At 52.6% G+C, this 53110-nt stretch carries 41 protein-coding genes; 19 read left to right on the top strand and 22 right to left on the bottom strand.

Annotation, left to right across the window (positions count from 1 at the left end):
* Positions 1 to 418: 418 nt before the first annotated feature.
* The 3 genes from WKJ04_RS15980 to WKJ04_RS15990 form a co-directional block, all read right to left on the bottom strand.
* Positions 419 to 967 carry a hypothetical protein gene (locus WKJ04_RS15980; RefSeq protein WP_337881329.1) on the bottom strand — a complete coding sequence of 183 codons (549 nt, stop codon included), beginning with the start codon at positions 965 to 967 and terminating at the stop codon, positions 419 to 421.
* 122 nt (positions 968 to 1089) lie between these two features.
* A complete protein-coding gene (locus WKJ04_RS15985; protein WP_337881330.1) occupies positions 1090 to 2775 on the bottom strand; it encodes an NAD-dependent malic enzyme in 1686 nt (561 codons plus the stop codon).
* Positions 2776 to 2931: 156 nt separating this feature from the next.
* Positions 2932 to 3360 carry an Lrp/AsnC family transcriptional regulator gene (locus tag WKJ04_RS15990; RefSeq protein ID WP_337881331.1) on the bottom strand — a complete coding sequence of 143 codons (429 nt, stop codon included), beginning with the start codon at positions 3358 to 3360 and terminating at the stop codon, positions 2932 to 2934.
* Positions 3361 to 3502: 142 nt separating this feature from the next.
* On the opposite strand from WKJ04_RS15990, the gene WKJ04_RS15995 reads away from it, so the two are divergent.
* The 4 genes from WKJ04_RS15995 (at position 3503) to WKJ04_RS16010 (ending at position 8148) form a co-directional block, all read left to right on the top strand.
* The gene (locus WKJ04_RS15995; RefSeq protein ID WP_337881332.1) at positions 3503 to 4711 is read left to right on the top strand and encodes an aspartate aminotransferase family protein; all 1209 of its coding nucleotides are present in this window, start codon (positions 3503 to 3505) and stop codon (positions 4709 to 4711) included.
* A 57-nt stretch (positions 4712 to 4768) separates the two neighbouring features.
* On the top strand, positions 4769 to 5800 hold the full coding sequence (gene astA, locus WKJ04_RS16000; protein WP_337881333.1) for an arginine N-succinyltransferase: 1032 nt from the start codon (positions 4769 to 4771) through the stop codon (positions 5798 to 5800).
* Positions 5800 to 7260: a succinylglutamate-semialdehyde dehydrogenase gene (astD, locus tag WKJ04_RS16005; protein ID WP_337881334.1), complete on the top strand. Its 1461-nt coding sequence runs from the start codon at positions 5800 to 5802 to the stop codon at positions 7258 to 7260. The genes astA and astD overlap by 1 nt, the downstream gene beginning before the upstream one ends.
* 84 nt (positions 7261 to 7344) lie before the next feature.
* Positions 7345 to 8148, top strand: a complete 804-nt coding sequence (locus tag WKJ04_RS16010; RefSeq protein ID WP_337881335.1) for a DUF1338 domain-containing protein — start codon at positions 7345 to 7347, stop codon at positions 8146 to 8148.
* A gap of 45 nt (positions 8149 to 8193) precedes the next feature.
* On the opposite strand, the gene WKJ04_RS16015 is transcribed toward WKJ04_RS16010, so the two are convergent.
* Positions 8194 to 8754: a dienelactone hydrolase family protein gene (locus WKJ04_RS16015; protein WP_337881336.1), complete on the bottom strand. Its 561-nt coding sequence runs from the start codon at positions 8752 to 8754 to the stop codon at positions 8194 to 8196.
* Positions 8751 to 9605, bottom strand: coding sequence for an MBL fold metallo-hydrolase (locus WKJ04_RS16020; RefSeq protein ID WP_337881337.1), 855 nt, complete (start codon positions 9603 to 9605; stop codon positions 8751 to 8753). Before WKJ04_RS16020 ends, WKJ04_RS16015 begins: the two co-directional genes overlap by 4 nt.
* Positions 9606 to 9781: 176 nt before the next feature.
* Between WKJ04_RS16020 and WKJ04_RS16025 the strand changes: the two genes are divergently transcribed.
* Positions 9782 to 12088 carry a methyl-accepting chemotaxis protein gene (locus WKJ04_RS16025; RefSeq protein ID WP_337881338.1) on the top strand — a complete coding sequence of 769 codons (2307 nt, stop codon included), beginning with the start codon at positions 9782 to 9784 and terminating at the stop codon, positions 12086 to 12088.
* A gap of 34 nt (positions 12089 to 12122) precedes the next feature.
* Here WKJ04_RS16025 and WKJ04_RS16030 read toward each other — a convergent pair whose 3' ends face one another.
* Both WKJ04_RS16030 and WKJ04_RS16035 read right to left on the bottom strand, forming a co-directional pair.
* The gene (locus WKJ04_RS16030; RefSeq protein WP_337881339.1) at positions 12123 to 13583 is read right to left on the bottom strand and encodes a M20 family peptidase; all 1461 of its coding nucleotides are present in this window, start codon (positions 13581 to 13583) and stop codon (positions 12123 to 12125) included.
* 36 nt (positions 13584 to 13619) lie between these two features.
* Complete coding sequence (locus WKJ04_RS16035; protein WP_337881340.1) at positions 13620 to 14867, bottom strand: AraC family transcriptional regulator; 1248 nt, start codon at positions 14865 to 14867, stop codon at positions 13620 to 13622.
* A gap of 239 nt (positions 14868 to 15106) precedes the next feature.
* On the opposite strand from WKJ04_RS16035, the gene WKJ04_RS16040 reads away from it, so the two are divergent.
* The gene (locus WKJ04_RS16040) at positions 15107 to 17398 is read left to right on the top strand and encodes a TonB-dependent receptor (protein ID WP_337881341.1); all 2292 of its coding nucleotides are present in this window, start codon (positions 15107 to 15109) and stop codon (positions 17396 to 17398) included.
* Positions 17399 to 17457: 59 nt separating this feature from the next.
* Here the strand turns inward: WKJ04_RS16040 and WKJ04_RS16045 are convergent, their stop codons facing one another.
* From WKJ04_RS16045 to WKJ04_RS16055, 3 genes are all read right to left on the bottom strand, one after another.
* Positions 17458 to 17925: a Dps family protein gene (locus WKJ04_RS16045; protein ID WP_337843193.1), complete on the bottom strand. Its 468-nt coding sequence runs from the start codon at positions 17923 to 17925 to the stop codon at positions 17458 to 17460.
* A gap of 128 nt (positions 17926 to 18053) precedes the next feature.
* On the bottom strand, positions 18054 to 19658 hold the full coding sequence (locus tag WKJ04_RS16050; RefSeq protein WP_337881342.1) for an ABC-F family ATPase: 1605 nt from the start codon (positions 19656 to 19658) through the stop codon (positions 18054 to 18056).
* A 110-nt stretch (positions 19659 to 19768) separates the two neighbouring features.
* Positions 19769 to 20659, bottom strand: coding sequence for a DMT family transporter (locus WKJ04_RS16055; protein WP_337881343.1), 891 nt, complete (start codon positions 20657 to 20659; stop codon positions 19769 to 19771).
* Between the two features lie 123 nt (positions 20660 to 20782).
* Here WKJ04_RS16055 and WKJ04_RS16060 point away from each other — a divergent pair, with 123 nt between their 5' ends.
* The 6 genes from WKJ04_RS16060 (at position 20783) to WKJ04_RS16085 (ending at position 28293) form a co-directional block, all read left to right on the top strand.
* Positions 20783 to 22234: a PLP-dependent aminotransferase family protein gene (locus tag WKJ04_RS16060; protein ID WP_337881344.1), complete on the top strand. Its 1452-nt coding sequence runs from the start codon at positions 20783 to 20785 to the stop codon at positions 22232 to 22234.
* 51 nt (positions 22235 to 22285) lie between these two features.
* A complete protein-coding gene (locus WKJ04_RS16065) occupies positions 22286 to 24136 on the top strand; it encodes a GNAT family N-acetyltransferase (RefSeq protein WP_337881345.1) in 1851 nt (616 codons plus the stop codon).
* Positions 24133 to 25050: a histone deacetylase family protein gene (locus tag WKJ04_RS16070; RefSeq protein WP_337881346.1), complete on the top strand. Its 918-nt coding sequence runs from the start codon at positions 24133 to 24135 to the stop codon at positions 25048 to 25050. The genes WKJ04_RS16065 and WKJ04_RS16070 overlap by 4 nt, the downstream gene beginning before the upstream one ends.
* Before the next feature lie 95 nt (positions 25051 to 25145).
* Complete coding sequence (locus WKJ04_RS16075; RefSeq protein WP_337881347.1) at positions 25146 to 26633, top strand: TrkH family potassium uptake protein; 1488 nt, start codon at positions 25146 to 25148, stop codon at positions 26631 to 26633.
* Positions 26633 to 27622, top strand: coding sequence for a DUF4118 domain-containing protein (locus WKJ04_RS16080; protein WP_337881348.1), 990 nt, complete (start codon positions 26633 to 26635; stop codon positions 27620 to 27622). The genes WKJ04_RS16075 and WKJ04_RS16080 overlap by 1 nt, the downstream gene beginning before the upstream one ends.
* The gene (locus tag WKJ04_RS16085) at positions 27619 to 28293 is read left to right on the top strand and encodes a response regulator transcription factor (protein ID WP_337881349.1); all 675 of its coding nucleotides are present in this window, start codon (positions 27619 to 27621) and stop codon (positions 28291 to 28293) included. Before WKJ04_RS16080 ends, WKJ04_RS16085 begins: the two co-directional genes overlap by 4 nt.
* A 76-nt stretch (positions 28294 to 28369) precedes the next feature.
* On the opposite strand, the gene gyrA is transcribed toward WKJ04_RS16085, so the two are convergent.
* A complete protein-coding gene (gene gyrA, locus WKJ04_RS16090; RefSeq protein ID WP_337881350.1) occupies positions 28370 to 31024 on the bottom strand; it encodes a DNA topoisomerase (ATP-hydrolyzing) subunit A in 2655 nt (884 codons plus the stop codon).
* A gap of 189 nt (positions 31025 to 31213) precedes the next feature.
* Here gyrA and ubiG point away from each other — a divergent pair, with 189 nt between their 5' ends.
* From ubiG to WKJ04_RS16125, 7 genes are all read left to right on the top strand, one after another.
* Entirely contained in the window at positions 31214 to 31924 is a 711-nt protein-coding gene (ubiG, locus tag WKJ04_RS16095; protein WP_337881351.1) for a bifunctional 2-polyprenyl-6-hydroxyphenol methylase/3-demethylubiquinol 3-O-methyltransferase UbiG, read from the top strand.
* Positions 31918 to 32583 (top strand): HAD-IA family hydrolase, encoded by a 666-nt coding sequence (locus WKJ04_RS16100; protein WP_337881352.1) that lies wholly within the window; start codon positions 31918 to 31920, stop codon positions 32581 to 32583. The genes ubiG and WKJ04_RS16100 overlap by 7 nt, the downstream gene beginning before the upstream one ends.
* Positions 32584 to 32936: 353 nt before the next feature.
* Entirely contained in the window at positions 32937 to 35225 is a 2289-nt protein-coding gene (gene nrdA / locus WKJ04_RS16105; protein ID WP_337843205.1) for a class 1a ribonucleoside-diphosphate reductase subunit alpha, read from the top strand.
* A 71-nt stretch (positions 35226 to 35296) separates the two neighbouring features.
* Positions 35297 to 36427: a class Ia ribonucleoside-diphosphate reductase subunit beta gene (gene nrdB, locus WKJ04_RS16110; RefSeq protein ID WP_337881353.1), complete on the top strand. Its 1131-nt coding sequence runs from the start codon at positions 35297 to 35299 to the stop codon at positions 36425 to 36427.
* Between the two features lies 1 nt (position 36428).
* The gene (gene yfaE, locus WKJ04_RS16115; RefSeq protein WP_337843207.1) at positions 36429 to 36683 is read left to right on the top strand and encodes a class I ribonucleotide reductase maintenance protein YfaE; all 255 of its coding nucleotides are present in this window, start codon (positions 36429 to 36431) and stop codon (positions 36681 to 36683) included.
* A gap of 163 nt (positions 36684 to 36846) precedes the next feature.
* Positions 36847 to 39498, top strand: a complete 2652-nt coding sequence (locus WKJ04_RS16120) for a family 16 glycosylhydrolase (protein ID WP_337881354.1) — start codon at positions 36847 to 36849, stop codon at positions 39496 to 39498.
* 70 nt (positions 39499 to 39568) lie between these two features.
* On the top strand, positions 39569 to 42520 hold the full coding sequence (locus WKJ04_RS16125; RefSeq protein WP_337881355.1) for a TonB-dependent receptor: 2952 nt from the start codon (positions 39569 to 39571) through the stop codon (positions 42518 to 42520).
* 56 nt (positions 42521 to 42576) lie between these two features.
* Here the strand turns inward: WKJ04_RS16125 and WKJ04_RS16130 are convergent, their stop codons facing one another.
* From WKJ04_RS16130 to WKJ04_RS16180, 11 genes are all read right to left on the bottom strand, one after another.
* The gene (locus tag WKJ04_RS16130) at positions 42577 to 43149 is read right to left on the bottom strand and encodes a YceI family protein (RefSeq protein WP_337881356.1); all 573 of its coding nucleotides are present in this window, start codon (positions 43147 to 43149) and stop codon (positions 42577 to 42579) included.
* Positions 43146 to 43697 carry a cytochrome b gene (locus WKJ04_RS16135; RefSeq protein ID WP_337881357.1) on the bottom strand — a complete coding sequence of 184 codons (552 nt, stop codon included), beginning with the start codon at positions 43695 to 43697 and terminating at the stop codon, positions 43146 to 43148. Before WKJ04_RS16135 ends, WKJ04_RS16130 begins: the two co-directional genes overlap by 4 nt.
* Before the next feature lie 172 nt (positions 43698 to 43869).
* Positions 43870 to 44787: a rhodanese-related sulfurtransferase gene (locus WKJ04_RS16140; protein WP_337881358.1), complete on the bottom strand. Its 918-nt coding sequence runs from the start codon at positions 44785 to 44787 to the stop codon at positions 43870 to 43872.
* Positions 44788 to 44890: 103 nt separating this feature from the next.
* Positions 44891 to 45421: a YaeQ family protein gene (locus tag WKJ04_RS16145; RefSeq protein WP_337881359.1), complete on the bottom strand. Its 531-nt coding sequence runs from the start codon at positions 45419 to 45421 to the stop codon at positions 44891 to 44893.
* A 146-nt stretch (positions 45422 to 45567) separates the two neighbouring features.
* The gene (gene rmf / locus WKJ04_RS16150) at positions 45568 to 45750 is read right to left on the bottom strand and encodes a ribosome modulation factor (RefSeq protein ID WP_337881360.1); all 183 of its coding nucleotides are present in this window, start codon (positions 45748 to 45750) and stop codon (positions 45568 to 45570) included.
* A gap of 216 nt (positions 45751 to 45966) precedes the next feature.
* A complete protein-coding gene (locus WKJ04_RS16155; protein WP_337881361.1) occupies positions 45967 to 47610 on the bottom strand; it encodes a DUF3466 family protein in 1644 nt (547 codons plus the stop codon).
* A 13-nt stretch (positions 47611 to 47623) separates the two neighbouring features.
* Entirely contained in the window at positions 47624 to 49531 is a 1908-nt protein-coding gene (locus tag WKJ04_RS16160) for an ATP-binding cassette domain-containing protein (protein WP_337881362.1), read from the bottom strand.
* A 6-nt stretch (positions 49532 to 49537) separates the two neighbouring features.
* A complete protein-coding gene (locus tag WKJ04_RS16165) occupies positions 49538 to 49762 on the bottom strand; it encodes a glutaredoxin family protein (RefSeq protein ID WP_337843217.1) in 225 nt (74 codons plus the stop codon).
* Positions 49762 to 51885: a bifunctional 23S rRNA (guanine(2069)-N(7))-methyltransferase RlmK/23S rRNA (guanine(2445)-N(2))-methyltransferase RlmL gene (gene rlmKL / locus WKJ04_RS16170; RefSeq protein WP_337881363.1), complete on the bottom strand. Its 2124-nt coding sequence runs from the start codon at positions 51883 to 51885 to the stop codon at positions 49762 to 49764. Before rlmKL ends, WKJ04_RS16165 begins: the two co-directional genes overlap by 1 nt.
* A gap of 58 nt (positions 51886 to 51943) precedes the next feature.
* The gene (locus tag WKJ04_RS16175) at positions 51944 to 52384 is read right to left on the bottom strand and encodes a YeeE/YedE family protein (RefSeq protein WP_337881364.1); all 441 of its coding nucleotides are present in this window, start codon (positions 52382 to 52384) and stop codon (positions 51944 to 51946) included.
* On the bottom strand, positions 52381 to 52815 hold the full coding sequence (locus WKJ04_RS16180; protein ID WP_337881365.1) for a YeeE/YedE thiosulfate transporter family protein: 435 nt from the start codon (positions 52813 to 52815) through the stop codon (positions 52381 to 52383). Before WKJ04_RS16180 ends, WKJ04_RS16175 begins: the two co-directional genes overlap by 4 nt.
* Positions 52816 to 53110: the final 295 nt, after the last annotated feature.

Consider the following 53110-nt stretch of genomic DNA (forward strand, 5'->3'; position numbering starts at 1 on the left):
GTCCTTTCAAATACATAGGTAGAATGCCACTTACACAGATTTTTTTACACTCTCGTCAAAAACATCGTCTACTTATTAGTAATTTCGTTTTTTCAAACAAGATTGTTTTAATTGAATATCCAGGACTTAGACATGGGCCTGTCCAATTTTATACTGACGTCTACGTTAAATACGTCGATTACCTTTTTGCTTATGCACTATTGCTAAAAAACGCAGTTGAGCACTCTTCAATGCTACTTAGTAAACCTTCTTAGTTTCTGGTTAGATAACTTTGTTTTTTGCTCCGACCAGCCCCGCAGGGTGTGCGCATAGAATAGCGCACCCTTGTTTCATTTTGAAACAAAGCCCCGTATCGCTGCAGGGCTTTTGTTTTTTACAGCAAACTCTGAAACCAAATATCTCTATTGGTTATTGCTGCTTAAAGTGTATAAACGCCGCAATGAATTTGACTGTTTTTGTCGTCCAGTACCTGAATATTGTCGTAATCCAGGCCAGGTTCGGCGGCGCGAATCAGCCCGGTGAAGCGGTCAGCGGCCTGGCCAATTTTCTGGCCTTGTTCGCTTAACTGATCGATGTCTGGCTGGTACTGTGCCACCAGTTTTTCTATGTCGCTGGCAATCAGTTGCTGCTGGGCGATTTTGCTTTGGTCGATCACTATTTTGCCGTCTTTGTGTTCCACCACGGGTTCACCCAATTGTTTCATCGCAAGTTCGTGCTTTTTCATGGCGGCCTCAAAATCTTTCATCGGCAGTTCGAAGTCTTTCATATCGTCGCTCATCGCTTCTAACTGCTGATGCGCGGCCAGCTCTTCCTGGGTCATGGCGCGTTGCTTCACAACGTTGCAATCTTTGATAAAGGCCAGCTGGTTGCTCTGGGCTACTGTATTGTCGGCGTTGGCACTGCTGCAAGCCGCCAGTACTGTGGCTGTGGTCAGTACAAAAGTGAAGATAAGGGGGTACGTGTTCATGGGGTCGCTCCGGTTTAGCTGCAAAGATAACTTTAAGTCGCTGCCAGCGGCCAAATAGTTGGGAACTGCAATAAAAAAAGCCGGAAAAATCCGGCTTCTTATTGATTTATATTGAAAATTAATTAACGGCTGATCCGCTTGTAGCTGCGGTACTCTGGTTTCCAGAAGTTCTTTTCAATACGTTGTTGCAGCTCTTCATCGCTGATTTCCAGCGCCAGCCCCTGCGCCATGGCCACTTTGGCCACTTCAAAGGCAATTTGTTTGGACAAGGCTGAAAGCTCAGACAGTGGCGGCAGTAAGCCACCCTGCCCTGTATTGGCCAATGGCGACGCCGCCGCCAGAGTTTCGCTGGCCGCGCGCAGCATTTCATCGCTGATCAAACGGGCTTTTACGGCAATTACACCCAGGCCAATGCCAGGGAAGATATAGCTGTTGTTGCACTGGGCAATTGGGTAGGTTTTGCCTTTGTAGGTTACTGGCTTAAACGGGCTGCCGGTGGCAATAATCACTTTGCCTTCCGTCCATTTAATCACCTGCTCTGGCGTGGCTTCCACCTGACGTGACGGGTTGCTTAACGGGAAAATAATCGGCAACTCGCAGTGCTTTTTCATCGCGCTGATCACCGCTTCGGTAAATAAACCCGGCACACCGGACACACCAATCAGAATATCCGGTTTGGCGCAGTTCATCACATCACGCAGTGACGCGTAGTCGCCGCTGTAGCTCCAGTCGGCCACGGCCGATTTTTTCTGCACCAGGGCTTGCTGGAAGTCACGCAGGTCGGGCATGCCTTCTGTCAACAGGCCAAAACGGTCCACCATATAGATCTGGCTGCGGGCTGTGGCTTCATCCAGGCCTTCCACCACCATCTGCTGGATCACCTGCTCCGCAATACCACAACCGGCCGAGCCTGCGCCAACAAACACTACTTTTTGGCTGGACAGCGCCACGCCTTTGCTGCGACAGGCGGCCAGCAAAGAACCTACAGTCACAGAGGCTGTGCCCTGAATATCGTCGTTAAAGCAGCAATAAGTGTCACGGTAACGCTTCAGAATAGGCATGGCGTTTGGCTGGGCAAAGTCTTCAAACTGCACCATGGCTTCCGGCCAGCGGCGTTTGACGGCTTTCATAAAGGCGTCAATGAATTGTTCGTATTCTTCGCCGGTAATACGTTTATGCTTCGACCCCATATACACCGGGTCATTCAGCAGTTTTTCGTTGTTGGTGCCCACATCCAGCGTTACTGGCAAGGTATAAGCCGGGCTGATGCCACCACAGGCGGTGTACAGCGACAGCTTACCAATGGAAATACCCATACCCCCCACGCCCTGATCGCCCAGGCCCAGCACGCGCTCACCGTCGGTCACTACTATCACTTTCACTTTAGATTTGGTAACGCTACGCAGAATATCGTCCATGTATTCACGTTCGTTGTACGACACGAAAATGCCACGGGCACTGCGGTAAATGGCAGAGAAACGCTCACAGGCATCCCCCACTGTCGGGGTGTAGATAATAGGCAGCATTTCTTCCAGATTTTGCTGCACCAGGCGGTAAAACAGCGTTTCGTTTTTGTCCTGAATGTTGCGCAGGTAAATGTGCTTGTTGATTGGCTCCGCAAAACTGGAGTACTGCATATAGGCACGTTCCATTTGCTGCTCAATGGTTTCATAACGCGGAGGTAACAACCCAATCAGGTTAAAAGCAATACGCTCTTCTTTGGTGAAGGCACTGCCTTTGTTCAGTAACGGCGTTTCTAATAAAGCCGGGCCAGCATAATAAGTATACAAAGAAGGCTTGTTGCTCATGTTCACTACTCGTTATGGCGCAGTAGAGACTGCGGACGGAAATTGGCGGCGATCATAACAGCTCAGTCAGCCTGAGCAAGCTGATGGCGGCTAAACTGTGGTTATTTGACGACTTTTTACCTCTGGTCAGAGCTGTTTAGTCTGTCCAGACCCAGCTTAACGCTTAAATTTAGTTTCCAGGATCACCGCGGAGTCCGTGCGCTCCACACCTTCCAGATTACCAATATCATCCAGCAACTGGCTGAGCTGAGCCGTGTTTTGTGCCTGCAATACGGCAATCAGGTCATATTCGCCGCTAATGGCGTAAAGTTCCGAAATTTGCGGTATTTGTTTCAGCTCTACGTTGGTTTTGGTGGTCAGCTTCTGCTTCACTTTAATCGACACATGGGCCGACACCAACGAGCTTAAATAGGCGCTGCCATACTGCAATACATAGCCCTGGATCACGCCGCTTTGTTCCAGCCGCTGCATGCGGTTTTGCACTGTGCTGCGGGACAGATTCAGCACCCGCGCCAGGTCCGAGATGCTGGCGCGGGCGTTGCTGCGCAGAATAGAAAGTAAACGTTCGTCTTCTTCAGTTATCATTTTGACAATTTTCTCCGTCAATTTGACAAATTTACGTGATAATTATGCCAAGAATGATACTGCACTTTGGTAAGTTCGGCCAATATAATGAAAGGAACTGGTCAAAATGCGGCCCCTGCCGCCTGTACTTAAGGAATACAAAATGCAAGTCAGCAGAAGTTTGTTTGATGAAGTGATGGTGCCCAACTACGCGCCAGCGCCAATGATCCCGGTCAAAGGCCAGGGGTCACGCTTGTGGGACCAGAACGGTCGCGAATACATCGATTTTGCCGGTGGTATAGCGGTGAACTGCCTGGGCCATTGTCATCCGGCGCTGGTGTCTGCCTTAAAAGAACAGGCTGACAAGCTGTGGCATTTGTCCAACACCATGACCAACGAACCGGCGTTATTGCTGGCCAAAGCGCTGGTAGACGCTACGTTTGCTGAAAAAGTCTATTTCGCCAACTCAGGTGCCGAAGCCAACGAAGCGGCGCTGAAACTGGCCCGTCGCTTTGCCAAAAACGAATTTGGCGAGCATAAAAGCCAAATCATCGCTTTTAAACAAGGTTTTCATGGCCGTACTTTCTTCACGGTCACAGTGGGTGGGCAACCGGCCTACTCCGACGGCTTTGGTCCTAAGCCAGCCGACATAGTGCATGCCGAATACAACAACCTGGACAGCGTCAAAGCGCTGATTAACGACAACACCTGTGCAGTGATGCTGGAGCCGCTGCAAGGTGAAGGCGGTATTATTACGCCAACAGCGGACTTTATTCAGGGCGTACGTGAGCTGTGCGACCAGCACAAGGCCCTGCTGATTTTTGATGAAGTGCAGTCGGGTGTCGGTCGTACTGGTGAGCTTTATGCCTATATGGGCCTGGGCGTCACGCCGGACATTCTGACCACAGCCAAAGCGCTGGGGGGTGGTTTCCCTATTGGTGCCATGCTGACCACCACGGCCATTGCCAAACACCTGGTCGTCGGCACCCATGGGTCGACTTACGGCGGCAACCCGCTGGCCTGTGCCGTCGGTCTGGCGGCTTTCAATACAGTCAACAGCCCTGCGGTACTGCAAGGCGTGAAAGAGCGCGAGGCGGTGTTCCGTGAACACCTGCAGGCGCTGAATGCCAAATACACTATCTTCACCGAAATCCGCGGTCAGGGCTTACTGCTTGGTTTTGCGCTGAATGAAAAGTACCAGGGCAAAGCCCGTGACTTTATGCTGGCAGCAGCCGACGAAGGCCTGCTGATGCTGGTGGCTGGGCCTAACGTGGTGCGGATGGCGCCATCGTTGGTGATCCCGGAAGAAGATATTCATCAGGGCATGGCACTGCTGGACAAAGCCATTGCCAAACTGGTCGCCAAGGCCTGAGCTGACTATTGATCACAAGGCGGGTTCTCCCCGCCTTTGCAGGAATTAAACGCGCTTATGTTAGTGATCCGCCCTATCCGACAATCGGATTATCCTGTGCTGATGCAGATTGCTGAAGAATCTGGCGCAGGTTTTACCTCATTGCCGGTCAATGAGCAGAAACTGAAAGCAAAAATTACGCGGTCAGAACAAAGTTTTGCGGCCGCCATCGACAGCCCAGGCGACCAGGGTTACCTCTTTGTACTGGAAGACACCAGTACAGGTGAAATTGTCGGCACCTCCGGCATCGAAGCCTCGGTCGGTCTGCAAACGCCGCTGTACCATTTTCATAAAAGCACAGTGGTGCACCACTCGAACGAGCTGAACGTGTTCAAACAGGTGGAAATTCTGACCATGTGTAATGATTACACCGGCGTCAGCGAAATTTGCACCTTGTACCTGCGCGACCCTTACCGCCAGGGCCTGAATGGCCGTTTCCTGTCCAAGGTGCGGTTTTTATTTATGGCCGAGCATATGCAGCGGTTCTCCAAACTGGTGATCGCTGAGATGCGTGGCGTGGCCGATGAAACCGGCTTACCGCCATTCTGGAAATGGCTGCAATCTTATTTTTTCAGCATCGATTTTCCAACCGCCGATTACCTGATTGGCGTTGGCAACAAAGGCTTTATTGCTGATTTAATGCCACGTCACCCTATTTACGTCAGCTTGTTGCCGGAAACGGCGCAACAGGTGATAGGTGAAGTGCATCAGCAGACTAAACCTGCACTGAAACTGCTGGAAAACGAAGGCTTTTTCCACCGCGGTTATGTTGATTTATTTGACGCTGGCCCGACTGTGGAATGCCAGCTGCGCCAGGTGCAGTCGGTGCAACAAAGCCAAAAAGCGAAAGTTCGGGTGCAAGCTGTCACAGGCGGACCTACCCTGGCTATTTGCAACAGCGCCACCGAAAACTTCCGTGCTGTATTCAGCAAAGAGGCAGCACTTAATGACGCGCAGGAACTGCTGATCAGCCCGGAACTGGCAGAAGCCCTGCAGGTTCAAACCGGCGATGACGTGCGTTTCCTGCCGCTGGATAAGGTAACAGAATGATGACAGCCCCTATTCAATACATAGCTGGCCAGTGGCTGACTGGCGAAGGTCAGGCCTTCAGCTCCAACAATCCGGCGACCAATACAGTCATCTGGCAAGGCCAGGCCGCTTCGGAACACCAGGTTGACATGGCACTGGCGGCGGCCCGCCAGGCCTTTTACCTCTGGTCAGCCCAGTCGCTGGAGCAGCGTCTGACTGTGGTGGAAGCTTTTGCCCAGTTGCTGCACGACAACAGCGAACGTATGGCTCGTGCCATTGCGGAAGAAACGGGCAAAGCCCTGTGGGAAAGCCGCACCGAAGTGGCCGCCATGATTGGCAAAATTGCCATCTCCAAACGCGCCCACAGCGAGCGCACCGGCACAGTGGAAAACCCAATGCCAGGCGCCAAAGCTGTTATCCGCCATAAACCTCATGGCGTGGTCGCGGTGTTTGGCCCCTATAACTTCCCTGGCCACCTGCCGAACGGGCATCTGGTGCCGGCACTGATTGCCGGTAATGTGGTGGTATTTAAACCGTCGGAACTCACCCCTATGGTGGCAGAACTGACAGTCAAACTGTGGGAGCAGGCCGGCATTCCGGCAGGCGTCATTACGTTGCTGCAAGGCGAAGTGGCGACCGGCAAAGCGCTGGCAAGCCACCCGCAGCTGGACGGTTTGTTTTTCACCGGCAGCTCCAACACAGGGCACCTGCTGCACCAACAGTTTGCCGGCCAGCCCGGTAAAATTCTGGCGCTGGAAATGGGCGGCAACAACCCGCTGCTGGTGAACGACGTTGCCAATACCAAAGCTGCTGTGCATGACATCATTCAGTCGGCCTTTTTAAGCTCAGGCCAGCGCTGTACCTGTGCCCGTAAATTGTTTTTACCCAAGACGCCCAATGGCGACCAAATTCTGGCTGAACTGATTGCGGCGATCAACAGCATTGTGGTGGGCGACCCTATGGCCGAACCTCAGCCGTTTTATGGCAGCATGATTTCCGAAAAAGCCGCCGCCGCTATGGTCAAAGCTCAACAGCAACTGGTGGCGCTGGGGGGCAAAGTGCTGGTGGAACTGAGCGCCGATGGTGCTTTTGTCCGCCCAGGCATTGTGGATGTGACGGCTGTAGATGGTATTGCCGATGAAGAACATTTCGGCCCCCTGCTGAAACTGTACCGTTATGACAGTTTTGAACAGGCCATTGAACTGGCCAATGCCACCCGGTATGGCTTGTCGGCCGGCTTGCTGGCCGACTCGGCCGAGCATTACCAGCTGTTTTTCAGCCGTATCCGTGCCGGCATTGTGAACTGGAATAAGCCTATTACCGGTGCCTCCAGTGCCGCACCTTTTGGTGGTATTGGTGCCAGCGGCAACCACAGAGCCAGTGCCTATTATGCGGCGGATTATTGTGCTTACCCTGTGGCATCGGTGGAAGCCGAAGCTGTCAGTTTGCCAGCCAGCTTAAGCCCTGGTTTATCGCTGTAATTTTGGATTTGGATCAATAAAACAGGGCAGCAATTCAGTACACTGCTGCCGAGATAAAACAACCATTTTACCCGGACCACTACTATGCATAGCAACGTAAAAGACCTGTTTGACAACCTGTGGCAAAACTACCTGGACGTGACGCCATCAGCGGAAAAAATCCATCAAATTCTGGGTTCTACCCAACAAGATGACGTGATTAACGACCATATTGCGCTGCGTACTTTTAATATCGACAAAGTGGGCCTGGACAAACTGGCCGCCCATTTCCTGGCACTGGGGTACACCGAAGGTGGTGAATACCACTTCGAAGCGAAAAAGCTGTACGCCAAACACTATGAGCACCAGGACCCAAGCTTACCTAAGGTGTTTATTTCTGAATTGCTGTTGGAAAAATGCTCACCAGAGCTGCAGGCCATAGTGCGTCAGCTGGTGGATCAGATCCCGGCAGAGGCTGTGACTGCCGATAACTTCCTGTATTCAGGCCGTCACTGGCAAATCGACCAGGCCAGTTACGAAACCCTGCTGGCGGAAAGTGAATACGCCGCCTGGATGTCAGTCTGGGGTTACCGTGCCAACCATTTCACCGTCAGCGTCAATGCGCTGAGCAACTTCGAAACTCTGGAGTCAGTCAATCAGGCACTGAAAGACGCCGGCTTTGCGCTGAACACCTCAGGTGGTGAAATCAAAGGTACGCCAGAGGTGCTGCTGGAACAGTCGTCCACGCTGGCCGACGAAGCGCCGGTGCACTTTACTGACGGCAGCCGCAACATTCCAAGCTGCTTCTACGAATTTGCCCGCCGTTACCCTATGGCCAACGGCCAGCTGTATGGCGGTTTTGTTGCGGCCTCTGCCGATAAAATCTTCGAAAGCACCAATGTGCGTTAAGTCCTGGCTTGCCTGAACACAGCCCTGGTCCAGTACCGGGGCTTTTTATTGGTCGGCTTCACATAACCAGCTTCTGGCAAACGACCAAAACTCAGCCGCCGCCTGAGCCTGATAATTGGCAGACAATGGGTTTACAAAGCCATGGGGCTGCCCGACAGTGCGGACGCTCAAATTGGCTTTCCCCTGCAGTTGGGCCAGCAGCTGGGGCATGGAGAAATGCGGTTCCTGCTGGCAAAATACCAGGCTTACCGGGCATTCTGGCTGCAACTGAACATAATCGCGGATCTGCCCACCATACAGGCCTAAAACAGCTTTGATCGGGAGTTGTTTTTCTGCCGCACAAACCCAGGCCGCGCTGGCACCAGCACTAAACCCCAATAACGTCACGTCGGTGGAACTTTGCTGCAGCAACAAATGCAGCTTGTGGCTGTAAGCGGCCATGCCCCCTGCAGCCAAAAAAGCCTGATAGGCGGCCTGTTCATCGGCAAACGCCGGCATCTGACACGCATAAGGCTGCACAACCTGATAAGCCTCAGTCAGTGTGTCCAGCGATTGTCGCAGCGCTGGCTGATCACCGAAAATATCGGTCAGCACCCACAAGCTCATAACAAGTTAACCGGCAGTTTCAGATAGACTTTTCCATCTTCAGCCGGTGGAAACTGCCCTGCTCTCATATTCACCTGCACCGACGGCAACATCAGCTTGGGCATACTCAGCGTTTTATCGCGGTTTTGCCGCATTTCCACAAACTGTGCCTGGGTGGTGCCTTGTTTTAAATGAATATTCTGCGCTTTTTGTGCAGCCACAGTGGTTTCATAACTGAATTCAGTACGGCCCGGCGCTTGGTAGTCGTGGCATAAAAACATCCGGGTGCTGTCAGGCAAAGCAAACAGCCGCTGCACGGACTGGTACAAAGTGGCGGCATCACCGCCGGGGAAATCACAACGGGCCGAACCATAATCCGGCATAAAGAGCGTATCACCGACAAAAACCGCATCGGCCACCAGGTAACTGACACAAGCCGGCGTATGGCCTGGGGTAAATAACACCTGAATGCTCAGCTCGCCCAGCGGCAACACCTGGTTGTCGTCCAGCAGCAGATCAAAGCAACGGCCATCCGGCGTCACATCAGTGGCATTAAACAGCGGTACAAAAATCTGCTGCACTTCACTGATGCGTTTGCCTATGGCAATACGGCCACCCAGTTTTGCTTTGAGGTAAGGCGAGGCCGACAAGTGGTCGGCATGCACATGAGTTTCCAGCAACAACTGCAGCTGAAGCTGCAATGCCTGCACCCGTTCAACCCAGTGATCCGCCATCTTGTGGGCGGTGCGGCCTGAAGGTGAATCAAACTCCAGCACAGGGTCAATAATAGCGGCCTGTCGGCTGCTACTGTCCCAAATCAGGTAACTGTAGGTATTGCTGTCCGGGTCAAACGCATGCTCAAGCATCAACATAGGTAAGGTCCTCCACCGAGTTTTCTGCAGAGTAGCAAAAATCAAATAGACCTGAAAAGCATAAGGTTATTCCATGAAGCTATTTATAAACATCCAAACTCCATCTATATGTCATAAAAATTTAACGTAACCACTCCAAAATGCGGTCGCCTTTCCAAAAACTGTGCCGGAGTAGTATGAATATCGCACGTAAATTAACCCTTGGGGCTGGGGTGCTGGTGGTGTCGGCTGTCATGGTGTCGGCCACCCTGAGTGGGATTCTGGCCTTATCAGAAAGCTCCACAGCACTGAAAAAAGCGACAGAACAGCAGTTTCTCGCCTTAACCTCAGGCCGCCACAGTTTATTGACGCAGGAACTGGACAGCCAGACACAATTACTCAGTGCCATGGCGAACAACCGTCTGACTCAGGACGCTCTGTACGCGTTTAAAAACCCTTTTGTCTCGTACCGTTATGAGGTGCAGGCCCCCTCACTCGATGCGCTGAAACAACAGGTTGGCGACTGGTATCGGCAAAAGTATCAGCCGTACTACCAGCAACAAACTCAGGGGCAGCCTTTTGCACTGGACACCTACCTGGAACAGAGCAAGCTGGAAAACCTGTTGCTGCAGCAGTATTACGTGGTAACCAACGACAAACCGCTGGGGCAACAGTATTTATTGGACGACCGCAGTGATGGCTCTGTTTACGGCCAGCAGCACCGCAAGTACCACCACAGTTTTCTGGAAATTCAGCAACGCTACGGCTATCAGGATTTAATGCTGGTGGACGCCGCCAATCTCAATGTGATTTACAACGTCACGAAAGGGCCGCTGTTTGCCAGCAATTTACAACAAGGGCCTTTTGCCAAAACAGAGTTGGCATCATTACTCAGCCGCATGCAAAAAACACCCAAAGCAGGCCTGCAAATCTCGGCCATTTCGGCCTACCCGGGGTCTTTGTTGCAGCAGGTACTGTGGCTGGCGGTGCCTGTGATGGCGCCGGGCAGTCAGGATCAGTTGTCCGGATTTCTGGTGGCGCAGTACCCGGTCAGCCGTTTTACCCAACTGATGACCGCCGGTCAGAAATGGGCTGAGCTGGGTTTAGGCCAAAGCGGTGACCTGTATTTAATCAATGACGAGCGTAAACTGGTCACCGAGCTGCGGCCCTATCTGGAAAACCCAAGCGAATTTTTACAGCAAAATCCGCAGTTTCAGGCCGGACCTTATGGTCTGGGTGGCATCAATACACTGGATTCGGCCGAAGCTGAACTGGCACTGCAAGGCCAGTCTGGTATTGCCGAGGTGACAGATTACCGTGGCAAAGCGGTGCTGAAAAGCTGGACCCCCCTGCAGATTGGCACACATCAGTATGCCTTGTTGGTGCAGCAGGACAGCGACGAAAGTTATGCGGCTGTGTCGGATATCCGCTGGTCCCTGATCCTCAGCAGCACTCTGGCAGTACTTGTGTTGGGGTTAGTCGTGATGTGGCTGGTGTATGTGGCGGCCCGTCGTTTTGCCAGCCCACTGCAGCGGCTGCACCAGCAGATTGACGATGCAGCACAGCAGCACGATTTAACAGTGCAGTTTGCCCACCGCTCTGGCGATGAAATTGGCGCCATCAGCAGCGCCATGACCAGCCTGTTCCGCTCGTTCCGTGATTTAATCAGCCGGATCAGCAGTGCCACCGAACAAACAGCGTCAGCCGCCAGCCAGAACCTGCAAATCAGCCAGCTGTGCAAAGAAGCAGCGGAGCGACAAGGTGCAGATATGCAGTTGCTGGAGCAACAAAGTGAACAGCTGGACCGCCAGCTGCAGCAATCTGCTGAGGTGTTGCGCCGGTCCGCTCAGCAAGCCAGCCACGCTGCAGAACAGGCTGAACAAGGTTATGAAGACATTGAACAGGTGGCACTGAACATTCGCCAGCTGTCGGGTCAGGTGAGCAATTCCAGTCAGAGTATGTCGGCGTTGCGCGACGCAGCAACAGCCATTGTGTCGGTGCTGGACACCATCAAAGGCATTTCAGAACAAACCAACCTGCTGGCGCTGAACGCCGCCATTGAAGCGGCCCGCGCCGGTGAACATGGCCGTGGTTTTGCGGTGGTGGCCGACGAAGTGCGGCATTTATCCGGCAGCACCCAACATGCAACAGCGGAAATTCAGCAGATGTTACGCCGCCTGATGAGCACTGTGGATGAAACCGCACTGGATTTGGCCAAAGAGCGGGAAAGTGCCGAACAATGCCTGCAAGGGTCGGAAAAAGCTCTGGGCGCCCTGTCGCAAATTCGCAGCCTGATTGGCTCCGTCGGGCAACAGAGTGCAGAGGTAGCCAGCAATGGCGAAGCCCAGTACCAGGCCAATCAACGCCTGCGCGCCAAACTGACGGCGGTCAAACAAGCCGCTGAACACACAGTGGCGTCAATGAATGAGTTGTACCATACCGCCACCTCGCAGGAGCGTCTGGCCGTGCAAATGCTGGAAAGCACCCGCACCTTCCGGGTTTAAATCAACGGGGGCAGCGCGCCCCCTTAGCTTTAGTTTATTCAGTCGTGGCCAGTAACAATTCGGCGTAGAACTGCACAGCTTTCACCAGATTGTCCTGGCTAATGCGCTCGTCTGTCCCATGAAAGCCGGTCAGATCCTGAGGCGTGACCACCATAGGTGCGTACCGGTAATTGGCCTCTGCAATGTCACTGTAAAAGCGGCTGTCGGTCGCGCCAAGAGTCAGCCCCGGCACGGTCAGTACATCCCCATGGACTTTACGGCTGACCTGCTCCAATAACCTGAACGCCGCGTTATCTGTAGCACTGACCGGGGACGCTTCCATTCCCCGCTCTGCCACCAGCCGGATACGTGGGTCCGCAATCACCCGCTCCAGATGCGCTATCACGGCTTCAACAGTGTCACGCGGATGAATACGCAAATTCACTGTCGCCCTGGCTTCAATCGGCAGCACATTGGATTTGACACTGCCCGACAGCATGGTTGGTGCGTAAGTGGTGCGCAGCATGGCATTCCCCGCAGGCATCGTTGCTAATTCGGCTTCAATCAAGGGGCCAAACAACCAGTTGTTAGCAACCAACAGACGTTGGGTAAAGCCCATTGCCGGCGCCAGACGCTGGTAAAACTGCAGCGGTAAGCCGTCCAGACTGGCTGGCAACTGGTGCTCCTTCAGCTTCAGTAAGGCTTGTGCCAGACTGGTCACTGCGGTCTCCGCTGGAGGCATAGAACTGTGGCCACCGGCAGCGGACGCCACCAGCTCCACATTCAGGTAGCCTTTCTCAGCAATATTAATGCTGGCCACTTTTTGGCTGATGCCGGGCACCATACCATCCAGCACAAACGAACCTTCATCCAGGCTCCAGGCCAGAGGGATCTGCTGTTGCTTAAACCAGTCAGCAACAGCCTGAGAGCCTTTGGTACTGCCAATTTCTTCATCATGGGTCAACGCCAGGTACAAATCATGGTCTGGCAACTGCCCTTGCTGCAATAACCAGCTGACAGCCTCCAGCATTGCAATAGCTGAGCCTTTGTCATCCATAGTGCCGCGGCCCCAGATGTAACCCTCCGCAATGATCCCGGCAAAAGGTGAATGACGCCATTTCTTTTCTGTACCGGGGATCACAGGTACCACGTCGTAATGTGCTGACCACAGCACGGCTTTGCGGCTGCGATCCCGGCCTTTCAAGTGATACAACAGCGTGTAGTCATTTAACCGGACCAGACCGGCCTGTTGGTGCAGCGCCGGGTAGGTTTCGGCCAAAAAGGCAACAAAACCGTTAAAAGCGGCTTTATCCACCACGCCATGATCAAACGAGATGGTCTTAAACTGCACCGCTTTGGACAGGTTTGCAGCTAACTGAGCGGGATCTGGCTGAACCTTGCTGGCCTCCGGCACAGGCCAATCCGGCAAGGTCAACGTTAAAGTACGGTACAACAACACCGCAACGAGCAGGCTCAAGCCCAAAAGCGCTGCGGTGAAAATTTGTTTGAGTGTCATAACAACCCTTGTCTATTGAGAATTAACAGCCGATTTTTAGCTCTGTGGCCACCGCTGATCTTCCGGCTTTGCAAAATCACACGAAGCGGCTACCTGCTGCCGTTGTTCGCGGAATTGCCTGGGCGTTTGTCGCATGCGCTTTTTAAACTGGGCGAAGAAGGTGGAATTGGAATTAAAACCAGACTGGAAACCGACGTCGGTGACTGACCAATGGTCATATTTCTTATTCAATAACAAACGTGCCGCTTCATCGACCCGATAGTTGTTAATGAAGTCATAAAAGCTCAGCCCGGCATGACCATTGATGGTCTCAGATACATGGTGTGGGGTTTGGTCGAGCTGCTGCGCCAGCTCTGCTATTTTTAAACCGGCTTCCAGATAAGGTTTCTGGCTGTGCATGAACTCCGTAAGTTCATGCCATAACTGTTCCGCCGCCTGCCTGGTCAGGCTGCTGGTCTGGTATTTACGTTCCGGCGATGGTGCCGGTTGGACATTTGCTGCGGTTTCAGTCAACCCAACACCAGACTGCGTGTTTAACTGCAACGGCAACTGGCGCAGTCCGAAGTAACTCAGCATAAACACTGACAGCAGTGGTGCCAATGCCTGAATGCCGGCGCCACTGATGTATAAAGGAAAACCAGCCAATACCAGCAACTCAGAACCAAAGGACAACAGCACAGCAGCAATAAACACCTGGCACAACAAACGCAACCACTGCAGCTGTATACGGTCAAGGTCTGAGTGCTGCTGCATCAGTCGCTGACGGTGCCTGCGTAACTGCTGTAAAGAAATACCGCTGTAAAACCCAATAGACAACCAGGCACTGAGCCGGTGCAACCAGCGGTCGGCATAACTCTGGTTACAACTGAAGTCCTCAATGCAGGACCAGAGGCTGGGGTTGCTGTATGGTGCTGGCCACTGAAGCCACCAAAGCAAAGCCAGGCACATAGCGGGCAACAGATGTAACCACCAGAGCCGGGGCAATGGCTGCGCAGGCATGACCATTTTCAGGGTAAAGAAATACAACATGGGCCCAAGCCACATCTGCAGCGACACCAGGGTATAAAGCTGCTGACGCCACTCCGGCTTTTCATACTGCACCAGATAAAACAATGCCAGCACAGCACAGACTGTGGATAAAGCCCCAAACCAGCCCAGAGCCGCTTTATTCTGGCGCCACAAAGACCAGAGCACGACATACAACATCACAGCGGTCACTAACAATCCCATCAACATCAGGCTGACGGTATGCAGCTGCAACGGCTGATACAGCCATTGGGTCATACAAATCTCCCTATTCCTTGTTCCACCAACTGGTCGGTCCTCACCGACTATAGGGTATTTATTTGCAAAGCCGCAATAGGCAAACCAAGCCTTATCCACGACTAAATGGCCCTGTTTTTCCGGATTTGCAAAGCCGGATGCGGTTTCCCCCCTGGTCTGGTTAAACAGAAACACCCCATAGCGGGTCATTGCCAACCGCCATCCGAAGCGGCAACACAAAACTACCAGAGGAAGAAAGAATGCAACATCAGATGTTAAAAGCCGGCCGATGGTCCCTGGCCCTGCTGCCACTCAGTCTGGCAGTCCACCAGGCGGTGGCTCAGGACAATCAGACTGAGCTGGAAGTCGAACGTATTATGGTCACAGCGCAAAAGCGTGGTGAAAATATGCAGGAAGTGCCCCTGGCACTCTCTGTGCTCAGTGGTAAAGAACTGGAACGGGGTAACTTGCAGAATCTGCAGGATTTACAATTCTCAGTACCGAACCTGTCGATGAGTGTGATGTCGGCTTTTACCACCACAGTGAATCTGCGTGGTATTCCTTCCAACCCTAACGGCGTATTTAACTCAGGCGCCAGCCCAGGTCTTGGTATTTATATTGACGGTGTGGTGTATTCAAGGCCTACAGGTTTTAACCAGGAGCTGAGCAATATTGAGCAGGTGGAAGTGCTGCGTGGTCCGCAAGGCACCTTATTTGGTCAGAACACCAACCTGGGGGTGGTCAGCATTACCACCAAAAAACCCAGTGGAGATAGCGAAGCCAAGCTCAAACTGGATGCCGGCAATTATGGCCTGAAAAAAGCCAATGCGTATGTCAGTGGCGGCCTGGTGGATGGTGTACTGGCGGCCAGCATTTCCGGTTTTACAGTAACGCGTGACGGCTATCAGGACAATCAGGCGGAAAATAACCGTTTTTTTGACGATGACCGTGACGGTGGCAGGGTTCAACTCAGATTCACCCCGGACAGCCAGCTCACCCTGGATATCAGCGCGGACTGGCTGAAAGATACCAGCACACCACCAGCCCGGAAACTGACCGACTATGCCGCAGGGCTTGGTTACATTGGGGTGCTGAGCCAGCAGCAGGCAATTGCGGATCAGTTGGTGGACGGCGCTGATCAGGTTAAAGCCAATAAAGAAGACGCCTATGGCCTTCGCGACCATTGGGGCACGGACGCCACCTTAAGTTATCGCTTTGGCAGCGGCCATGAGTTTAAATCGATTAGCGCCCGCAAAGTTTATGATTCCTTATTGGCCAATGACGCGGACGGCACGTCGCTGCGACTGTCCAGCAGCATAGAATCGGAAAATAACCAGCAGTTCACTCAGGAATTTCAGCTGATTTCACCGACAGACAGCAGTTTTCGTTACGTGGCAGGCCTGTACTACCTGGATAACGACGCGGTCAACCTGCAGCGTTTTTTCAGCCCGACGGGCATCCGGGGCATTCCCACCGGCTTAACCGCCCCCTACCCGACCAGTTTCGCGTTACCGGCCAATTCGGGTGTCGAGATTGACGGCCAGGTGCAAACCCAGAGTTCGGCGTTTTTTACCAACCTGACACAGGACCTGACAGAGCAACTGACCGCCTTTGCCGGCCTGCGCTACTCCACCGTAGACAAAGACATGCAGTTTAGTCAGGGAGGCTACGAAACCAGCTTGCCCGGCTTTTATCTGCTGAACTATGTCGATATTCCACTGACCCGGCAAAGCCAGAGCGATGACTTTTTATCCTGGACCACAGGGCTGAATTACAGCCTGAATGCCGATTTGCATTTTTACGGCAAAGTGGCGAAAGGCTTTAAAGAAGGCGGCTATAGCTTCCGGCCTCAGTCAGCGGCCTCTGTGGGCGGCGATATTACCAAGCCGCAGATTGGGTTTGGCCGTGAACAGGTACTGAGTTATGAATTTGGCGCCAAGACGGACCTGTGGCAGCGCCGGGCCCGGCTGAACCTGGCCGCCTTTTACCTGGACTATCAGGATATTCAGACCCTGGTGGTGGACGATAATGGTGTCAACCAAATCGTCAACGGCCCCAGTGCAACCAGTCAGGGGCTGGAAGCTGAGCTGACGCTGAAGCTGGCGTCAAACTGGAGCGTGAAATCCAGTCTGGGTTACGCCGACGCCCACTTTGACGAGTTCAGCAACTGCCATGCCGTCGACGACTGTTCGGGCAATCAGCTGCCGGGTTCTGCCAAATGGACTGTGACGCTGGCCTCCCATCTCGAATTGCCGCAACTGGGCAGCTGGGCGCCTTATTGGGCCATTGATTCCAGCTACCGCAGTGCGATGTATTCCGAGTCACGCAACCTGGCCGCCACTCAGCTGGGCAGCAACCTGCTGGTCAATAGCCAGCTGGGACTGGTGTCGGACGACGGCCGTATTGAAGTGGCGCTGTGGGCGAAGAACCTGCTCGACCGCGAATACCTGGTGTATCAGACCGACAAAGCCACCTCGGATCTGAACTTCAGCACCAGCGTGTACGGCCCACCACGCACCTATGGCGTCTCCTTCAGTTACCATTTCTACTGACAACCAAAAGGGCCGGAATTCCGGCCCTTGTTGATGGATGCGATCGGCGGAGCGGAAACTTAGCCTAACAGGCTGCGTAACATCCAGGCGTTTTTTTCATGCACTTGCATGCGTTGGGTCAGTAAGTCCAGCGTGGGTTCATCTGAGGCTTTATCGGCGACCGGCACTATAGAGCGTGCCGTTCTGGCCAGCGCTTCCTGGCCTTTGACCAAATCTTTGATCATATCCACTGCGGTTGGAATTCCATCCGCTTCCTGAATACTGGTCAGCTTGGCGAACTCTTTGTAAGAACCAGGGGCAAACTCACCTAAAGCGCGGATCCGCTCGGCAATCAGGTCGACCGCCGCTGACAGCTCGGTGTACTGAGTTTCAAACAATAAATGCAGGGTCTGGAACATTGGGCCTGTGACGTTCCAGTGGTAATTGTGAGTTTTCAGATACAGGGTGTAGGTATCTGCCAGCAAGGTTGCCAGGCCCTGAGCAATGGCTTTGCGATCGTTTTCTTCAATACCGATATTGATATTCATCCTGTTACTCCTTTCTGGTAAGTCTGGCATTACAGTACCATATGGGGCTTTGGCTTCTCAAACCAAAGCCTTGTGGTAAAACAAAAAAGCCCGGAATAATCCGGGCCTTTGCAGTGCGCTTTGTGCTGTTAACGACCTTGCTGCAATGCGTCCTGCTGCGCCAGATAATCGTCGTAGCTGCCGACAAAGTTACGCACCTCTTTGTCAGTGATCTCCACAATACGGCTGGCCAGTGACGACACAAACTCGCGGTCATGGCTGACAAACAGCAAGGTGCCTTTAAACATATCCAGTGCCATATTCAGCGATTCAATGGATTCCATATCCAGGTGGTTGGTTGGTTCATCCATGATCAGGATATTTGGCCGTTGCAGCATTAACTTGCCAAATAACATGCGGCCTTTTTCACCGCCCGACAGTACCTTCACCGACTTCTTGATTTCATCCTGCGAAAACAACAGACGGCCCAGAATGCCGCGAATGGCCTGCTCGTCGTCCGACGGTTGTTTCCACTGGCTCATCCAGTCAAACAGACTCATGTCTGCTTCAAACTCATGGGCATGGTCCTGGGCGTAGTAGCCGATATTGACGTTTTCTGACCATTTCACTGTACCGCCGCTGACGGGCTCATCGCCCACCAGGCATTTCAGTAAGGTCGTTTTACCAATACCGTTGGTGCCGAGAATGGCCACCTTTTCGCCCACTTCAATCATCAGGTTCAGGTTCTTCAGCACCTGATGCTCGCCGTAGTTTTTCACCAGATCCGTGACTTCCAGCGCCAGACGGTACAGCTGCTTTTGCTGCTCAAAACGGATAAAGGGATTGACCCGGCTGGACGCTTTCACTTCATCCAGTTTGATTTTATCAATCTGTTTGGCGCGCGACGTGGCCTGACGGGCCTTGGAGGCATTGGCCGAGAAACGGGCCACGAAGGTCTGCAGCTCCGCAATCTGGGCTTTTTTCTTGGCGTTGTCGGACAGCAGGCGTTCACGGGCCTGGGTGGCCGCCAGCATGTATTCGTCGTAGTTGCCCGGATACACCCGCAGCTCACCGTAATCTAAATCGGCCATATGAGTACAAACCGAGTTTAAGAAGTGACGGTCGTGCGAAATAATGATCATGGTGCTGTTGCGTTCCGCCAGCACGTTTTCCAGCCAGCGAATGGTCAGAATGTCCAGGTTGTTGGTTGGTTCGTCCAACAGCATAATGTCCGGATCGGCAAACAGTACCTGCGCCAGCAGCACCCGCAGTTTCCAGCCCGGCGCCACGGCCGACATAGGGCCGTAATGCTGCTCCAGCGGAATACCGACACCCAGCAGCAATTCGCCGGCACGGGACTCGGCGCTGTAGCCGTCCATTTCGCCGTAAGCCACTTCCAGATCCGCCACCCGCAGACCATCCTCTTCGCTCATATCCGGCTTGGCATAAATGGCGTCACGTTCAGCCTTCACCGCCCACAGCTCGGCGTGGCCCATAATCACAGTGTCAATCACGCTGAATTCTTCAAAAGCGAACTGGTCCTGATGCAGTTTGGCCACACGGAAATTCGGCTCCACCGACACATTTCCTGCGCTTGGCTCCAGCTCGCGGCTCAGAATTTTCATAAAGGTGGACTTGCCACAACCATTGGCACCAATCAGGCCATAACGGTTGCCACCACCAAACTTCACAGAAATATTTTCAAACAGCGGCTTAGCGCCAAATTGCATGGTGATATTAGCGGTGGAAATCACAGTCGGCCTCACTCTGGTTAAACGCCGGCTCAGCCCGGCAAAAAGCGCGCTACTATACGCTTTTTTTCTGTGTCCGACCAGCAGAAATGCCCGCTGTCACAGGCTATCTCTCAGGCCAGCCGACGCCCCAGCGCTATGGTAGCCACCACGGCCCCCGCCAGAGCCAGCTGCGTTGCTGAAACCCTTTCATGCAGCATGACGGCAGACAAAAACAAGGCAATAAAAGGTGTCAGCAGTTGTAGCTGGCTGACTTCGGCAATACCGGCCAGCGCCAGGCCTTTGTACCAGGCAAAAAAGCCTAAAAACATACTGAAGATGGATAAATAAGCCAGCCCCAGCCAGCCTGAGGGGCTGACTCCGGCCACATTCTGCGGAAAATGCCACCAGACCATGGGCAGCAGGAGCGGCATACCCATCACCAGGGCCCAACAGATCACCTGCCAGCTCCCCAGCTGCCTGGCGAGCACTGCACCTTTGGCGTAGCTGTAACCGCAGAGCAGACAAGCCCCAAGCAAATACAGATCAGCCAGATGTAAACGGCCGTCACCACTATAGAGTGCATAGCCTGTCACCAGGCCTGTGCCTGTCAGGGCGCAACACCAAAAACCTGCTCTTGGCCAGTTTTTGGTCAGCCAGGCCCCAAAGACAGCAGTAAACAGGGGCATCACACTGCTGACCAGCGTGCCGTGGTTGGCTTCCATTTGCTGCAGCGCAACTGCGGACAACAGTGGATAACCAAGTGCGGCGCCAATCACCACGCCGCCCAGCGCCTGCAACTGCCTGCGGTCTGGCAGCGGCTGGCGCGTCAGCCATAACAGCAGCAAGGCCAGCAGGGCCGCAATGAAGGCGCGGGCTGAACCGACAAACACCGGGTGCAGGCTCAATACCGCAACCCGGGTCGCAGGAATGCCACCAGAAAACATCAACACACCGGCCATGCCATAACACCAGCCTTTAATTTTGTCGTTGGAGACGACCTGCGACCCGACCTGAACACTCATCTCTGCCCCCTGTACTCGTTGCTGCTGGACTTTGGCGTAAAGCTGGCACTATAGTGAATTCAACACCATGACAATCAGGACAGTTACGCAAAGAGGTTGCCAAACTGTACAGGTGGGAAACCCATGACAATTTCATTGCTGCAGTGGCAGCTGGACAAAAGCGCACGGCAAAGCTTTGTCGAGCAGCTGTTTGTGCAGGCCAAGACCGCCATAGAAACCGGTCGCTGGGCCGCCGGAGAAAAGCTGCCGCCCATCCGCAGCCTGGCGGCTGAACTGGCTGTCAGTAAATTTACCGTGTCCGATTTATACGACAGGCTGGGCGCTGCCGGGCTGGTGCAGGCTCAGGCCGGCAGCGGCGTGTATGTGCGGGCCCCCCGCGTGATCACGCATGTGCTGGAAGCAGAATACCAGCACAGTGAACATGCTTCAGACGTACAGCTGATGCGCCAGACGCTGCAACGCGAGTCCGACTGGCTGAAAGTTTCTGCCGGTTGGCTGGGGCCCGACTGGCTGCCGGATCTGCTGATCCGCCAGGGATTGAGGGAACTGGCCAGGCAAGGCCAGACACTGACCGATTATGGGGCTGCTCAGGGCTATTTCCCGTTGCGTCAGCAGTTAACAGACCGGCTGAAGACATTGGGCCTGGAGCTGACTCCTGCTCAGTTGCTGTTGACTCAGAGTGCATCCCATGCACTGGATTTAATTTTGCGCCAGTACCTGCGTCCTGGTGACGCGGTGGTGGTGGACGATCCTGGCTTTTATAATTTTTTTGCCTTGCTAAAGCTGCATCAGGCGCTGGTCTTGCCAGTGCCGCGGCAGCAGGATGGGCCGGACCTTGCCGTGCTGGAGCAGCAGCTGCAGCAGTTTAAACCCAGGCTGTATCTGACCAACTCGATGTTATCCAACCCCAGTGGGGCCAGTGTGAAAAGTCACCGCGCCTATCAGGTGTTGCAACTGCTGAAGCAGCATCAGGTGTTGCTGGTGGAAGATGATATTTATGCGGATTTTGAAAGCAGCCCAGCCCCGCGGTACGCCAGCCTGACCGGCCTGGTTGACAGCGTTTACCTGGGCAGTTTGTCCAAAACACTGTCGGCGGATTTACGGGTTGGGTTTATCGCCGGAGCTCCCGACGTGATCGCAAGCCTGACCGATCTGAAGTTGATCACCGGTATGTCAACGTCAAGCAGCAGTGAACGGCTGATGTATCTGGCGCTGACCGGAGGTGGCTATAAACGTCACCTTGAACAGCTCAGAAGAGGTTTAGCTGAAGCCAGGGCCAAAGTTCAGCATCACTTGCAGGCGCTCGGCTGCAGCCTGCCATTAAAACCTGAAGGTGGATTTTTAATCTGGGTTCGTTTGCCCGATGGGATCAGCAGTGCTGTGCTGTCAGAGCGGCTCTCAGCACATCAGGTGCTGCTGGCACCGGGTCGGCAATTCAGCAGCCAGCCAGACGCCGACCAGTTTACCCGACTGAATGTCACCCAGTGCCTGAACCGGGAATTTTGGTTGTTGCTTGGCAAGGAACTGCAAAGCCTTGCGCTGGATCAGCCGCCTATGCAACAAAGCCGACTATAGTCGCACAGACAAAACCACTGCGGCACGTTAGTCTGATCAGACTGAGGATATATGGCGAAAAAAACCAGCTCCCTGCCCTGGCAGGACTTACTGCAATCAGGCCACCGGATTTTTATCGGCTCCCATGCGGCAGCACCGCAGGCGTTGCTGGCCGATTTGATGACCCATGCCAAAGGTTTGCATGACATCGAACTGGTGCAAATGATGGTACTGGGTAACAACCCCTGGGTAGAACCGGGCCTGCAGGATTTATTTAAGGTCAATGCGCTGTTTATCGGCGGTGACCAGGTACGCCAGGCCGTCGCCGAAGGCCGCGCCGACTACACCCCCTGTTTTATGTCGGAAATTCCGTCTTTGTTTAAACAGGAAGTATTGCCTTTGGACGCGGCCCTGGTGATGGTCAGCCCACCGGATGAGCTGGGGTATTGCTCGCTTGGTGTATCGGTCGATGTGGTGTCTGCCGCAGTGCGTTCAGCCAAAAAGGTCATAGCGCAAATCAACCCGCTGATGCCACGCACCAGCGGTTATACCTTTATTCATCAAAGCCAAATTCATGCCTGTATTGAAGCCAAACAGGCGCTGCCTCAGCTGGATGCGCCCAAACTGGATGCCGTGACTGAGCGTATTGGTCAGTATGTGTCGATGCTGGTGGAAGATGGCGCGACTTTGCAGCTGGGTATTGGAAAAATTCCGGAAGCCGTGCTGCGTTACCTGGGTAACCACAAGGATTTAGGCATTCACAGTGAAGTAATTTCTGATGGCGTGATGGAACTGGTGCTCAAAGGTGTGATCAATAACAGTAAAAAGAGCTTTCACCCGGGCAAAACCGTCACCAGCTTTTGTATGGGCAGCCAGGCGCTCTATGACTTTGTGCATAACAACCCTCATGTGGAGTTTTACCCCAGTGAATACGTCAACTCGCCAACCCATATTGCCAGCAACGACCAGATGGTCGCCATCAACAGCGCCATTGAAGTGGACCTGACCGGCCAGGTGGTGTCCGACTCCATTGGCCATAAGTTTTACAGCGGTATTGGTGGCCAGGTCGATTTCAGCCGCGGAGCCTCCATGAGTAAAGGCGGCAAGCCGATTATCGCCCTGCCATCCACCGCTAAAAACGGCACTGTGTCACGCATAGTGCCACAGATCAGTGAAGGTGCCGGTGTGGTGACCTCCCGCGGTCATGTGCATTATGTGGTGACTGAATTCGGCGTAGCCTCCTTAAGGGGAAAAAGCATCCGCGAACGCGCACTGGAGCTCATTCGGGTGGCGCACCCGAAATTTCGCAAAGCCTTGCTGGAGCAGGTACGGCAACACTATTGGGTACCGCATTACCAGAAGGATTACCCGAAAGATGTGCCTGAGTTGGGTAACCTTGGGGTCAAAACCTTAAAAATTGCCGGTGAAGAGTTTGACCTGCGGCCACTAAACCCGGCGGATGAGCGTCGTTTACAGGAGTTTTTTTATTCGCATACCAAAGAGACCCTGCTGCTGCGTTACAACCATCACCCGAAACAAATGAGCCGGGAGAAGTCCTGCACCCTGGTCAGCGTGGATCAGTCCCGCGACCTGGCGCTTTGTATCGTTAAACAAAAAGGCTCCATTCTGGAGATCCAGGCGGTCGGCCGCTATTACCTGAACGATGCCGACCAAAGCTGTGAAGTGGCCTTTGTCACCCGGGAAAAACACCAGGGCAAAGGCATGGCCAAACGCCTGCTGCAGGAAATGATTGATATTGCGCGAAAACGTGCGCTGAGCCGGATGCTGGCTTACGTGCGTTCAGACAATAAACCTATGCAAAAAGTCTTTGAAAAAGCCGGTTTTAAACGGCTGAAAAGCGGCGATCCGGATGAAGTCTTCCTGGAGCTGCCGCTGCATGCTGTTGAGAAACATCCCCAATGAGTATTTGTATTTTCAGCCATGGCCGTTGCCTGCAGTACGATGTTGGTCATGACCACCCTGAATCCGCATCGCGACTGCACGCGGTGCAGGACCAGTTACTAAGTTCAGGCCTGGCTTATGTGCTGGAGCAACGGGACGGCAACGCAGCCAGCCGCGACGATCTGTATCTGGCCCATGACCGGGCTTATGTCGATTCTTTGTTTGAACTGGTGCCGGAGCACGGCCATATCTGGCTGGATGACGACACCCAACTGAACGCCAAACTGCTCAGGGCTGCACTGTATTCAGCCGGTTGTGGCATCAGCGCTATCGATTATCTGATGCAAGGTGCCGATCGCAAAGCCTTTTGTCTGGTGCGCCCGCCGGGCCATCATGCCGAGCGTGCTGCCGCCAAAGGCTTTTGCCTGTTTAACAATATTGCCATTGCCGCCGCTTATGCGCTTGAGCGCTATAAGGTACAGCGTATTCTGATTGTTGATTTTGATGTGCATCACGGCAATGGCACTGAAGATATCTTCCAACACGAAGCCAGGGTGCGGTTTTTTTCTTCTTTCCAGCATCCTTATTACCCTTATACCGATCCGATCAGCAGGTCCGGTTCCATTATCAAAATGCCGCTGGATGCCGGCACCAGTGGCGCTTTGTACCGTCAGCGCTGGCTGGATGAATGGTTGCCACTGATGCACCAGTTTCAGCCAGAACTGGTGCTGGTGTCGGCCGGTTTTGACGCCCATATCGAGGATGAAATGGGTCAGATGAAACTGACGGATCAGGATTATTTCTGGCTGGGCCAGCAGTTGGCGCAACTGGCAGCCCGGCACAGCCAGGGCCGGCTGCTGTCAATGCTCGAAGGCGGTTACGAGCACAGCCCGCTGGCCCGTTCTGTGGTGCAATACCTGAAAGGTCAGCTGTAAGCAGATGTTCTTTATACAATCTTTATAACAGCCCTGCTGCCAGTTATATAGACTGGCAGCAGAAGATGAGGTCCTCCTGCTGCTGGTGTATTTTTATGTCAGTTCCTGCTGTTGTGTTTGCCCAATCCGTTTCAGGTTCAGGTTACCGGATGATTTGCAAAGTGCTCGGGCATTTGTTGCTGCTGTTGTCTGCGGTTCAGTTGATGGCCATGCTGGTGGCCGTGTATTACGCCGAAGCCGCGCTGTGGGTATTTTTAGGCAGCGGCCTGTTTACCTTCAGCTGCGGTTATTTACTGAAATACAAAGGCCGCCATGCGGAGCAGATCAAAAACCGGCAGCTGTTTTTACTCACCACCTTAAGCTGGCTGTCACTCTGTCTGTTTTCTGCGTTACCTCTTTACCTGTTAGTGCCCGGATGCACCCTGACCGATGCGGTATTTGAAACCGTCTCTGCAGTGACGACCACTGGCTCCACAGTATTATCTGGTTTGGATACGATGCCCAAAGCCGTGTTGTTCTGGCGCGCCGTACTGAACTGGATAGGGGGCATAGGCATTATTGTGATGGCCATTGCCATTTTGCCAGCACTGAAAATTGGCGGTATGCGGCTGTTTAAAACCGAAAATTCCGACACGTCGGACAAAATTCTGCCCCGCAGCTCCTCGTTATCAGCGGCGATAGGCCTGGTGTATCTGTCACTGACCGGCCTGACCTGCCTGAGTTATTTTGCCGCGGGTATGACAGGCTTCGATGCCATTACCCATGCCATGACGACAGTCGCCACCGGCGGTTTTGCCAACTATGACGCTTCCTTTGGCACTTACAAAGACACCCCGTTGCTGCTGTGGCTGAGCAGCGGTTTTATGCTGCTGGCTGCCATGCCTTTTGTACTTTTTGTCAGTTGGGTGAAGGGCGATCGCAGTGCACTGTGGCGAGACCCCCAGGTACGCAGTTTTTTGCTGATTGTGCTGACATCAGCCTCAGTGCTCTGTTGCTATCAGGTCTGGCACAATCAACGCGACTGGTTTGAAGCGGCCACCCACAGCCTGTTTAATGTGGTGTCGGTGATCACCACTTGTGGCTATGCGTCGGAAGACTACACACTGTGGGGCAATATGGCCATTATGCTGTTTTTTTACCTGACCTTTGCCGGCGCTTGTTCAGGTTCCACTTCCGGTGGGTTAAAAATTTTCCGTATTCAGCTGTGTGCTTTGCTGCTGTACAAACAGCTGAAACTGCTGGTGCACCCCAAAGCCGTCTGGAACCCCAGTTATGGCGGACGTAAAATTGATGACCAGCTGCTGGGTAATGTGTTGGCCTTTTGTTTTGTTTATTTCGCCACTATTGGTTTTATCGCTATGATGCTGGCATTTTGTGAACTGGATCTGGTCACAGCTGTCACAGGGGCGGCCACCGCTGTCGCCAATGTTGGCCCTGGTCTTGGCAGCATCATTGGCCCGGCCGGTAATTTTTCCAGCTTGCCGGATGCCGCTAAATGGTGGCTGAGCCTTGGTATGCTGTTGGGGCGGCTGGAAATTCTGACCTTGCTGATTTTATTCACTCCGGCGTACTGGCGGTATTGATGCGTGTTACTTTTGGGTTCTGGATTCTGGCTTTGTGTTGCCCTGTGCTGATTGGCCTGGTGCTGTTGCCGCTTCGCAGCCTGATCAGTCCGACCGATGTCGCTATGCTGCAGCTGCTCTGGCTGGTTTACCTGGCCCAGCGCAGCGGCTACAAGCCAGCACTGCTGAGCACCCTGACCGCCGTGCTGGTGGTGAACTGGTGTTTTGTACCACCCTACTACACCCTGGCTGTGCACGATGCCAGTTTTGTCATCAGTTTTTTGGTGATGGCGTTTTTTGGCGTAATGGTCAGTTATTGGGCCGACCAGGCCAGAGCCAGACGGCAACGGGTGCGGCACTTACGCCGTCAGGCTCAAAAATCCGCAGTGCAGGCCCGGCTGGAACAACAGAAAGCCATGTTATTGCGCTCTTTGTCACATGATTTGCGCACACCGCTGGCGACCATTATGGGCGCGTCCAGTATGCTGGCCGACACCGAACTCCCCCTGAACCAACAGCAGCGTCAGCAACAGGCGCAGAATATTTACCAGCAAAGCCTGTTGTTAAGCCAGCATTTCGAAAAAGTACTGGAACTGTCAAAAACCCAGCTGACGGGTCCGTTGAGCACCAGTTCATTCAGTTCAGACGATTTGGTCGCCGCCGCCCTGGCCCGCCGCGCTGAGGATTTAACCGCCCTGGCCGAGCAGCTTCAGCTGTCCGGCGCTATTGAACTGACCGGAGATATGGAGTTGTTGGAGATTCTGCTGGCTAATCTGCTGGAAAATGCCTGGAAGTATGGGCAGGCCCCTTTTCAGCTGCAGTTTTTAAAACAACCCCAGGGTTACCAACTGACCTTGAGCAATGCACTGGCGGACCGGCCACAACAGGCCGACAGTGGTTACAATCTGGGCCTGGCCATTTGCCAGAGCATTGCCAGGCTGCATCGTGGCCAGTTCGAATTTCGCCTGCAGGACGGCCTGGCGACCGCAGTACTGGAGTGGCCGCAATGAGCACCAGAATTTTGTTGCTGGAAGACGACAGTGCCTTGCAGAGCTTCTTGCAGACGTTGCTTGAAAGCCAGGGCTATCAAACAGAAATTCTGGCTCATGGCCAGGCCGGTCTGCATTGGTTAAGCCAGCAGCACTGCGATCTGCTGTTACTGGATTTAGGCCTGGCCGATATGGACGGCATCAGCCTGTTGCAGCAACTGCGCAGCTGGTCCGATTTACCGGTCATAGTGATTTCGGCACGCGGCAAAGAGCAGGACAAAGTCAGAGCACTGGACTACGGTGCCAATGACTATGTCACCAAACCGTTCAGCTCGGCTGAACTGCTGGCCCGTATTCGCGCTTGTTTGCGGGTGCCCAGGGGGCAAAGCCAGCAGTTTCAGTTTGGCGATATTGTGCTGAACCCGGTGCAGCATCAAGTCAGCAAAGGCGGCCAAGCCGTGCATCTGACCAAAACCGAATATGAACTGTTGTTGATGTTATGCCGTCACGCCAATCAGGCACTGACCCATAACCAGATCCTGAAGCAGATTTGGGGAGAGATGTACCAGGACAGGCCGGAATATGTTCGGGTGCATATGGCGCAGCTGCGGCAAAAGTTGGAGCACCAACCGGCCACCCCGCAATTTATTCGCACCGAACCCGGTGTCGGCTACCGGCTTTGCATTGATTAATCTGCTGTAAAAGGCGTTCGAAAAAAACAAAAAGGCCGGAGTAAAACTCCGGCCTTTTTACTGAACCTTCGGCAGATTATTCGTCGTCCGCCTGGATCTCATCGGCATCCGACTCTGCATCAGCCGCTTCGTCAGGCTCTGCCACTAAAGCAGCGGCTTCTGCCCGCGCTTCAGCTTCTGCCGCTTCCAGTTCTTCCTGATCCTGAATCTCGTCAATGCGCTGTACGCCCACAACTTTTTCACCTTCAATGGTACGGATCAGAATCACACCAGCGGTGTTACGACCCACCAGTGATACTTCTTTCACCCGGGTACGGACCAGCGTGCCTTTGTCTGAAATCAGCATGATTTCATCCAGCGCACTGACCTGCACAGCACCCACCACCAGGCCATTCCGTTCAGACACCTTAATAGAGACCACACCCTGAGTGGCACGGCTCTTCTGCGGGTACTGATCCAGTGGCGTGCGTTTGCCATAGCCGTTTTCAGTCACGGTCAGAATAGCGCCATCGGCTTTAGGCACAATCAAGGAGACGACCGAACCACCTTCACGCAGTTTGATCCCACGCACACCTGTGGCGGTGCGGCCCATGCCACGCACTTGTTCTTCGTGGAAACGTACCACTTTACCGTCGTCGGAGAACAACATGATCTGGCTGTTGCCATCGGTGATATCAACACCAATCAGCTGGTCACCTTCGTTCAGGTTCACCGCGATAATGCCGTTTGAACGTGGACGCGAGTATTCGGTCAGCGCCGTTTTCTTCACTGTCCCGTTGGCCGTCGCCATAAAGACGTATTTGCCTTCTTCGTATTCACGCACCGGCAGAATGGCGGTAATACGTTCGTTTTCTTCCAGCGGCAGCAGGTTCACAATAGGCTTACCACGGGCCTGACGGGACGCCAGCGGCAACTGGTACACTTTCAGCCAATACAGGCGACCACGGTCAGAGAAACACAGAATAGTGTCATGGGTAGAAGCAATCAGCAGCTGGTCAACGAAGTCTTCGTCTTTCACTGTGGTGGCGGCTTTACCACGGCCACCACGGCGCTGGGCTTCATAATCGGACAGCGGCTGGTACTTGGCATAGCCTAAGTGCGACAGGGTCACCACTACGTCTTCTTCGGCAATTAAGTCTTCCATATTGATATCCAGCGCATCGGCCTGAATATCAGTGCGGCGGGCATCGCCATATTGGGCTTTGGCTGCCTCCAGCTCTTCGCAGATCACTTCCATCAGACGCTCAGAACTGGCCAGAATGTGCAGTAATTCGGCAATCAGCGCCAGCAGCTCTTTGTACTCGTCGAGGATTTTCTCGTGCTCAAGGCCGGTCAGTTTGTGCAGACGTAAATCCAGAATGGCCTGCGCCTGTTGTTCCGTCAGGTAATAATAACCGTCACGGATACCAAAGTGCTCTTCCAGCCATTCAGGGCGGGCCGCGCTTTCACCGGCCCGTTCCAACATCTCCTGCACATTGCCCAGCACCCAGCCACGCGCCACTAAACCCGCTTTGGCTTCAGCCGGGCTGGCCGAGGTTTTGATCAGCTCAATAATTTCGTCGATATTCGACAGCGCAATGGCCAGACCTTCCAGAATATGGGCCCGGTCACGGGCTTTACGCAGGTCGTACACGGTACGGCGGGTCACCACTTCACGGCGGTGCAGCACGAAACATTCCAGAATTTCTTTTAAACCCAGCAACTTCGGCTGGCCCTGGTCCAGCGCCACCATATTGATACCAAACACCGTCTGCATCTGGGTATTGGCGAACAGATGGTTCAGCAGCACGTCACTGGATTCACCACGTTTGACTTCGATGACGATACGCATACCGTCTTTGTCCGATTCGTCACGCAGCGCACTGATGCCTTCAATACGTTTTTCTTTGACCAGCTCGGCGATTTTTTCAATCAGACGGGCTTTATTCACCTGGTAAGGAATTTCAGTGACGATAATGGATTCACGGCCGGTTTTATCGTCGGTCTCCACATGGGTTTTCGCGCGGATATACACCTTGCCACGACCGGTGCGGTACGCCTCTTCAATACCACGACGGCCATTGATAATAGCGGCAGTCGGGAAATCCGGGCCTGGAATGTATTCCATCAGTTCAGGAATAGTGATGTCCGGGTTGGCAATAATGGCCAGACAGGCATTGATCACTTCGGTGATGTTGTGTGGCGGAATATTGGTCGCCATACCCACAGCAATACCACTGGAACCATTGATCAATAAATTCGGGATCTTGGTTGGCAGTACTGCAGGAATTTGTTCGGTGCCGTCGTAGTTCGGCACAAAATCAACGGTTTCTTTGTCCAGATCAGCCAGCAATTCCTGGGTGATTTTGGCCATCCGCACTTCGGTGTAACGCATGGCTGCGGCAGAGTCGCCGTCCACCGAACCGAAGTTACCCTGGCCGTCCACCAGCATATAACGCAGAGAAAAAGGCTGAGCCATCCGCACTATGGTGTCGTACACAGCGCTGTCGCCATGCGGGTGGTATTTACCTATCACGTCACCAACCACACGGGCGGATTTTTTATAAGCTTTGTTCCAGTCGTTGCCGAGTTCCTTCATCGCGAACAAGACACGACGGTGTACCGGCTTTAAGCCATCACGCACATCAGGCAAGGCCCGCCCTACGATGACGCTCATCGCGTAATCGAGGTAAGAGTTCTTTAATTCCTCTTCAATATTAATGGGAACAATTTCTTTGGCCAAGTTAGTCATAAACAGCTTTTTTCCCTTAAATCAATAAGATAACCTGCGTTTCTTACTGTCATTAGTCGCAGGACAAAGGCGGATTCTACCACCGGAACGAGCACCTTGCCATGGTGAACCGCTTTTGTACAGCGCGACTGACGATTGCTCAAACAACAGGAGTCCTTATAATGACAAAAAACTTTTCTGAGACTGGTTATGACTTCTGCATCTAACGTCGACTCCACCGAAATTGCCAAATTTAATGAAATTGCCTCCCGCTGGTGGGACCCGCAAGGCGAATTTAAACCGCTGCATCAGTTAAACCCGACCCGATTGAGCTACATTGCCGATCAGGTACAGGGGCTGTTTGGCAAAACCACCATTGATGTGGGTTGTGGTGGCGGCATTCTGGCGGAATCCATGGCGCGAGCCGGAGCAGTAGTGACCGGTATCGATATGGCCGACGAAGCGTTAACTGTAGCCCGCCTGCATGCTTTAGAAGCTCAGGTGCAAATCAGCTATCAACAAAGCACAGCGGAAGCCTTTGCCGAAGCGCACCCTGCAGCATTTGACCTGGTCACCTGCATGGAAATGCTGGAGCATGTGCCTGATCCGGAATCTGTGATCCGCGCCTGTGCCACGCTGGCCAAACCCGGCGCAACCCTGGTGTTTTCAACATTAAACAAAACCTGGAAAGCCTATGCGCTGGCCATAGTAGCCGCTGAGCGTCTGCTGAAGCTGGTGCCTCAGGGCACCCATGAATTTAATAAGTTTATCCGCCCATCCGACTTAATGCGTGCCATTGAAAATGCTGGGCTGGAACTGGTTGACGCCACTGGCCTGCATTACAACCCAATCAACCAGAGTTTTAAAACAGGCCCAGGTCTGGATGTGAACTACTTTGTGGTGGCGCGTAAACCATGCTAAAGCCCAAACAGGCGGTGCTGTTTGATTTGGACGGCACCTTAGTGGATACAGCCCGGGATCTGGGGGCGGCATTAAACCATGTGCTGCAGCTGCATGGCAAAGCATGCACCAGCTATGCGCAGTACCGGCCTGTGGCCTCTCATGGCGTGCGGGGACTACTGGAGCTGGGCTTTGCCGACTCGTTACCCCACTATCCCTATGAGCTGCTGCGCCAGCAGTTCCTGGACTTCTACCAACAGCACAATGGTGAAACCAGTCAGTTGTTTCCGGGGGGCGCTGAACTGCTGGCTTATTTACGCACCCAGCAGATCCCCTGGGGTATTGTCACCAACAAACCCTATCGCTTTGCCGCGCAGATTTGCCGGGCCTTGCAGTTGACTGACTGCCGTATTCTGATTGGTGGTGACTCACTGCCTGTGCGTAAACCTGACCCCATCCCACTTTGGGTAGCTGCCCATCAGTTGGGCATAGCGCCAGCCGATTGCTGGTACCTGGGCGATGCTGAACGCGATATAGAAGCAGGCCGCCGGGCGGGTATGCGCACTGTACTGGCCGGCTTTGGTTACCTGGCCGAAACCGATCAACCCGAATTATGGCAAGCAGACTGCCAAATCGGCAGCTTGCTGCAACTGACAGATTTCCTTCATAAAACTGTTTAATTTTCCAGCAAAATGGCCAGTGACTAAACACTGGCTTTTTTCTGTCCAGATAAAAAATCGACGAACAAAAGCTGAAGTTTTTTTCTTAAGATCTATTGCATCCTGAAGGTAGGTTTCGGTTACGCATTTTCAGCGTTAGCAACCACTAACATGTCTATTTTTTCGCCTCCGCAAAGGGCTTGCAATCAGGGTGCAACCCCTCTATCTTGTGATCCGTTCACCTGTAAACCCAAGATGTTGTGTCACACCGTGCGCTAACACCATAGGCATAGAATTGGGTTGAATTGATCGTTCTTTTCTTCAGAAAAAGCGGTAGAAAAAAAGATAACAATACAGAAGGAATCTTGGCTCAAATGACTCAACCATTATACGTAACCAAAAGAGACGGTCAGCGCGAAGCGTTAGATCTGGACAAAATACATCGTGTCATCGACTGGGCGGCGGAAGGCTTATCCAACGTTTCAGTGTCTCAGGTTGAGTTAAGGTCACATATTCAGTTTTACGACGGCATCAAAACCTCAGACATTCACGAAACCATTATTAAAGCTGCTGCCGATCTGATTTCCAAAGAAACCCCGGATTACCAGTATATGGCCGCCCGTCTGGCCATATTCCATTTGCGCAAAAAAGCCTACGGTCAGTTTGAACCCCCAAAACTGTACGATCACGTGGTAAAAATGGTCGAAGCCAAACGCTACGACGCGCACATTCTGGCCGACTACACGCCGGAAGAATTGACGCAGCTGGACAGCTTTATCCATCACGAACGTGATATGGATTTCAGCTATGCGGCCGTGAAACAGCTGGAAGGCAAATACCTGGTACAAAACCGCGTCACCGGCGAAATTTACGAAAGTGCGCAGTTCCTCTATATGCTGGTTGCCGCCTGTTTATTTGCCAATTACCCAAAAGCCACCCGTCTGGACTTTATCCGTCGTTTCTACGACGCGGTGTCCACCTTTAAGATTTCTCTGCCTACGCCCATTATGTCCGGCGTACGCACCCCAACCCGTCAGTTCAGCTCCTGTGTACTGATTGAATGCGGCGACAGCCTGGATTCGATTAATGCCACCAGCAGTGCCATCGTAAAATACGTCAGCCAACGCGCTGGTATTGGAATTAACGCAGGCCGTATCCGTGCTTTGGGCAGCCCAATCCGTAACGGCGAAGCCTTCCACACTGGTTGTATTCCGTTTTACAAACATTTCCAGACTGCGGTGAAAAGCTGCTCACAAGGCGGTGTGCGGGGTGGTGCAGCCACCCTGTTCTACCCGCTGTGGCATCTGGAAGTAGAATCGCTGCTGGTGCTGAAAAACAACCGCGGCGTGGAAGAAAACCGGGTACGTCACCTGGATTACGGCGTGCAGTTTAACCGCCTGATGTACACCCGGATGATCAAAGACGACATGATCACCCTGTTCAGCCCATCGGATGTACCAGGCCTGTACGACGCCTTCTTTGAAGATCAGGAAAAATTCGAAGAGCTGTACGTCAAGTACGAAAACGATGGCAGCATCCGCAAAAAACGTATTAAAGCGCTGGAGCTGTTTACACTCTTTATGCAGGAGCGTGCCAGCACAGGCCGTATCTACCTGCAGAATGTGGATCACTGCAACACGCACAGCCCCTTTAATCCTAAATACGCGCCGGTGCGTCAGAGTAACCTCTGCCTGGAAATCGCGCTACCGACCAAACCGCTGGAAGATGTGAACGATCCAAACGGTGAAATTGCACTTTGTACCCTGTCAGCCTTTAACCTGGGCGCCATTTCGAATCTGGATGAACTGGAAGAACTGGCTGAGCTGGCGGTGCGTGCGCTCGACAGCCTGCTGGACTATCAGGACTACCCGATTCCTGCGGCTTACCATGCCAGCATGGGTCGCCGTACTTTGGGCATTGGCGTGATTAACTACGCTTACTACCTGGCGAAAAATGGCGTGAAGTACTCAGACGGGTCTGCCAATGGCCTGACGCACCGTACCTTTGAAGCCATTCAGTACTACCTGATGAAAGCGTCTAACAAGCTGGCCCGTGAATTTGGTGCTTGCCCGAAATTTAACGAAACCACTTACGCCGAAGGTATCCTGCCGATTGATACCTACAAAAAAGACCTGGACAAAGTCTGTGCTGAACCGCTGCAGTATGACTGGGAACAGCTGCGCAAAGATGTTGTACAGTATGGTCTGCGTAACTCCACCCTGTCGGCGCTGATGCCGTCTGAGACCTCATCGCAAATTTCCAATGCGACCAACGGCATTGAACCGCCACGTGGCCATATCAGTATCAAGGCCAGTAAAGACGGTATCCTGAAGCAAGTAGTGCCCGAGTATGAACGGCTGAAAGACAGCTACGAGCTGCTGTGGGATATGCCAGGTAACGACGGTTACCTGAGCCTGGTGGCCATTATGCAGAAATTCATCGACCAGACCATTTCTGCCAACACCAACTACGATCCGGGTAAGTTTGACGGTGGCAAAGTTCCAATGAAGCTGTTACTGAAAGATTTGCTGACGGCGTACAAGCTCGGTGTTAAAACCATGTACTACCACAACACCCGTGACGGTGCGTCCGACGTGCAGGAAGATTTAAAACCTGCGGCAGTTGAAGACGATGGCTGCGCCGGTGGCGCCTGCAAAATATAATATCCAAACCGGGGCCTGACAGGCCCCGCTGTTGTTTCTGTTGTGGCACGAATACTAAGAGAATTGCGTAAATGACTTACACCACCTTTAACCGGACCAATAACGACCAGTTAAAAGAACCGATGTTTTTTGGTAACCCTGTCAATGTGTCGCGTTACGACCAGCAAAAGTACGGCATCTTTGAAAAACTGATCGAAAAGCAGCTGAGTTTTTTCTGGCGTCCGGAAGAAGTGGATGTCAGCAAAGACCGTATCGACTTTCAGCATTTGCCTGAGCACGAAAAACATATTTTTATCAGCAACCTGAAGTATCAAACCTTGCTGGACTCCGTTCAGGGCCGTTCTCCGAATGTGGCGCTGCTACCCATCGTATCCTTGCCTGAGCTGGAAACCTGGATTGAAACCTGGGCCTTCAGTGAAACCATTCACAGCCGCAGCTACACCCATATTGTGCGCAACATCAGCAACGAACCGCACAAGGTATTTGACGACATTCTGGAAAACGAACGCATTATTGAGCGTGCGGACGAAGTCACCAAGTACTACGACGACCTGATCGAAGCCATTAATGTCTACCACCTGCACGGTATTGGTACCCACCAGATTGAGGGCAAAACCCATCACATCAGCCTGCGTGAGTTAAAACGTAAACTCTACCTCTGTGTGATGTCAGTGAATGTGCTGGAAGCCATTCGTTTTTATGTCAGCTTTGCCTGCAGCTTTGCTTTTGCTGAGCGTGAGCTGATGGAAGGCAATGCGAAAATCATTAAACTGATTGCCCGAGACGAAGCGCTGCACCTGACCGGTACTCAGCATATGCTGAATATTATGGCCGCCGGTGAAGACGACCCGGAAATGGCCGAAGTGGCCAAAGAATGCGAAGAAGAAGCCTATGCCATTTTCCGCCGCGCCGCCGAGCAGGAAAAACAATGGGCAGAATTTCTGTTTAAAGACGGTTCTATGATTGGCCTGAATAAAGACATTTTGTGCCAGTATGTGGAGTACATTACCAATATCCGTATGGCGGCCATTGGTATGAAGCCGGTGTTCCCAACCACCCAAAACCCTATTCCCTGGATCAATGCCTGGCTGGTGTCTGACAACGTTCAGGTCGCACCACAGGAATCCGAAATCAGCTCTTATCTGGTTGGCCAGATCGACAACGAAGTCGATAGCTCCGACTTCGGCGATTTCGACCTCTGATATGCCCAAGGTACTGGTCAATGGCCAGCTCTGCGTTGAATTCAGCGCGGAGCATGGCAGCCTGCTCGACGCGCTGGAAGCCGGCCAGCAGCAGGTGAATTACCAGTGCCGAGAAGGCTACTGCGGTGCCTGCCGCTGCAAGCTGTTAAGCGGCACTGTAACCTACCTGAATGAACCTTTAGCTTTTGTGCGTAAAGGGGAGTTTTTGCCCTGTTGCAGCGTCCCTGCCGGCGATATTGAAATCGAAGTTCCCTGATCCTCAAGCTGTTCACCTGAATCCAGAAAAAATAATTTTTGCTTTTTTATTGACCAACTGTTGATCTGCAAATACGCTTCTGAAAGCGCTTACAAAAGCGTAGGCAGCACAAAGTGTTCACTCTGAGCTGACCTGATAACTAAATAACAACAGGGCAAGAGTTATGATAAGACGGACTATTTGGGTTGATGCGTTTTGCATCAGCCTCGTATCTTTTGGGTTAATCAGCTGTGGCGGCGGCGCTGAAACCCAGACCAATCCTGAAAAAGTAAATCCTTCCGAGCCTGTGTCAGCCTGGACTTTAGTCTGGAGCGATGAGTTCAGTGGTTCAGCTATAGATGCCAACAAGTGGAACTTTGAAGTGAACTGTGCTGGCGGCGGCAACAATGAAAAGCAATGTTACACCGCCAACAAAGAAAACGCTTTCATCAGTGATGGGATGCTACATATTGTCGCCAAACCTGCCGCTGAAGGCGCAGAAAAACCTTACACCTCAGCCCGTCTCACCACCAAAAACAAGGCTGATTTTAAGTATGGCCGGATGGAAATGCGGGCCAAACTGCCTTTTGGTCAGGGTTCCTGGCCTGCATTCTGGATGATGCCGACCGAGTCTGTGTATGGTGACTGGCCCCGGTCAGGCGAAATTGACATTATGGAAGCGGTCAACCTGAAAGTGAAAGACGGCACCGGGCTGGTGGAGTCCAATGTGCACGGCACCCTGCACTATGGCAAACCCTGGCCGGCCAACCAAAGCTCCGGCAAAAGCTATCAATTGCCGGGCGGCGCCAACCCGGCGGATGACTTCCATACCTATGCCGTTGAATGGCAACAGGGCGAACTGCGCTGGTATGTGGATAACTACCTGTTTGCCACCCAACGTCAGACGGAAGTCCGTTTTAACAGCAAAGGTGAAGCCGTCGGCCTGAAGCACAAAGGCTGGTTTACTGAGTATTTCAGTCAAACCGATGGTGCACTGAAAACTTTCTGGAGCAGCGCGCCGTTCGACCAGGAGTTTTTCCTGATCCTGAACCTGGCGGTAGGTGGTAACTGGCCGGAAAACGTCAATAACAAAGGCATTGACGCCAGCGCGTTTAGCAATGGCCAACGTTTTATCGTCGATTATGTCCGTGTTTACCAATGCGCCTCAAACCCGGACACAGGCAAAGGCTGTGAAACCATCCGCCCAGGGTACGATAAGTTGGATGATGGCCTGGTGGAAGGCAAAGCGCCAGTACCAGTCCCGCCCTCCGATGGTGTGGCGAAAAACCTGACCATTTTCGACGGCACACCCAACCCAAACTGGGCTGCCTGGGACTGCTGTGGTGGCACGACGCCCTCTGTTGTGACAGACGCTCAGCAAGGGCCTGTGATGGAGTTTAAAGTCGCCGCTGCTCCCACTGTCAACGGCTTTACCACCAGAGCTGAATTTATTACCGACCCTGCCGGTGTGCCTTCCCCCTTTGACGCGTCCCCTTTACTGCAAACCGGCACCTTGAGTTTTATGATGCAAATGGTGTCAGCCCCCAATAACCCGGCGGCTGCCTGGAAACTGAAAGTCGAAAGCAACAATGCAGCCAGTGCGGTTGAACTCGATTTATTCGCCAGTGCCGAGGGGGTCTCCCCTGCGGCAGGTGTATGGCAACGTTATACCTTTCCATTAAAACAGCTGGCAGAAGCCGGGTTGGATCTCTCCGCCATTGATGTGGTGATGATCTTCCCTGCCTGGGGCAATGGTGACGGCGCTGTGTACCGGATTGATGATCTGGCAATAATGGGCCCGGCCAGTACCAAACCCAAATTGGTGTTGTTTGCTGACCAGGAAAATACAGACTGGCCTATGTGGGACTGCTGCGGTGGCTCTGACCCTACAGAACAAATGGACGACGCCAGTCATGGGGTGACTGCGGAGTTTCGCATTGGCGCTACACCGACCGTGATGGGTTTCATCACCAGAGCCGCCAATGGTGGTACAGATAAACCTTTTGACGCAACCCCCTTGCTGGACGGTGGCGTACTGCGTTTTGAGATGAAGGTGGTCAACGCACCGGCAACGGCAGGCGCGGCATGGTTTGTCAAACTGGAATCCAACAATGCCGCTGAAGCCATTGATTTTAATCTGACCGAAAGTATCGAAGGTCAGGCTCCTGTCACAGGCCAGTGGCAAACCTACAGCTTCCCTGTGGCCAAACTGGCCGAAAAAGGCCTGGACATCAGTGCCATTGATGTAGTGATGATTTTTCCTGCCTGGGGTTCAGGCGAAGGCGCCGTCTACCGTGTTGATAATGCGCAGATTTACGACCCGACGGCTGACGCAGAACCAGGCCTGACCCTATTTGCCGACCAGGTTGCAGAACAGTGGAGCATTTGGGATTGCTGCGGTGGCTCCACCCCAACAGTGGAACAAGACGACACGGACCATGGTGCGACGGCACAGTTTATCGTCGGTGCTGCTCCCACTGTGATGGGACTGCTGGCCGATGACGATGTTTATTACGACGCAAGTGCCCTGCTGTCCGGCGGTATGGTCCGTTTTGACATGAAAGTCATCTCTATGCCCAATGACTCTTCTGCTCAGTGGTTGTTCAAAATTGAAGGCTTTGATGCAGCATCCGCTGTTGAACTCAAACTCAGTGACAGCCTGGAAGGGAAAAACCCGACACCAGGCCAATGGCAGACCTACAGCTACCGGCTGCAAGATTTGGCAGACAAAGGCCTGGACGTCAGTGCGATAGACGTGCTGATGGTGTTTCCAGCCTGGGGCGCCGGCAATGGTGCTGTCTACCGGCTCGATAACGTCAAAATCAGCCAACAATAACAATGAATAAGACCCGCATACAGGCGCCGGAATGACGCGCCTGTGCTGCGCATAAGCAACAGGTTTAATTATGAAAATCAGACAATTTACACCCAGCCAAACGGCTCTGGCCGTCGCCATAGTTCTGGCATCCGGTACCAGCTCTGTGTTGTATGCACAGGAGCAGCCAAACGCCCCTGAGGCTCAGGACAAAAAAGTAGAAGTAATTCAGGTCAAAGGCATTCGTGGCAGCTTGATCCGCTCCATGGACATCAAACGTGAATCCAATGGCGTGGTCGATGCCATTTCGGCCGAAGAAATGGGCAAATTTCCCGACACCAATCTGGCTGAATCTTTGCAGCGTATTACCGGGGTGTCGGTCAGCCGTGCCAATGGTGAAGGCAGTCAGATCACTGTACGTGGTTTCGGGCCGGATTTTAACCTTATCACCTTAAACGGCCGGCAGATGCCCGGCACAGGTTATACCCGATCATTCAATCTGGAAAACCTGTCCTCTGAAGGCGTCAGTGCCCTGGAGATCCAAAAAACAGCACGGGCTGAAAACCCCAGTGGCGGTTTGGGGGCAACAGTCAACATAGTCACCACCAAACCACTGGCCAATCCGGGTCAGCATGGCTCAGTCTCCGCCAAAGGTATTTATGACAGCTCCAATGTCAAAGGCGACGATGTCACCCCCGAACTGGCTGCCGTGTACAGCAACACTTTTGACGATGAACGTTACGGTATCGCCTTTTCATTTTCGCATCAGCAGCGGGATTTTCAGAAACAGCAGGCCAATATTCAGGGCTGGCAGGCCAATGTGGCCTTGCCTGAGCTGGACCCTGAATTTGCGGTGGATCACCGGCCTGCAGGTGCAGACGGAGAGAAGATCGGCAATTACTACTTTCCAAAAGATATGAACTACGGCATTGAGGACATTGAACGGGAGCGGACCAATGGTCAACTGACCTTGCAGTTTGCTCCGGTCGACAACTTTGTTGCGACCCTGGATTACACCGCCAGCAAGGCGGTAACCGGCAGTGAAAGTATTGGCTGGGGCATTTGGAATGAGTTTGGCGGCAATATTAATGCGTATGAGCTGGATGAAAACGGCACAGCCGTCTATGCCGATATTGGCGGCAATGACGGTTCTTTCACCGCCAACCGGGGCACAACGGAAATTGACGCAAAGTCCATTGGCCTGAACCTGGATTGGACACTCAACGACGACTGGCAGTTTGCGCTGGACTACCATGACTCAGACAACAAAGCCGACAACGGTGCAGACCATGGTCTCGGCAGTCAGGGCCAAATCATTCTTGGTTCAGACCAATTGATCACCAAGTACTACGATTACCGAACCGGCGAGGTGCCCCAGGCCTGGATCCTGTGGAAAAATGGCAGCAATGAATTAAGCCCAGGTGAAATTGATTCCAACTTCAGTCAGTTCACCCATTCCCCCGGCGAAACCACTATTGAGCAGTTGCAACTGAACGGTCAGTGGACCAACAACGATTTCAACATTCCGCTGGTAAACCTGAAATTCGGTGTTGCGCGCACGGAACAAAGCATGGGCGGCCATTCGGGCTGGAGCGGTTTGCGAGGTGGCCCAGGCTTTAACCCCGCCTACCCGCAGATTTTTCCTGACAGTATGTTCACGCTGCACAGCACCGCCGGTTTTCTGGATCAGTTTTCTATGGGCAGCCTGAATCCACATTACTACTACAGCTACGATTTTGACGAAGCGCTGTCCCGCCAGCTGGCCTTTCTGACAGAAGAGGTCATGGGAGCGGATGTCTATTCGATTGACCCTTATATTGACGGGATTGACAGCGAAAGCTATGTGGAAGAAGTCACCAGCAGTATTTACCTGCAATCCCAATGGGATACTGAAGTTGCCGCCATTCCGCTGCAGTTCAATATAGGAGTCCGTTACGAAGAAACCGACGTGACAAGTACAGTGCGCCAACGTGTAGAAACCCAGGTGAACTGGGAAAGTCCATCGGAATGGATCACTCACTATCAACAAGGCGGCACCGACAACTTCCTCGAGCAACAAGGCCGGCATGATTTGTTACTGCCGATGTTTGATCTGAAAGCCGACCTTTCCGATGATCTGGTGGCGCGGTTTTCCTGGGGTAAAACCATTACCAGAGCCCCACTTGGTTTGTTGGCCGGAGGCCGCGCTCTGAGTGGCAGCCCGAAGCCTGGTTCGCGCAGCGGCAGTCAGGGTAATACCAATTTGTTGCCTTTTGAATCCACCAACCTTGATCTAACACTGGAGTATTACTACAGCGAAGGCAGCTATGCAGCGATAGGCTACTTTCGCAAAGACGTCGATAATTTTATTCAAACCACCATTACAGAAACCACCATAGAGGGTTTGCATGACATTCTGAATGGCCCACGTTACCAGCAGGCGGTCAGGGATATTGAGGCCCGCGGTGAGCAAGCCACCAGTACCGCCATCTTCGAACAGATGCTGGCCAACGGTGCCGGTAATGCGGAGGGTAAAATTGAACCTACCGCAGCAGACCCGTTGATCGTCTGGCAAATCAGCCAGCCAGCGAACACAGATGCCAAATCGGTCGATGGTTATGAGCTGGCGATTCAGCATCTGCTTGGTGAGACCGGCTTTGGCATAGGCGCCAACGCGACTTTTGTTGACGGCGACGTGGAATTTGATGTGTACAGTCTGCAACAACAAGCGCCTTTAACCGGCTTAAGCGATTCGGCCAACCTGCAGGTATTTTATGAGCAGGATGGCTTGTCCGTAAAAGTTACGTACGCCTGGCGTGATGAGTACCTGATAGGTGTAGGTCAGTCACAAGGTTCAGCAGATGCACCACCGCAGTTTGCTGAAACTTATGGTCAGTGGGATTTAAGTGTGAACTACGAGTTGACACCAGAGCTGACCGTCTTTGTTGAAGGGATCAACCTGAATAACGAAACTGAACGGGGTTATGGCCGCTTTAAAGAGCAGTTCCTGTTTGCCCGTCAGTACGGACCACGCTATTCAGTGGGGGCACGTTACCGTTTCTAACGGACGGGAAGTGAACTGCAGAGCCCCTGTTACAGGGGCTCTGTTATTTTTACCTGTTACTTACGAACGCCTTCAACCACCAGATCCAGATAAATAGTCTCGGATGCTGGGCCTAAAATGTTTTTAATGCCAAAGTCGGACAGCTTGATTTCGGTGGTGCCGTGGAAACCGGCGCGGTAACCACCCCATGGATCGTTGCCTTCCCCTGTTTTGCTGGCAGCAATGGTGATTTCTTTGGTCACACCATGAAAGGTAAAATTGCCCACCAGGTCAAACTTACCGTCTGCTTTGGGCACCACTTTGGTGCTGCTGAAGCTGGCTTTCGGGTAATTGTCTACGTGCAGGAAATCAGCGCTGCGTAAATGCTTGTCACGTTCGGCGTGGTTGGAGTCAACGCTGGCCGTATCGATTTCCAGCTGAATTTTAGCATCCGCCAATTTGGCCGCATCATAACTGAATGTACCTTTAAAGGTATTAAAACGACCATGAAGCCAACTGTAACCTAAATGGCTGACTTTAAAATTAACAAAAGCATGAGCGCCGCTGGTGTCAATTTCATAATCTGCGGCCTGTAAAGCCGGGGCCATCATCACGGCAGACAACAGAGTTGCCAGAATTAACTTTTTCATTGGTTTATTTCCTCATTTAAGTTTGAGCTGAGCATACGTTTTAACGTCAGGTCTTTATCTACAAAATGGTGTTTAAGAGCCGCCAGCGCGTGCAGCACAACCAGTGCAATCAGGCTGTAAGCAGCCCACTGATGTACCAGACCAGCCCGATCGGCTTGCTGGTCAAACAGTTGTCCTAATGAAGACAATTCGAACCAGCCAAACACTTCAATGCCGCGTCCATCCGCTGTTGAAATCAGATAGCCACTGCAGACAATCAGTACCAGCAACAGATACAAAGCAGCATGAGCAAGATGACTCGCTTTTGTGACCGCCTTGCTGTGACCGGAGACTGGCTCTACAGGCCCGTTGTTCAACCGCAGCAGCAAACGCCAGAGCACCAGCAGTGCCAATACCAGCCCGACGCTTTTGTGCCAGAATGGCGCAGTTTTGTACCAAGGGCTGTAATAGGTCAGCTCCACCATCCAGAAACCGGATGCAAAGAGGCCAATCACCATCAGGGCCACTATCCAGTGCAGGCTGATTTGCAGCCGGCTATAACTTTTCATAACAGACCTTCAGTTAGTTCAGTGAACTCAGCTTATCGTTTCGTTTTTCGAATTAAAATAGCTAAAAATAGCTAATTTAATTCAATTTTTTAGAAGCAAATACCCCAATGACTATTTTTACAAGCAAAAAAAAAGGAGCCTTACCGGCTCCTTAGTCTGCTGAGGTTACTGCTCAGAATTGAACTTTGCCATCGCGGATATGTTGTTCACCACGGCCTTTCGCCAGCTCAATCTGCTTCTGACGTTCTGCAAACGAAGCGCGTTGTTCGTCGGTAATTTTGTCATGGCAATGCGGACACCCCAAGCCTTTCACATACAGCGGAGATTGCAGATCCTGCGGTGACAATGGCATACGACAGGCATAACACTGATCATAACTGCCTTGCTCCAGACCATGTTTTACCGCAACGCGTTGGTCAAAGACAAAACACTCGCCCTGCCACAAACTGTTCTCTTCCGGCATTTCTTCCAGATACTTCAGAATGCCACCGTCCAGATGGTACACCTGTTCAAAGCCCTGCTCCTTCAGATAAGCCGTTGATTTTTCACAGCGGATCCCGCCTGTGCAGAACATCGCCACTTTTTTGTGTTTGGTTTTGTCCAGATTGGCCGCCGCCCACTGTGGAAATTCGCGAAAGCTGGTGGTATTTGGATTAACGGCATTCTTAAAGGTACCTATGGCCACTTCATAGTCATTGCGGGTATCCACCAGAATGGTATCCGGGTCGGAAATCAGCTGATTCCAGGCTTCGCCTTTGACGTAGGTCCCCACTATGTGGGCCGGGTCGACACCTTCCACCCCCATAGTGACAATTTCTTTTTTCAGTTTGACTTTAGTGCGGTAAAAGGCCTGTGTCTCAGCAAAAGACTCTTTGTACGACATACCAGCAAAGCGGCTGTCATTGGCAAACCAGTCACGCATCGCGTCTATGCCTTCACGCGGGCCACAAATGGTGCCATTAATGCCCTCTTCGGCCAGCAACAAAGTGCCTTTCACCTTATTCAGAACCAGGTGTTGATATAAGGAGTCACGCAGCTCCTGATAGTCAGGCAAACGAACGAATTTATACAAAGCGGCAACAACAAACATCAGATTTTCCTTCTGCAAAAACCGGATCGCAAATCCGGGGCAAAAAAGCGGCCGCCATTATAACCAAGCCGGCTTCAGACGCAAGCCGGACGACGTAGTGCGGTCAGTGCAACAGCTCCGGGGGAAACTGCAGTTCAAGGCTATGCTGGCCATCTGTGATCAGTAACAACTCCCCTTCACGCCACACATCCAAATGCATATGACCTTTGAGCATGTCGCAAAATGCCAGCAAGAGTTCATGCGCCAGCACAGTGCAGCTCAGATTCGGAAAATGCTGACGATAGGCCCCTTTGGTCTTTCGGTAATCCTGTTCGTCCAGCATCAGCAATACATGTTTTGCCTGATGGCTGGCGCGCTGCACAAGCTTTTCATCCAGCGCATCCACAGCACACCAGAGCTGCAGTTGGCTGTATTGGTCTTCAACAAACAGATCCGGACTTTTACCCCGGCCATCTTGCCGTGCTATTTCAGGGGAGAGCTCAAACAACGACAAATAAGCCAGCATGCGGCGGGCAAAATGTTCTGCGCTTTCGTCCCGGAACGGGGCCAGATAGCAGGTAGTTTTGCGGTAATAATGGCTTTGCTCTGAACTGTAATTCAGATCAAGACGTACCACTTTGGTCGCCAGTTGCATACAACCTCCGCTCTGGCTTTATGTCTTTCTGAGTGTAGTTCAGAACGCCAGATCGCGGAAATTGCTGCATAACGAATGCCAATACAGCTGGCAGAAACGACAAAGGCCCCGCAATGCAGGGCCTTTGTTTCCTTTAATTCGGTGGATTATTGGCCTTTGGCAAAAAGACCGATTGATTTATCTTCCATCGCTTCGCGATAACCTCCGAGCCATTGGCACCTGGCATCGAGGTTTTGGTAAGGGCAATTGTCTTTAGAACGACCAGTGACAGCAGCGCGATAACCCTGGGCGTGGGCTCTTTCTAAACGATCTCTTTTCTGTCTTTTCATAATAGAGTCTTCCTCGATCTGATCTGATACAAGCAACTGGCGTTGCTAAGTTATAGATAGTCGAGCAAAGAAAAAGGTTCCAGCGCATTAATTAGGTTGATGGGGTTGACAAAAGATAACAACCTGAACTGCATTGCAATTTGATGGCAAATTTTTTAAATATTTTTTATGGAAAGGGCAAAAAAAGAGGCGGGTTCATACCCGCCTCGCTTGTTCTCAGGCTGTACGGCGTCGCCACCAGGCCAGTGGCGCCAGCAGCAGCATGAACCAGGAGGCCGTACCGCTCTTACGCTCATAGCTTTCGTCATCGTCGCTGCCGGAGCTACAGTCATCCACAGTGCCGTTTGCTACAGGTTTCAGCACTACAGTACGGGCCACACTCTCCATTACCGGATTACCTGCGCTGTCACGTACCACTTCACCTAAAGAATCACGGCCTTCGACTGATTTCACCACTGTCACAACAATTTCATTGTTTTCGTTGATGTCGCGGGCATCAACCACGTTGTAACCGTGGTTACAAGGCAACAGTGTATTTAAATCGGTAAAGGTGCCGGTGTTGGTGTCGTACAAAAAGCCGACCTGGCGCCGGGTAGCGGTATCGGATAAAAATACTTCAGCAGCTCCTACAACCAAACCATTGTCATTAATGGCGGTTGGCGTAGTGCCTGAACTGACGAAAAAACCATCCGGATACTTGACCGTGTTTGTGTTGTAGTCAAATACAAACATCTTGCTGCGAGTGGTGCCATTAATGCTTTTATAGGCGGTTCCAACGACAATATTTTCGTTGTTAATATCAACAGCCGAACTGCTGATCCATTCCAGCGGGTCCACGACAGGTGACACTTCGCCCTCATGGAATACGGTCGCATGCACCTGGTTATAAATGTCCCGGGATTTGTCGGTGTAAGAGGAGTAACCGACAGCGACACCATTATTATTGACCGATAAAGCACGGCTGAGGTACGTCAGGCTGACGCCTTCTTCATTAATTTCTGGCCCTAAGAAGCCGTACTGAACAGGAGCACCAATTTGACCTGAACTGTTCAGTTGCCAGACCAAAGCCCGTTCAATATAACTCCCGGCATAGTTTGCCTGACAAATAGCAACAGGACGGGTGGCACCGGTACAGCTTTCTTCAATCTGCTCTATCACACTCTCGCTCATACCAACACTGCCAGAACCCGCAATGTAATTATTGCCACTGATTTTCTGCGCAAAGGAGAAACCACCACCATGGTCAGTGTAAGGGATAGGCAGCGCCTGCCGGCTGCCGCCGTTCACCAAATAGGCTTGCTGGTAAGGGTTTTGAGGGACCCACAAAGTCACAGTCTCAGGAGACGGATTGTCATCTGTGGCAGCTGGCGTGAAGTCCTGTTTCTGATACACAGGGCTCGCCAGTGCTATCGCATTGCCAAAATTGTTGATGTCGTACAGGTACTCACGGCTGGTCGGCACTGCGCCCTGCTCACGGATTTTGACCTGTTGGCCCGCATCGAAATCAAATGCCTGTACATCACCAACACGCTGTACTTCGTAGTTGATCGGCGACATAAAGAAGCTCAGTAACTTTGAGTTCAAAGCCGCATTAATATTACCAGTCCTGATGTTTTCAATTTCTTCGGTCGTAAAGGAACTGGTGACAGTGTCTGATTCCAAATCCAGTGCGTCCAGATCAAAAGGCTGGTTATAAACGTAATTCGCTGAACCGACGATGTCGCCATTGTCGTTTAATGCATTACCAAACTGAGAGCGGACTGTGGTGATTTCAGGCAATTCCTGCACCTGATAAACAGCCGCATTGGCTGAAGCGGCAAAGGCCGAAAGTACAGCTAAAACAACGGGTGATAATCTCATTCGGGTCCCCTGACTACGAATTCATGGCTTCTAATTGTTCCCAACGCTCATAAGCGTGCGCGAGCTTCGACTCAGCCTCGTGCAATTGGTTCAATGTGGCCTGTGTACTGGTGGCATCTTGCCGGAAAAACTCAGGATCGTTCACTTGCTGCTGTAAGCTGGTAATTTGTGCATCCAGCTCTTCAATCAAGGCAGGTAACTGCTCGAGTTCACGTTTTTCTTTGTATGATAACTTCTTAGCGCCAGCGGATGAAGCCTGAATTGGTTTTTCTTCCTGCTGTTTTGTTAATTTCTGTGGCGCTTCCGTCAATTTTTGTTGGTTCGACTGGCGTTGTTGGTACGCCAGCACATCTTCATAATCACCGGCTATATCGACAATACGGCCCTGACCGGCAAAATACAGAGAACTGGTCACTGTATTGTTGACAAATTCCCGGTCGTGGCTGACCAGCAGCACTGTGCCCTGGTATTGCTGCAGAATATCCTCCAGCAACTCCAGTGTTTCCACATCCAGATCGTTGGTCGGTTCATCGAGGATCAGTAAATTGCTTGGCTTCGCGAATAAACGCGCCAGCAACAAGCGGTTTTTTTCACCGCCAGACAAGGCCCTGACCGGAGTGCGGGCTCGCTCAGGCGCAAATAAAAAGTCCTGCAGGTAACTCAGCACATGCCGGCTCTGGCCGTTTTGGCTGATTTCCTGTTTGCCGTCAGCAACGTTGTCCTGCACAGTCGCATCCAGGTTCAGCTGCATCCGGTGCTGGTCAAAATAAGCCACTTCCAGATTGGTGCCGCGTTTAATCTGGCCACTGCTGGCCTGGTAATCGCCCAACAGGGTTTTGATCAGGGTGGATTTGCCAACACCATTCGGGCCAACCAGGGCGACCCGATCGCCGCGCATCACCAGTAAGTCGAGGTCTTTAATCACCACCTGACCGTCAAAACTGACATTCAGACCTTGAGTTTCAAACACCAGCTTGCCGGATTTCTGCGCCTGTTCAATGGAGAAATCCACTTTGCCTTGTTGTTCTACCCGGGCGGCCCGCTGCTTACGCAGCTCTTTCAGCGCCCGGACCCGTCCTTCATTGCGGGTCCGGCGGGCTTTAATGCCTTGGCGGATCCAGACTTCTTCTTCGGCCAGCTTTTTGTCAAACAGCGCGTTGTGCTGCTGTTCTACGTCCAGCGCCTTTTGTTTGCGCTCCAGATACTCGGCATAGTTGCCAGGATGGGAGGTCAGCATGCCGCGGTCTAAATCGATAATGCGGGTGGCCAGGGCCCGGATAAAAGCCCGGTCGTGCGAGATAAAAATAATGGCGCCTTTAAATTGCTTTAAAAACTGTTCCAGCCACTGAATTGCGGCCACGTCCAGGTGGTTGGTCGGTTCGTCCAATAACAGCACATTGGGTTCTGCCACCAAAGCTTTGGCCAGTGCCGCCTTGCGTAACCAGCCACCGGATAAACTGGCCAAAGTCGCTTCCGGTTCCAGTTCAAACTGCAGGCATAAATCCTGAATACGGCTTTCCAGCGCCCAGGCATTACGCGCATCCAGCTCATGTTGCAAGTTGCCAAACTCTCGCTGCTCAGCGGCAGAGGCATCGGCTAAACAGTCAGCCAACTGGTAAAAACGTTGCAGTTTGGCCGGTAAATCACCGGCGCCTTCCCGGATAAAATCCGCCACTTTGACATCAATACGGGCTGGCGGGTCCTGTTCAAGACGAGCCACCAGCACATTGTTTTGCCGCACTATCTGGCCATCGTCTAAATTTTGATGCCCGGTCAGCAATTTCAAAAAAGATGATTTGCCCGCACCATTGCGGCCAACCAGACAGACCCGCTCTTCGCTAAACAGGCTGAAATCAACATGGTCCAGAATGGGGTGAGTCCCGAAGGCCAGACAGGCCTGCTGAAAACGTATCAGTTCCATAACACTCTACTTCGTTTGCCGGACAAAACTTTGCAGCTCTGCCAGCGTAAAAGGCCAAAATAATTCCCGCTCTGCGTCCACCAGTACCGGAATATGCACCCGATAACGCTCAAACAATGCCGGATGGTCAACAATATCCAGCACCTGGCACTGCTGCAGCACACCTGCCTGCTGCAACAAGGCCTGAGCTTCGTCACACAAATGGCAACCCCAGGTGCTCATCAGTTGCATCAGGCATCTGCCTTGGTCAGTTCAAAGCAGACATGGATATTGGGGTTGCGTTTAAAATCTTCCGGCAAACTGGCCGCGCTGATGTCTTTACAGGACCAGCCTGCCTGCTGCAGCGCTTCACTGTCTAACTTAAAGCGGCGTTTGTTGTTGGAGAAGATCACTTTGGCCCCAGGGGCCAGCACACGCCCAATCAGCGTCAGTAGTTTTAAATGGTCACGCTGCACATCCCAGGTATCTTCCATCCGTTTCGAGTTGGAAAAGGTGGGTGGGTCGACAAAGACCAGGTCAAACTGGTTTTTGCAGCTTTTCAGCCAGTCCAGCACATTGTCCTGCACAAACTGGTACTGTTTTCCAGTCAGATCATTCAGTTCAAAATTGCGCTTTGCCCAGTCCAGATAGGTATTGGACATATCCACTGTGGTCACTGTTTTGGCACCGCCTAAAGCGGCATGCACAGAGGCAGAACCTGTGTACGCAAACAGGTTCAGCACCCGTTTACCGGACGACTGGCGCTGAATCGACAGCCGTGTAGTGCGGTGGTCCAAAAACAACCCTGTGTCCAGATAATCACGCAGGTTGACATAAAATTTGGCGTTGTATTCGCTGACCACTTTGTGTTGGCCTGTGCGGTTCAGTGCCTGGTACTGATCCTTGCCTTTTTGTTTTTCCCGCACTTTTAAAATCAGCTTGTCGCTTGGGATCTCCAGAATACGAGGCGTCAGGTTCACCACATCAAACAGGCGTTTCTGCGCAATGTGCTCATCAACATTGGCCGGAGCCGCATATTCATGCACCACCACATCGCCGTCGTACCAGTCTACCGCCACGTTGTATTCCGGAATATCCGCATCATACAAGCGGTAGCAGCTGATGCCTTCGCGTTTGGCCCATTTTTCCAGTTGCTTCAGGTTTTTCTTTAAACGGTTAGCAAAGGACTCGCTTTCGGCAAAAAACAGCGCTGGCGCTGAACTGCTGCTTTGCACCTGCTTTTCGGTCAGATCAAATAAGGTGAAGTCACAATCCAGCGGGCCATTGCTGAATTTATAGGTTTTGGTACGGGATAATTTCAAAGCCCGCAATAAATCGGGGCTTGACGTAATAATGGCCAGACGCCAGCCCTGGTAAAACTTTTTTAAACCAAGCGCAAAATCGGCGTATACCGGAATAAGCGCAGGCATTTCACTTAAACGTTCACCATAAGGCGGGTTGGTCAGCACCACGCCAGGCTGCCCGGCGACCGCTTCAGTCAGTTGGGTCGCATCGGCAAGGCGAAACTCAATAAAATCGGCCACTCCGGCGGTTTCGGCATTTTTGCGGGCTTTTTGCAAGGTGCGCTCGTCATTGTCACTGCCAATAAACAGGCAACCATCGGCAATGGCTTTGCGAGCACCAAAGGCTTCGGCACGCACTTGTTGCCACAAGGTTTCCTGATGCCCAGGCCAGCGTTCGAAAGCGAACTCGATGCGTTTTAACCCCGGCGCCATATGACGGGCCATTAACACGGCCTCAATTAATAAGGTGCCGCTACCACAAAAAGGATCATACAAGGGTTGGTCAAAATTCCAGCCTGATCTTTTGATCAGTGCCGCCGCCAGGTGTTCTTTCAGAGGTGCCTGGCCCTGTTCTTTGCGGTAACCACGTTGGTGCAGTGAGGGGCCGGAAAAGTCCTGCAGAAAATGGAAAAATTGTTTTTCCAGCCGGACCTGAAAACGTAAGTCCGGGTCTGTGCGGTCCACGTCCGGGCGTTTTTCATACTGTTGGCGGAACTGGTCGACAATCACGTCTTTAACACGCTGTGCGCCATACTGCGTATTGTCGATGGTTGGGTGTTTGCCGACACACTCGACGGCAAAACTCTGATTCAGCCGCATTTGGCTGGGCCAGTTCAAATGACTGGCTACCTGATACAAATCGGCGTCAGCCGTTACAGGCTGAGAAGACAAGTGCCGTAAAATCCGGGTCGCCAGGCGTGACCATAAGCACAGCTGATAGGCGGTCTTCAGTTCCGCATTAAAGCGAACCACACCTATCCCCAGCTTAATGACTTCGCCGCCCCATTGACGGACTTCGTCCGCCAACAACTCTTCGACCCCTTTCGAGGTTAACGCCCAGAATTCCAACATAAAATCTGCCTGTGTCAAAAACGGCGCACAGTATAGCAGAACAGTTTCAAACTGAGGCCTATGTTTTAGGTTCCAGCATGTTCTTCAGCGGTGCGGCTGCGTACATCCCTATCAGCATACAGGCCACAAATACCACAGCTTCGGTATAACCTGCCCCCACCAGCACCAGGGCCGGACCAGGGCAAATACCTGCCAACCCCCAGCCAATACCAAACAAGGTACTGCCGATCAGCAAGGCTGGCGTGATTTGGCTGGCTTGTGGCCATTGGAAGCTGTCTTCAATCATCGGCTTAGTGCACCGACGGCTGACAGTAAACGCCAACATGGCCAGTGGAATTGCTGCCGCCATAACCAATGCCAATGACGGGTCCCAGGCCCCTGTGATATCCAAAAAAGCCAACACCTTAGCCGGGTTAGCCATTCCCGCCAGTAGCAATCCGACGCCAAACACCAGGCCGGCAATAAAAGCTGCACTGGCGGATTTCAAAGCCTGTTTCATGGCGCCACTCCTGCATTACCCAGCACCAGCACGGTCAGCATAGCCGTCCCCATAAAGATCAGCGTGGCGACCACGGAACGTTTAGACAGTCGTGCCATACCACAGACCCCATGCCCGCTGGTACAGCCTGATCCGAGCTGTACCCCTACCCCAACAACCAGGCCAGCCACAGCCAACAGCCAGCCCGGCGTCTGCAGCCTGATTTCAGGCAAGGGGGCAAACAGCTGCCAGGCGACAGGGGCAAGCAGTAAACCAATCAGAAACGCCAGTCGCCACCACTGGATCTGTGATATTTTTGTCAGTAAGCCAGCACAAATACCGGAAATGCCTGCAATCCGGCCATTCACAAGCCAGAGCATGGCAACAGCGGCCCCTATCAATGCGCCCCCCGCCACCGACGGCCAGGGTGTAAACGAACTCCAGTCAATCATTGGACATACCTCATATTCATTTATGGAATTAGCTTATTCACAAAAGGAATATAAAGCAAATTCATCCACGCTGAATTCAGCAAATTTCAGGCACAAAAAAACCAGCATAAAGCTGGTTAGTTTGTTGGTTGCGGGAGCCGGGTTTGAAGCTACGACCTTCGCCAGGGTTTAGAATGAGGAGCCCGGCGAGCTGACAGGCGGTTCCAGCTCAAACATTGTGGCCAACCTGCAAATTTCAGACACAAAAAAACCAGCATAAAGCTGGTTAGTTTGTTGGTTGCGGGAGCCGGGTTTG

Source organism: Rheinheimera sp., from assembly GCF_037442345.1.
Taxonomy (GTDB): domain Bacteria; phylum Pseudomonadota; class Gammaproteobacteria; order Enterobacterales; family Alteromonadaceae; genus Pararheinheimera.

Coding starts and splice junctions, on each gene's coding strand:
- WKJ04_RS16130 (WP_337881356.1), bottom strand. CDS start 43,149: ATGAAAAAGTTAATTCTGGCAACTCTGTTGTCTGCCGTGATGATGGCC.
- WKJ04_RS16160 (WP_337881362.1), bottom strand. CDS start 49,531: ATGGAACTGATACGTTTTCAGCAGGCCTGTCTGGCCTTCGGGACTCAC.
- nrdB (WP_337881353.1), top strand. CDS start 35,297: ATGACTTACACCACCTTTAACCGGACCAATAACGACCAGTTAAAAGAA.
- WKJ04_RS16165 (WP_337843217.1), bottom strand. CDS start 49,762: ATGCAACTGATGAGCACCTGGGGTTGCCATTTGTGTGACGAAGCTCAG.
- WKJ04_RS16135 (WP_337881357.1), bottom strand. CDS start 43,697: ATGAAAAGTTATAGCCGGCTGCAAATCAGCCTGCACTGGATAGTGGCC.
- astD (WP_337881334.1), top strand. CDS start 5,800: ATGACAGCCCCTATTCAATACATAGCTGGCCAGTGGCTGACTGGCGAA.
- WKJ04_RS16100 (WP_337881352.1), top strand. CDS start 31,918: ATGCTAAAGCCCAAACAGGCGGTGCTGTTTGATTTGGACGGCACCTTA.
- WKJ04_RS16060 (WP_337881344.1), top strand. CDS start 20,783: ATGACAATTTCATTGCTGCAGTGGCAGCTGGACAAAAGCGCACGGCAA.
- WKJ04_RS16155 (WP_337881361.1), bottom strand. CDS start 47,610: ATGAGATTATCACCCGTTGTTTTAGCTGTACTTTCGGCCTTTGCCGCT.
- WKJ04_RS15995 (WP_337881332.1), top strand. CDS start 3,503: ATGCAAGTCAGCAGAAGTTTGTTTGATGAAGTGATGGTGCCCAACTAC.
- rlmKL (WP_337881363.1), bottom strand. CDS start 51,885: ATGTTGGAATTCTGGGCGTTAACCTCGAAAGGGGTCGAAGAGTTGTTG.
- WKJ04_RS16020 (WP_337881337.1), bottom strand. CDS start 9,605: ATGTTGATGCTTGAGCATGCGTTTGACCCGGACAGCAATACCTACAGT.
- WKJ04_RS16175 (WP_337881364.1), bottom strand. CDS start 52,384: ATGAAACAGGCTTTGAAATCCGCCAGTGCAGCTTTTATTGCCGGCCTG.
- WKJ04_RS16025 (WP_337881338.1), top strand. CDS start 9,782: ATGAATATCGCACGTAAATTAACCCTTGGGGCTGGGGTGCTGGTGGTG.
- WKJ04_RS16080 (WP_337881348.1), top strand. CDS start 26,633: ATGCGTGTTACTTTTGGGTTCTGGATTCTGGCTTTGTGTTGCCCTGTG.
- WKJ04_RS16120 (WP_337881354.1), top strand. CDS start 36,847: ATGATAAGACGGACTATTTGGGTTGATGCGTTTTGCATCAGCCTCGTA.
- WKJ04_RS16040 (WP_337881341.1), top strand. CDS start 15,107: ATGCAACATCAGATGTTAAAAGCCGGCCGATGGTCCCTGGCCCTGCTG.
- gyrA (WP_337881350.1), bottom strand. CDS start 31,024: ATGACTAACTTGGCCAAAGAAATTGTTCCCATTAATATTGAAGAGGAA.
- rmf (WP_337881360.1), bottom strand. CDS start 45,750: ATGAAAAGACAGAAAAGAGATCGTTTAGAAAGAGCCCACGCCCAGGGT.
- WKJ04_RS16140 (WP_337881358.1), bottom strand. CDS start 44,787: ATGTTTGTTGTTGCCGCTTTGTATAAATTCGTTCGTTTGCCTGACTAT.
- WKJ04_RS16075 (WP_337881347.1), top strand. CDS start 25,146: ATGTCAGTTCCTGCTGTTGTGTTTGCCCAATCCGTTTCAGGTTCAGGT.
- WKJ04_RS16035 (WP_337881340.1), bottom strand. CDS start 14,867: ATGACCCAATGGCTGTATCAGCCGTTGCAGCTGCATACCGTCAGCCTG.
- WKJ04_RS16045 (WP_337843193.1), bottom strand. CDS start 17,925: ATGAATATCAATATCGGTATTGAAGAAAACGATCGCAAAGCCATTGCT.
- WKJ04_RS16030 (WP_337881339.1), bottom strand. CDS start 13,583: ATGACACTCAAACAAATTTTCACCGCAGCGCTTTTGGGCTTGAGCCTG.
- WKJ04_RS16085 (WP_337881349.1), top strand. CDS start 27,619: ATGAGCACCAGAATTTTGTTGCTGGAAGACGACAGTGCCTTGCAGAGC.
- yfaE (WP_337843207.1), top strand. CDS start 36,429: ATGCCCAAGGTACTGGTCAATGGCCAGCTCTGCGTTGAATTCAGCGCG.
- WKJ04_RS15985 (WP_337881330.1), bottom strand. CDS start 2,775: ATGAGCAACAAGCCTTCTTTGTATACTTATTATGCTGGCCCGGCTTTA.
- WKJ04_RS16015 (WP_337881336.1), bottom strand. CDS start 8,754: ATGAGCTTGTGGGTGCTGACCGATATTTTCGGTGATCAGCCAGCGCTG.
- WKJ04_RS15980 (WP_337881329.1), bottom strand. CDS start 967: ATGAACACGTACCCCCTTATCTTCACTTTTGTACTGACCACAGCCACA.
- WKJ04_RS16125 (WP_337881355.1), top strand. CDS start 39,569: ATGAAAATCAGACAATTTACACCCAGCCAAACGGCTCTGGCCGTCGCC.
- WKJ04_RS16010 (WP_337881335.1), top strand. CDS start 7,345: ATGCATAGCAACGTAAAAGACCTGTTTGACAACCTGTGGCAAAACTAC.
- WKJ04_RS15990 (WP_337881331.1), bottom strand. CDS start 3,360: ATGATAACTGAAGAAGACGAACGTTTACTTTCTATTCTGCGCAGCAAC.
- nrdA (WP_337843205.1), top strand. CDS start 32,937: ATGACTCAACCATTATACGTAACCAAAAGAGACGGTCAGCGCGAAGCG.
- WKJ04_RS16070 (WP_337881346.1), top strand. CDS start 24,133: ATGAGTATTTGTATTTTCAGCCATGGCCGTTGCCTGCAGTACGATGTT.
- WKJ04_RS16145 (WP_337881359.1), bottom strand. CDS start 45,421: ATGCAACTGGCGACCAAAGTGGTACGTCTTGATCTGAATTACAGTTCA.
- WKJ04_RS16180 (WP_337881365.1), bottom strand. CDS start 52,815: ATGATTGACTGGAGTTCGTTTACACCCTGGCCGTCGGTGGCGGGGGGC.
- WKJ04_RS16065 (WP_337881345.1), top strand. CDS start 22,286: ATGGCGAAAAAAACCAGCTCCCTGCCCTGGCAGGACTTACTGCAATCA.
- astA (WP_337881333.1), top strand. CDS start 4,769: ATGTTAGTGATCCGCCCTATCCGACAATCGGATTATCCTGTGCTGATG.
- WKJ04_RS16055 (WP_337881343.1), bottom strand. CDS start 20,659: ATGAGTGTTCAGGTCGGGTCGCAGGTCGTCTCCAACGACAAAATTAAA.
- ubiG (WP_337881351.1), top strand. CDS start 31,214: ATGACTTCTGCATCTAACGTCGACTCCACCGAAATTGCCAAATTTAAT.